The sequence below is a fragment of the Proteiniclasticum sediminis genome (assembly GCF_018128025.1).
Lineage (GTDB): Bacteria > Bacillota > Clostridia > Clostridiales > Clostridiaceae > Proteiniclasticum > Proteiniclasticum sediminis.
On the sequence record NZ_JAGSCS010000002.1, the window covers coordinates 1 to 57671 of the forward strand.

Consider the following 57671-nt stretch of genomic DNA (forward strand, 5'->3'; position numbering starts at 1 on the left):
CATAGCTTTGCACCACTTGCTCATAGGACATTTCCTTGGCTTTGGTCAGCATATCGGCTTGAAGCCCGGTATCGATCTGCTGATGAGGTTCCAGTCCCAGCAACTCATCCGTCAGATACTTGAACTCACCGGTGACCCGGTGCCTATAGTAGGTCCGCTCATACTGCAGATCCCCAAGCAGGGTGGAAATAGTCTTTTCCCGCCCTCGGGCCTGAACAACCCATTCCGCCTTTCGCTCTTCGCTGTTTTGCATGGACTGCTCGATCGTCCTCACGTTCTCTGCCAGGAGGAGTCTGCCGATGTCGTCGGTGACAGCCTTGGTGCAATCCACCAACCCCGTCAATCCTACGCCTCCTGGATTTTATCTTCTAATGAGTTCATAAGGGTAATGATTTTTTCGATGATGTCCGTTATAATGTTCATGAGGATAGCTCCTTCCGTGAAGTGTTATTGGTTGCAACTTTAATCATAACACGGTTAGAGCTATTCTCTTTTTTCGTCCAACAAAAATTCTACACTAAGAGGTTTTGGGCTTTAAATGACGTCTTTAACAGTTTGCCATTCTGGCAACCATAAATCAGCGTGCTAGTGCAGACTTTGTTGACCAGGCGGGCGGAGCCGCCGGAGTAGCGGTAAATCATTTCCAGGGCTTCATCGGAGATAAGCTCGTGGTCGGTGCCGGCGTAGGTCAGGTGCCGCTTCACATAAGCTTTTACTTGGGCGTGGTCCAAGACCGGCATTTTGCACTGGATGTCCATGCGTTGGCGGATGGCGGTGTAGGACTGCATCTGGAGCTTGTCCCAGAACTCGGTTTGGCCCACGAGGATGAGCGCCATGGGACTCAGGGCATCCACTCTTAGGGAAACAGCTTCGCGGGATCTCCTCGAGATCATTGAAGCCCGTGAAGAGGGATGTTCCACCATCTTCTGCTCGCAGTACGCCAAGGGAGGTAGTATGGATGGAACGATCTCGGATGCCATTCTTGACCGTGTAATCCATAATAGCTACACTTGGTGATTGACAGAACCTCTCCATGAGAGAACGGCATGCAATGAATGACTAGGCATAAGGAAGGGGTTACCGCGAGTTGGCCCTCAGATGCGAAATCATGACTCTCGAATACCGATGTTGTGGCTCTCAAAAAATGTATCTGTGCTCTTTCAGAGCGTCATACTCACCTAGATATTCAAAACACTACCTCGGTTAATCATTTCCGTCTTGAGGATCATCTCTTTTGACTTTTTTGTCTTGATGTATTTTTGATATACCTTGAAGGACTCTTGTGCGAGCAAAGCAGTATCCTGAACAACGGAAGTGACTTCAACCCCGAAGGTGAAATCATCCAGGATATTATCATAGCTGACTAATGAAATATCTCGAGGAATCTGCTTCCCTTTTTCTTGTGCTGCTTTTAAGAAACCCAAAGTCATCATGTCATTGCAGGAGAAAACGGCGGTGACATCAGTCTGGAGAATCTTTTGGGCAATCTGATACCCGCTTTTAAACTTATAGTCACCATGGTAGATCAGGTTTTCGTCCACTGGAAGATGGTGATCCTCCAGGGCGTGGAGATAACCGGCCAGACGAGGATTCTTCAGCTTCGTTTCCACGGGTGGAGCGATGATGGCGATCTTCTGATGACCTTTAGCAATGAGATGCGTAACCGCCTCGTAGGCGCCAGCCTGATGATCAAAATAGACCTTATTAAGAGGGGAATCACGAAACACTCGGTCCACAAGGATAACGGGTGTCGTGATTCCTTTTAGTTTTTCCGTCAGCAAATCCGAGTTGAATGCTTCATTACTTGGACAGAGAAAAATACCATCCACCTGGCGGCTGATGAGAAGATCCAAAAGCATGAGATCAGAGTTCAGATGATCATTGCTGATTAAAATAAGAAGGATGTAGTGGTTGTTCAAACAAATTTCTTCCAAATTTTTAGCTAATTTAGAAAAAAACACGTTCTCGATATCGGGAACGATGAGCCCCAGAATATGCGATTTCTTCGTCACCAGTGTCCGTGCTGCCAGGTTGGCCCGATAGTTCATTTCCTTCGCCGTCTCAAGGATCTGCAGCCTCTTTTCTTCTGAGATCCGAATGGGTTTGTCGTTCAGGACCAAGGACACGGTGGCAATGGATACGCCATGTATTTTTGCAATATCTTTTAGTTTTATGCTCATATTGTCACTCCTATCTCTAAATAATTGTCGAATGATATCGTAGTCAGGAGATCATTTCTTCTTTCATTATAACTTGACTTTACAGGTTGTAAACGATATTATAAATTTTAGAAGGGTGATAAAACGTTTAACCATATATCACCACATTCGAAAATAAGAGGAGAGATTTCGATGAAAAAAGCAAAGCATCTGTTAGCCATTCTCGCTGTATCCGTCCTTACCCTCACTGCCTGTGGCGCTCCCGCAAAAACACCAACAGAAACGCCCAGTGAAACCCCAGCGGAAAACAAACCCTCTTTCGTCTTCGTTGTGACCGATCAGCTCGGCGATAAGTCATTCAATGACTCCGCAGCAGCCGGGACACAGAAAATCACCAAAGAACTCGGCTATGAAACCAAGATTGTAGAAATCGGCCGGGACCAGACAAAATGGGAACCCACAATCCTGGATCTCTCCGAGAGTGGAGAATATACCGCAATTTTCCTCAATGGATCAGGAATCCAGGAAATCGTAGAACGTATCGCTCCCGATTTCCCCGATCAGAAGTATGTTCTCTTTGATGCAGCCGTCGAAGAAGGCTCATCCGAGAACATTTACGCCATCTCCTACAAGCAAAATGAAGGCTCTTACCTCGGCGGTGTTGTAGCTGGCCTGGTGACGAAATCCTCCATGGAATACGCCAACAGCGACGACAAGATCGGCTTCATCGGTGGAGATGCAGGTCCCATCATCAGTGACTTCCTCGTGGGCTACATTGAAGGCGCAAAATCCGTTAACCCCAATGTCAAAGTTTATGTGTCCTATGTGGGAAGCTGGACAGATACGGCAAAAGCAAAGGAACTGGCCAACGCACAGTTTAACCAGGGCGTTGACATTATCTTCCCCGCAGCCATGACTGCAGGTTTAGGCGTCATCGAAGCCGCAGCAGAACAGAACAAGTATATCATCGGTGTAGACTCCGATCAGGCAGCCCTGTTAGGCGAAACCGATGAAAAGAAAGCCAATGTGATCCTGACCTCCGTCATCAAGGAAGTGGGAGAGTCCCTTTACATCTACGCGGATAACGTCGGCAAGGGTGCAGACAAGTATGGTACCACCGATGTGCTGGGCGTAAAAGAGAAAACCACCGACATCGTAGAGAATGAATACTATCTGAAGAATGTACCCCAGGACATCCGTGATCAGGTCACTGCTGCCCGTGCAGACATTGTGGCAGGCAAGATCAAGGTCTCCACAGCCTTAGGCGTGGAACAGAGCATCGTCGACGGGATCGTCAATTCTGTAAAACCGTAAGCAGATTCCCTTCGTCAGGGAGATCAGGAGGAACTATGTCAGAACTATTGAGAATGGAAAACATCCGAAAGGTTTATCCCAACGGTGTTGTGGCCAATAAAGATGTGAATCTCCGAGTCAATAAGGGTGAAATCCATGCCTTGATGGGTGAGAACGGTGCAGGAAAAAGCACGCTCATGAAAATCCTCTTTGGTCTGGAACAGCCCGATGAAGGAGAAATCTATTTTAAAGGGGACCGGCTCCAAGTTTCCAATCCCGCGCAAGCGATTCAGAAAGGGATCGGTATGGTCAATCAGCATTTCATGCTGGTGGATAATCTATCCGTTTACGAGAATGTCATCTTGGGCATGGAGCCTCGATCCGGAGTTTTTATCAATCGGACTCAGGCCATCAAATTAGTGGAAGAGTATGCGGAGAAATTCAATCTCCGCATCACTCCCACCGATATCGTAGAAAATCTATCCGTCAGCCAGAAACAGAAAATTGAACTCTTAAAGGTGCTTACACGGGGATCAGAACTGATCATTCTGGACGAGCCCACCGCAGTACTTACCCCTCAGGAAACCGATGAACTCTTTCAGCAGCTGACGCTGCTAAAAGAAAGCGGATACACCATTGTTTTCATTACCCATAAAATCCAGGAAGTTCTCGCCATCTGTGATCAGATCACCGTGCTGAAAAAAGGAAAGACCGTTGAAACTCTTCCTGTGAAGGGGGCTACAGCGGAAGGCATTTCCAAATTGATGGTCGGTCGTGATGTCCTGCTTCGCGTTGAGAAAGAGCCGAAAGTTCCTGGTGAGCATTTGCTGAAAGTGAAGGACATCACCGTGTATAACGAAAGCGGAGTACGCGTCGTGGACAAGGTCAGTTTATCCTTAAAGCGAAACCAGATTATTGGCATCGCCGGTGTGGAAGGCAATGGACAGTCAGAACTGGCGGATGCAATTTTTGGAATCATGACGGTTTCTTCGGGAACCGTGGATCTCAAAGGCGAGAATCTGACCCGTGAAACTATCGGGTCTCGACGAAATAAGGGGCTGGCTTATATCCCGGAAGACCGTATTGTAACAGGAAGTGCGACCAGTCTTTCCATTTGGGAGAACTTGTTTGCCGATAAGATTGAAGAGAAGAAAAAAGGCAAGTTAGGACTCATCAATCTTCGCGAAATGAAGAATGCAGCCAGTGACTTGATCAAGCTCTTCAATATTGTCTCCATGAATCAAGAGCAGACTCTTGATATGCTTTCTGGAGGAAACATGCAGAAAGTGGTAGTTGCCCGGGAACTGTCCGCAAATCCTGAGGTGCTCTTGGCTAATCAGCCCACTCGGGGCATCGATGTGGGGGCGCAGGAATTTATCTGGCAGGAGCTCGTAAAGTTCCGAGATTCCGGAAAAGGAGTTATTCTGATTTCTGCAGATCTTAATGAGCTGCTGGAGCTAAGCGATATCGTCCTTGTCATGCATAAAGGAAAAGTTGTAGCACAGCTGGATAACACACAAAAGATCTCGGAAGACGAAGTAGGGCTGTATATGTTAGGCGTTAAAACGCAAGGGAAAGAAGGTGAGCACTATGAATCGTAAAGTCAACCGGGTGGAGCTTCTCAAAATGCTCACGGCCATTGCTCTCTCGCTGCTCATTGTCTTTGTGATCATCTTCTTCGTCAGTGATGATCCCATGGGCGCCATATCCAGTTTTCTACTGGGGCCCTTAAAATCCATCCGACGAATGGGGAATATCGTTGAACTGATGATTCCGCTTATGTTTTCAGGATTGGCGATTATTTTTCTCTTTCGCACAGGTCTTTTCAACCTGTCGGGAGAAGGCGCGATTTTTTCCGGAGCTGTGGTCGCCACAATTGTTATTCTTAGCTTGGATGTCGCGCCGGTTCTTCGGATGATCCTGGCCGTTCTTGCAGCAGGCCTTGCCGGATCCTTCGTCACGTTTATCCCAGGCTTTTTGAAAGTTAAATTCAATGCCAATGAGATTGTGACATCCCTCATGCTGAACTTTGTCTGTCTCAATGTGGGGCTCTACTTCATCCATGGATACTTCCTTGATCCTCAAGTCAATTCCCCGTATTCCTATAAGTTTGATCCAGGGGTGGGGCTTCCAAAGCTCATCTCCGGGACGCGAGTTCATCTGGGACTTATCATTGCCCTGGTCGTCATTGGCATGGCCTGGCTGATGCTCCACCGATCCGCCTTTGGCTTCCGAAGCAAGCTTGTGGGTGCCAATCGGAAAATGGCTGAGTATGTAGGGATTGGGAGTACCTCGATTATCCTGTTAACTCAGCTGTTAGGTGGATTTGTCGCCGGAATGGGCGGATCTGTAGAACTATTAGGCATGTATAACCGCTTTCAGTTCGGCGGACTCACAGGGTATGGCTGGGATGGCATTCCCATCGCCATCATCGCCCGCCACAATCCTAAAAATCTCCCCTTTGCTGCTCTCTTCATCAGCTATCTAAAGATTGGTGCAGATATCATGGCAAGAGAAAGCAATGTACCTTTTGAAATTGTCCAAATCATTCAAGCGGTGATGATTATCTTTATATCCGCACAGGCACTCTTAAGCGGATATAAGAAGAAAGTCATGATGCAGGAAGTCAGTAAAATGGAGAAGGAGGCAGCAAACCTTGAGTAACTTCATCGATGTAATTTTCAATGCAGATTACTTCTTCACGGTCCTCCGGGTCATGACCCCCATCTTGTTTGCATCTCTCGCCTGTATGATGTTCTATAAGGGTGGCGTCGATGCCATCGGAACTGAAGGAATGATGCTCAGCTCGGCACTGATTGGTGTTCTTGGAGCGCATTACACCCGTAGTTTTCTCGGCGGAATCCTTTTTGGGATGCTCTGCGGAGCCTTCTTAAGTATCGTCTATGTGTATATGACCAATAAGATGCGAGCCAATGATATCCTGGCAGGAATATCCATCAACACCTTTTCCAGCGGCTTCACGGTCTTCCTGCTCTATATTCTGGCTGGAGAAAAGGGATCATCCCAAAACCTTCCCAGTCCCACAGTGCCCAATTGGGATATTCCCATTTTGAAAGACATCCCCATCCTTGGAGAAGTGCTTTCTGGGCACAGCTTACTGACCTATCTCGGATTTGCCATGGTTGTGGTGACCTACTACTTCTTGTATCGAACACCCATGGGACTTCGAATCCGGGCCGTGGGAAAAAATCCTGGTGCTGCAAGTTCTGTAGGGATCAATGTGGTGAAAACCCGTTATTTATCTGCAGGAATTGCAGGGGCCCTGGCAGGCTTAGGTGGTGTTTTCATGTCCATGTCCTATATCTCCAACTTTACTCGAGATATGGTCGCTGGACGCGGGTTTATCGGTATGGCGGCTGAGGGAATGGGAAGAGGAAATCCCTTAGGGGTTCTCTTGTCCTCACTTCTCTTCGGAGCCGTGGACTCCCTAGCCATCCGTCTCCAAGGAATGAACCTTCCTGCGCGGCTGGTTCAGGCAATCCCGTATGTCATCACCATTATTGTGATTACCGTATACTCTTATATTGACCAAGAGAAGAAAAAACGCAAAATGAAGGAGTAGATGTTGTGAGTATAAAAAAAGTAGAATTTTATGAAGGCAAGACTGCAAGACAAATCGCCATTGATATGATCAATTCCACTGAACCGAGGCTGCAGACTGAAGAGGAGGCTTCCTGGACACAAAACTACGTGGATCGCGGAGCTCTGGAAGTTGAGCATTATCGTAAACGATGGTTCTCGGAAGTGCCTGGATCCATGGCCCCAGACCATGTGCTCATTGGAGCGATTCAAGCCCAGCAAAATAAAGGCTATGATGTCCGCGAAGCGGAGAAGCTGATCGTCCCCACGCAGATCGCCTATGAAACAGGGGATCATGGCACACTCCTGAAGAACATTGCATTAATTTTCAAGTGTCTTTCTGAAGCTCCAAAAAATCTGGAGGATCCTTATTGGAACTATCCTCAGTATGAGTCTTTCGAGCAGTATCTGGAAAAGGTAAGCTTCCCCGAAGCTCAGGAAATCAACCTAACAGATGATGAGATCATCGAAAAGATCCATGCAGCATGGTGTGCGCAGATCGCCGGAGGAGCACTCGGAACCATCATCGAAGGCTATACCACAGACAATATTCGCAAGAAGTTTGGGGAAGTGCGGGGATATCTTCGCAAACCTTCCACGCACAATGACGATAACCTGTTTGAGCTGGCCATCATCGATGCCATCAACAAGAAGGGAAAAGAAGTCACGGCTGAGGATATTGCCTTGGAGTGGATTGCCAATATCACCTATACGTGGTCTGCTGAAGAAGTTGCCCTGCAAAATCTTAAGCGAGGGATCTTCCCCCCAGAAAGCGCAAAGGTTAATAACCCCTGGAATGAATGGATTGGGGCACAAATGAGAGGTTCGATCTTTGGTCTGGTTGCGCCAGGAAATCCTGAGCTTGCAGCTCGGCTGGCCTGGATGGATGGATCCATCTCCCATGTAAACAACGGAATTATGGGTGAAGTGTTCAATGCCGTTCTTACTGCACTGTCCTGGACTAACTCTCATGTGCGGACGATTCTGGAGCAAACCATCGATCTAATTCCCCACGACAGCGAATATTACTCCGTTGTCAAGTTTGCCCATGAACAATGTCTGCAGCATGACAGCTGGGAACCAGCATGGCGAGCCTGTGAAGAAAAATATCGAAGATACAACTGGATCCATACCTATCCCAATGCAGCAGCTGAAGTTGTCGCACTGTATTATGGGGAAGAGGATTTCGACGAATGCATGCATATCATTGCCATGTGCGGACAGGATGTGGACTGCAATGCGGGAATGATTGGAACCATCTACGGCGTGATTCACGGATTTGCGGGTATCCATGACAAGTGGCTGGAGCCCTTCAACGATGAGTTTGAAAGCCTTTATCGTGGTTATGAGAAGACCACGATCCGAAAGATTGCTGAAGATACGTTTACCGCCTATACTGCGCTTAAAGGAGAGTAATCTCATGTCTAAGGTTGTTGTAATCGGAAGTGTCAATGTGGACAAAACCACAGTCCTCCACCATCTTCCCCAAAGCGGGGAAACCATCCTCGGAGATGATGCAACGGAGTCCTGTGGAGGGAAAGGGGCTAACCAGGCCTATGCCGCAGCAAAACTAGGAGCAGATGTCACCCTCCTAGGGGCTGTGGGAAACGATGGCGACGGCCAAATGTCGTTGGTAAATTTGCGATCTGTCGGTGTTCATGTGGACCAGGTGTACATTTCCCCCAAACCCACGGGAAGTGCATTTATCTTAGTCACGGAGCAGGGAGAAAATATGATTGTTGTCATGCCCGGGGCTAACCTTGATTGCACCGTGGACTATTTGAGACAACATGAAGAAGTGATCCAACAAGCCGACATCATCCTTCTTCAGCTGGAGATTCCGCTGGACAGTGTGAAGTATGTACTGAGCCATAAAGGTCAAAATACAAAAGTGATTTTAGATCCAGCTCCTTATCATGCATCTCTGACCTTTGAAGATTTGAAGAATGTGGATATACTTACGCCCAATGAAACGGAACTCCAATACCTGACAGGGAAAGCCTTCAGTGTGGAAGGTTCGGAGTTGAGTGCTGAAGTGAAGGACCTTCTGGAAAGAGGCCCTAAACAATGCATCGTGACGCTGGGAGGAAAAGGGGGATATCTACTGGAAAGGCATAAGACGTGGGCATTTGCGCCTGTAGCGGTTCAGGAAGTTGATTCCACAGCCGCAGGAGACACATTTAATGGAGCGTTGGCCAGTTATCTCGCCGAGGGTGAATCCCTGGAAGCGGCGATCCACTGGGCGAAGCACGCTGCAGCCCTATCGGTAACACGCAGAGGCGCACAAAACTCCATCCCATCAGCTGATGAAGTCCATCAGTTCATCGATTCAAGGAACTAAATACTCACATTATCTAGGGCTGCAATAGGAAGCGAGTAATAATATTCTGTCAGACCTCTTCTATGGAGACATAGAAGAGGTCTTCCCTTTGTACAGATAACATAGGATGTTGTCGGGAAACATTGAGCACGAAGGATAGCGACGAAACGAAGACACAATTATTCAATATGTAAAACATTTTAAGTATGGATAGTCTATAGAAATGTTTCTATGTTACACTTTAAGAAATATGATTTGGAGGACATTTATGGAGTGGTTGGCTTTAGGGATAAGTATTCTGGCGTTATTCATCGCTGTCTCCGGGAAAAAGGTTGCTAAAATCGAGGGGAAAAGTGAAAAAACACAAATCATACCCACATCGGAGGGTTATGTTTTGGTGGAAGGGGAGACGGATTCATACCGAATGGTGGTAAAGAATGAATATGGTACTTATGCTTTTCAGGTAAAAGAGGGGAAAATGTGGGAGACAACCTTGGATGATGTGCAAAGTAAGAGAAATGAGGTGCAGCAATGAAGTTCTTTGCGTCAAGGAAGTCTAAAAAAGAGGTGTCCTTGTCTGGAATTGAAACAGTTGAAGAAGTTCCAGAAGTAGTTGAAGATCTCAATGAAGTAGCGGAAAAGCTTTTGGAATCGGAGTATGAAGTCTACTTGAAAGAAGCTGAGAAGATCAACGAAGCAATTCGGGAAAAGACTCGGGATTATAATGACATGACGCCTCTGATCAATGTCCACCGCCGTTTTGTCTTTAAACCCCAGATGAAAAAACTGGATGACTTTTTAGTCAGTCTCGGAAAAAAACCAAGAGAACTCAATCCCTTCGCCTATGTGAATGAAAAGTCACAACTGGATCTTCGACAAGAAGTTCTCGTGGAGGAAGCCGGGCTTCAAGGGGGTATCTCTCTGGGGGCTGAGAATGATCGCTTACTTAAAAAAGCTATGCCTTGGGTAGGGATTATGGCTGTCGGAATGGCTCCTATCGCCATTCCTGCGATGGTGGGATATGCGCAGTTCAATGCACTAAAATTGCTTTGGAATGGAAAAAAAGCCGAAGAAGAAGCACAAGCTAGGCTTCTTGAATTCAAGCTACAGTGCGAGCCGGATCTCCAGGCAAGACGTTCCATGCTGAAGACCATGGAAAATGCATGCGAACTGGCCCATCTGTATCTCTATACTATGGAAATTATTGGAGAAGCCTTTGAAGAAGTCTTTTACCCTCAGTTTGGACGCATCCAAGCATTTTTGCTGGCGGAGGATGTCCGTATTCAGCGAAGCCAGGGGATTCCTATCACAAAAATTGATTTTCAGCCCATCGGAAAATACAAAGATAACGAATATAGTTCTTATTATGCCTTTGTTCATGACACCAATGAGCTTTATCACTTGATTCTGGACGTCTATCTTCATCCAGTCCTCACGGAGCTGCTGCAAGGAATAGAAGTTCAGGAGGGGGAGCAGCTGAAGCATAAGTTCCAGGAGATCCAGAAAATGTGTTATGATTTTACCAATTTAGAAAAAGCTGAAGGAAGTGAAGCAAAAGGATGACCTTGCAGGAAGCCATTCTTCTTCAACAAGCTGCCATGGAAGAGGAGGAACGAGTATACAGCGCTTGGGCAGAAAAGCTGAACCGAGATATGAAAGACATACTCACCGACAACTTTGGGACCCAGTTTCTTCACAGTTGTGGAAGGGATCTCGCTGGAGAGGTGGTCAGAAACTACTTCGACACCTCTGATTACCACATCACCGTGGATCAGCTGGTAAAACGCATTTTTACCTTCGATTATGATGATGATTTTGACCCCCTTTCGAAAACGGAGGATCTTCGAAAATCAGTCTACAACTATACAGATCAGGATTCAGGTACATTGAAGCAGATTGAACAAACGGACAAAATCCATCGGACAAAACTCTTCGATAAAATCAGTTCTGAGGGAAGCGACGGAAAGACTCATCGGCGTTATGAAGATCAGGCGAGGATCACCCGGGAGAAAAAAGCTTATGTCGATGAAAAAAACCTAGAGAATGGAACCATTATAGATTCATATACAGGGAATGAAGGCGAATATGTCGTGGATGACCAAGGAAATCGCCGAAGGCGGTTAGAGGTGGACCATGTCCAAGCTCTGAATGCCGCTTCGGTCAATGGTCGGTATGTCAATGAAGTGGGACGAGAGAAGCTGAGGGAGTTCTACAACTCCCAAGATAACTTTGCGCTGATGGATAAGTCTGCCAATGCATCCAAAGGGGATGTGCGAGTTTTCGATGCAGCAGGACAGGATATTACCCATAAAGCGTCCCCAGCGCAGCTGGCAGATGCCATCTGTAACCAGTGGGAGAAGGACAATGGCGGAGAGAAGATCAGGAATCTTCAGGACAAGGGGTATCTTAACGAAGAAGGAAAAGTCCCGGCAAGCATTCGTCGCAAGCTGGAAGAAAGGATCAAGACTTCACAAAACGGGGAAAGCAAGGTGATCTTGAAGTATACCGAATACGGTCAAGTGGCAGCTGATGCTGGAAAAGAAACAGCAAACGCCATCGGGAAAATCATCGCCGGACAGATCCTTTACTTTGGCGCCCCCCCACTGATCCATGAGGTGAAAATCATTCTTCAGGCAAAACCTCGAAATCTGGACGAGATTCTCGAAAAGATAGGAATTGCAGGGAAACGTATTGGTAAATATATGTTGGCCAAGATGAAGTCCATCTTTAAGAATACGGCATTTAATGCGGTAAAAAAATGGGTCAAGACGTTCATGGATATATTAATCTCCCTCGTGAAAGATACCGTGGCTCGCATGGTCAAGGCTGCGAAATCCGTGTTTCTGGCTTCCATCGATGCTCTTCGGATCCTGGGGGATAAAACAGCCACCAGAGCAGAAAAAGCCGATGCCGTCACAAGTCTTTATGCGGTAACTCTCACCAACTTGGCAGTGGATACTCTGTTTACTTATCTGGAAGCTCAGCCTACAATGGTTCTCCCCAGTTGGATGATCAAACCCTTGCAGATCCTTACCTCTATCGTCTGTATGAACCTTACACAGGTTGTTCTGCAAAAGGCTGATCTCTTTGATGTGCGTCATGGATTTAAGATGAGTCAGATTGAATCCTTATTTGAAGCGAACCGCAATTCTTACCTGCGAGAAGTGGAGAGTCTGAATGAGGCTGTGGAAGAAAAGATACAACAGGTAATTCAAGCTAGTCAGAGTCAGGCACAGGACATTCATCAACGGCTCCAAAAGTTCAATTCATTCGAGGAGGGAAGAGGAAAATCCCTCAAGGAAATACGTCAGCTTTTCAGTATTCCGGAAAGGACAGACGATGAAGATGATGATTTCCTGGGAGAACCGTCCTAAATACATCGGAGGATTAGTGATTTTCTGAAATCCTCTAAAACAACTTTGAGGGTCCTTAAAAAGCGTCACGCATGTTGCGGACGCTTTTCGTTATTACTTTCTCTTGTTTAACCAATTTCTTAAGGAAGAGCTCGACTAAATAATAAATACCAAAGAATCAAGGCACACGAAGGGGGAAATCAGCCTGAGATAAGACAATTTTAAGACAGTGTTAATGTTTGTAATAGAGAATAAAAAATTGTACAATTAATCAATATGAGTAAAAATGATCCTCGATCGAAAGGACGAATTATGGAGTTAAAGAAAGGACAAAAGACAATTACGGGGTGGAATCAGGTCCTCTGGGAATCCCTGATCATCGCGGTAATATACCTCATCGGTTATCTGCTCTCCACAACCTTGACTATTCTCGCAGCGTTGGGGCTGGTTGCCTCCGCCATCGTTTTATATTTCTACTATTCCTTCCACGGAGAACGCTCTTTCCTGAAGCTGAAAGCGGTCTTCTCCGGTGTATGGCTCTTCACCACGGGCATCGCCCAATTCCAGTTCCTCAGCTATCAGGAACCCTGGAGTTCCACCACCTGGCTTAATATGGGCCTTGCCCATGTGACATTTGTGGCGGGGATTAATCTGAGTGCCACACTCTTTCCTTCCATCGAAAACTTCTTAAACGGTAAGGTGAAATCCAAAGCGCAAAGAAAGTTCCAAATTGGAAGCACCGATGAGAAGCTCTTCCTGGTGGCCACGGTCTCCAGCATTATCGGAATCCTGGCTTTCGTTGCCAATGTGATGATCAAGGGTTACATTCCGTTCTTCGTCATTAATACCAATCAGAATGCCTATGTGGACTTCTATAGCCGAGTCCATGTGTTCTTTGTGGCCAGCCTTGCCAGTGTGGGAGTATCCTTCTATTGTCTGATCAACTGTACCCTGGCTAAATGGAAGAAAGTAACCTTGGCTGTCTATATGTTCATCCTGGTCCTGGTCATTCCGACCTTGCTAGTCCAGCGGGGAGCCTACATCATTGCTTCCATCGTCCTCACAGCATCCATCTACGCCATGAGTAGCAAGAAGTTCTGGGTGCTCATCATCTGTGGAATCTTCATTGTCTCTGGCTATTTGGCTGGATCATCCCTGCGAGGCTACTCCGATGCCCAGCTGGCAGCGTTTTTCCCTACAAAAGATGCTGAGCCAAGCCCTGATGATGAAGAAATCACCGCAAATCCGGGGATTAACTTCCAGATTTCCCCGAAGCTTTCTTTCCTCTATTCCTACCTTACGGTGAGTCATGATAACTTCAACTCCCTAGTGGAACAGAAAACCGAAAGCACCTATGGACTCTACCAGATCAAGCCCTTCAACGTGGTGCTTCGTTCCAGTTTCATCGATGAAGAGCTGGAAGTCCAGGATGAGAAACTGGAGGATTACCGGGTGCTCCATCACCTGACGACCTTTAACCTCATCTCCATGGCATATATGGATTTTGGAACCGCAGGAGTCTTCCTCTTCACCCTCCTCTGGAGCTTTGCCTTCGGACTGGTGGAGACCTACTACAACCGCTATAAGGGACCCTTCAGCATCGCCGCTTATGCCGTGTGCCTTGTGCCCACAGCCCTGAGCTTCTTCGATCCCTGGATGTCGAACTTCGTGCCCTGGCTCCTTTGGGGAACCGTCTTCCTCATGTTCCTTGGAGCATCCCTGACGCGGAAGCGTCAGCCCAAGCTGAAGAACGATTAGGTTAAACTAGAAAATCCAATAGCTTTAATCGCCCTCCTCATCTTCGAATGAGGAGGGTTTTATATTGTGGTGAATCTTTCGCCTGACTGTGGTGAAGTCCCTCAATACTCGTCGTGAAAAGAGGAGTTCGAGAATAAGATAGAGACAAACCAAAACGTTAGGGGGTTTCAAGAATACCGTAACAAACTAATAAATGGTAACGACCGAGTTGGTCAAACTTCTGGAGTGGAAACTGCAGAAAAGTGGAGTATTGGAGCAGGGGAAGGCATCTATTCTCATCATTCTGGAGCACACTCCGAAAGAGCTGGACCAAATGAGAACAAGAAGTTAAGGTATACTTCAATGCATCCGCTTAAGTTCATCGATAAGGTTTTCATTGAGCCACAAGGGAAAACGGATTCAATACGATGTATACGGTTTTTCTCACAAATTTTCCTCAGTGTATATGTTTACAAAAAGATAACCCTGTGATACACTTCACTCATGGAGCGAAATTCATAAATTTAAAATTCTGGAGTAGATATGCTCCAAAAAGGAGTGACACATGGATAAGACAGCGTTATTGGACGCCCTGAGAAAGAAGATCATCGTCTCTTGCCAGGCGCTGAAGGGAGAACCTCTCTACCGCGAAGAAGGCGGAATCATGAAACTCATGGCCTTGGCCGCCCAAAGGGCAGGAGCCTCCGGCATCCGGGCCAACGGGGTGATCGACATCCTTCAGATCAAAGAAACCGTAGACCTGCCGGTCATCGGAATCCTCAAGAAGGATTATCCCCCCACCAAGCTCTACATCACCGTCACCATGGCGGAAGTGGACGCTTTGGTCGCTGCAGGAGCCGACATCATCGCCCTGGACTGCACCAAGCAGGAACGGCCCGACGGCAAGACCGCCGGAGAGTTCATCCAGGAGATCAAAGCCAAGTATCCGGAGCAGCTTCTCATGGCCGACATCTCCACCTTCGAAGAAGGGGTGGAAGCGGAGAAAGCCGGAGTAGACTTTGTGGGAACTACCTTAAGCGGGTACACGGACTACAGCCCCAAGAAGGACGGACCAGACTTCGAACTCATCGAAAGGCTTGCCCAAAACCTGACAATTCCTGTCATTGCCGAAGGCAGAATCCATACCCCGGAGGATGCCGCCAAAGCCCTGGAACTGGGCGCTCACTGCGTAGTAGTGGGCGGAGCCATTACCCGGCCCCAGGAGATTGCTGAAAGATTCATCAATAAAATAAATCATCGAAACGATTAAGGAGGAACAATCATTGAAGAAAATCATTGCTCTCATCGCCGTTTCCATCCTGTCCCTGGGGATCTTCGCCGGCTGTCAAAAGGCTGCGACCCCCGCTGAAACTCCCGCCGAGACCCCAGCAGAAACCCCTGGAGAAGTCTCCGACGGAACCCTGCTCCTGGCAGAAGCCCAGACCGCTGAAAACTCCGGCCGATTCCCCTATGTGTGGGTTAACCGCGGCGGTATCGTGAACCTCATGATGTACCGCTCCCTGTTCCTGGCAGATCCCACCCTGACCAAAGTGGAACCGGATCTGGCCGAGTCCTTCAAACTCTCCGATGACGGCCTCACCCTCACCGTGGTCATGAAGGACGGACTCAAGTGGTCCGACGGCGAAGCCCTCACCGCAGAGGACGTAAAGTTCAGCATCGCCACCAACCTGAAAGCATCCCAGTCCAGCGGCATCTACACCAACGCCTTCTCCAACATCAAGGGAGCCAAGGCCTGGAAAGAAGGAGCCGCAGACCTGGAAGGTGTGAAGGTCGACGGAAAGACCATCACCATCACCCTGGACGCCGTCACCGGAAACCTGGTGAACGTTCTCGGCCAGTTCGTTATCCTGCCCAAGCATAAGTTGGAAAACGCCAATCCCCTGGAAATCCACAACGATGCTTTCTGGAAGAGCCCTGTAACCAGTGGTATGTATAAAGTGGGCGAAGTGGTGGAAAACAACTACTACACCTTAGTACCCAGCGAAAACTATGAAGGCACTGCCCCCAAGATCCAGAAGATCCAGGTGAACTTTATCAACGATCTTGTCGCCGCCGCCCAGGCTGGAAAGAGCGACTTCATCACCACCAACGTCTCCGGACAGATCTCCGAATATAATAAGATTAAGAGCTTCAAGCAGTATCCCGTAGACATTCTCTTCTACCGCTACCTGGTGGCCAACATCAAGGACACCGAAGGTAAGGTCAACGAGAAGATTTCCGACAAGCGTGTCCGCGAAGCCATCCTCTACGCCGTAGACCGCAAGACCCTGGCCGAATCCCTCTACCCAGAACTGGCTGCTCTCTCCAACACCGGCGTACCCTCTGGCCTGGGCACCTACCTGAAGGGTGCAGAAGACTATGCCTACAACCCGGAAAAAGCCAAGGAACTCCTGAAGGAAGCCGGCTTCGACTTCAACCAGACCCTGAAGATCCGTTACTACTATAATGACCAGACCTCCATCGACTTCATGGATGCTGTGGCCTTCTACCTGAACGAAGTCGGCATCAAGACTGACGTCATGGCCTTCCAGAACGACGCCACCACCGAGCTCTACAAGACCAAGGATTATGACTTTGCCCTGAAGGGACTCTCCGCCTTCGGTTACGAAGAGTGGTACGGCGAGTACAAGTCCACCCAGGCCAACTTCAAGAACATCCTGGGCGGAGACACCACCTTTGATGCACTGATCAACAAGCTGGTGGCCACGGCCGATCCCGCAGAAAGAGCTTCCATTCTCCAGGACCTCCAGAAGCTGGAGCAGGAGAACCTGTTCAAGGTTCCGTTCTTCAACCTGAAGCAGATGATCTACGTCAACAATGACAAGGTGGTCATCCCTGCAGGCGTGGAATTCGGAAACCCCTGGTACAACTACGACATGCAGTTTGAGAACTGGACCGTGAAGTAATCAAGGCGGCCATTCTCCACAAGTAAATGGAATGAAGTGAATAACGGTATGTACCCCCATACCGTTTTTCACTGTCATTCGTCTGGATATAGGGGATCGCCCCAGGGCTGTACCCAGACTAATGACACGCTGAATGAGGAAAGAAAAGGAAGGGAATAAGATGCTGAAATTTATCATCAAGAAACTGCTGTTTATGATCCCGATGCTCATCGTGATCAGCGCCCTGGTGTTTTTCGGAATGGAGCTTACGGGTACCGATCCCATCAACTATATGGTATCGCCGGACATGGCCGCCAACGCCGCCAACATTGAAGCCCTGCGCGAAAGCCTAGGCCTCAACGATCCCGCGTTCATCCGCTACTTCCGCTGGCTGGGCGACATCCTCCAGGGAAAATTCGGCTACAGCATCATCAACGGCCAGTCCATCCTGGACATCCTAAAGAGCCGTCTGCCCGCCACCTTTGAGCTGGCCTTCGGGTCCCTCATCCTCTCCACCATCTTAGGCATTGGCCTCGGCCTCCTGGCCGCCATCAAGCAGAACAGCATCGTGGACTACCTGGCCCGCATCGTCGGTGTCATCGGCGTCTCCGTACCCCAGTTCTTCTTCGGCATCGTGGTCCTCATGATCTTCGCCGTACGGCTGGATCTTCTCCCCATCGGGGGGAGAATCCCCCCCGGAAGTACGGGCTTCGTCTCAAGAATCCCCAATCTCATCCTCCCCATGTTCACCATGGCCATATCCATGACCGCCACGCTCCTTCGGTACACCCGAAATTCCATGCTGGATGTCATGAATAAGGACTACATCAAGACCGCCCGCAGCAAGGGCATCCCTGAGTGGAAGGTTTACCTCAAGCACGCCTTCCGGAACGCCCTTCGGCCCACCTTGGTCATCCTGGCTTTCCGTCTGCCCATGCTCATCGGCGGCTCCGTGGTCATCGAGTCCGTCTTCTCCTGGCCCGGCATCGGTTCTACCATCCTGGGCGCCGTATCCGCAGGAGACTACCCCGTGATCATGATCACCACCATGCTCATCGCCGCCTCCATCTTGGCAGCCAGCTTCCTGGTGGACGTCATCACGGCAGCACTGGATCCCCGCGTGCGGCTGGATTAGGAAAGGAGAACCCATGGAGAATACAAAACAGATTAAATCAAGCATTCTAAAACAGAATCTCGAAAAGTTCGTCCGAAACCGGCTGGCCATGTTTGGCCTCCTCATGGTGGGACTCATCGTCCTCACCGCCGTCTTCGCCCCCCTCATCACGAAGTATGACCCGGTGAAGATCGACATGACGAGCATCGGAAAAGCCCCGTCCTCGGCCCATCTCTTCGGCACCGACAAGCTGGGCCGCGACGTCTTCAGCCGCGTCCTCTACGGCGGACGGATCTCCATCCTGGTGGGCTTCATCGGCTCCATCATGGGCTCCCTCATCGGCATGGTCCTGGGCTGCATCGCCGGCTACTTCGGCGGGAAGATCGATTCCCTCCTCATCCGCATCTCCGAGATCTTCCAGACCTTCCCCCAGATGATCCTCATCCTCATCATGGTGAGCATCCTGGGCCAGGGTGTGGGAAACCTCATCTTCATCTTCTCCATCACGGGCTGGATGACCACCTTCCGCATGATCCGCAATGAGTTCCTCACCCTTAGGGAAGAAACCTTCGTGGAAGTGTCCAAGGCCTTCGGCATCAGCGATGTGTCCATCATGTTCCGGCAGATCCTGCCCAACACCTTTTCCCCCATCATCGTGGCCACCACCATCAACATCGCGGGATTCATCCTGGCTGAAGCAGGACTCTCCTACATCGGTCTGGGCGTCCCCTCATCGGTACCCACCTGGGGCAACATCCTCAACGCCGCCAAGACCATCGACATCATCGTGAACAACTGGTGGCTCTGGCTCCTGCCGGGACTCATCCTGTCCTTCTTCGTCCTGGCCATCAACTTTCTGGGCGACGGACTCCGGGATGTTCTGGATCCCAAACAGCTGTAGGAGGAACAAATGGAAAAAGAATTAATTTTGGAAGTCAAAAACCTCCACACCAGTTTTAAGACCGGCAAAGGAGAAATCAATATCGTCAAGGACGTGTCCTTCAACCTCCACCGGGGGGAAACCCTGGCGGTGGTGGGGGAGTCCGGATGCGGAAAAAGCGTCACCGTCCACTCCATCATGCAGCTCCTTCCCGCCAATGGCTACATCAAAGGCGGCGAGGTAAACTACTATGACGGAAAGGGCAAGGAAACCATCAGTGCCCACAAGAAGAACGGCAAAGCCATGCGCAGCATCCGCGGCGCCAAGATCGGCATGGTGTTCCAGGACCCCATGAGTTCCCTGAACCCGGTGTACACCGTGGGTAGCCAGATCATCGAAAGCCTTCGTCAGCACCGGAAGTTAAGCAAAGCCGAGGCCATGAAGATGGCCCTGGAGATGCTGAAAAAGCTGGGCATTCCCGATCCGGAGAAGCGGATCAATGATTATCCCCACCAGTTCTCCGGAGGCATGAAGCAGCGCGTGGTCATCGCCATCGCCATGATCTGTAACCCCGACATCATCATCGCCGACGAACCCACCACCGCCCTGGACGTCACCATCCAGGCCCAGATCATGGAACTCATGAAGAGCCTCCAGGTGAACGACAACAAGTCCATCATCCTCATCACCCACAACATGGGTCTGGTGGCAGAAATGGCCGATCAGGTGGCCGTCATGTACATGGGCCGCGTGGTGGAATACGGGAAGATCAACGATATCTTTGAAAACCCCTCTCACCCCTATACCTCAGCCCTCTTAAAGTCTGTACCGGTCCTCGGCATGGACAAGAGCCAGGAACTGGTGACCATCCCCGGTTCCACCCCCAGCCCCGTGGGCCTCAAGCCCGGCTGCGAGTTCGCCGACCGGTGCCCCCATGCCAAAGAGGAGTGCCGCGGTAAGGACATCCCCAATTTTGAAATCACCCCCGGACACCACGTCCGGTGCATACTCTTCAATGACCACCAGGAGGTTCGATAACATGGAAAACCAAAAAGAAATTCTCTATGAAGTGAAGAACCTCAAAACCCATTTTCCCATTAAAGAAGGCTTCTTCAACAAGGTTACCGGCCATGTGAAGGCCGTGGACAATGTCTCTTTAGAGATCTACCGGGGCGAGACCCTAGGCATCGTAGGCGAATCCGGCTGCGGCAAGACCACCTTGGGCAAGACCCTCATGATGCTCCAGAAGCCCACGGAAGGGGAACTGATCTACCATGTGGATGGCCAAGAGAAGGACCTCACCAAGGTGAGCAAGGAAGAGCTCTTTAACTTCCGCAAAAAGGTCCAGATGGTCTTCCAGGACCCCTACAGTTCCTTAAACCCTTTAAAGAACATCTACGAGGCCTTCGAGGAACCCCTGAAGGTCCATGGCTACAAGACCAAAGCCGAACGGGAAACCATCATGCAAAAAGTAGTCCAGATGGTGAACCTTCTGCCCGAATATCTCTACCGCTATCCCCATGAGTTCTCCGGGGGCCAGCGCCAAAGGCTCTGCATCGCCCGAGTCCTTCAGCTGAGTCCCGAGCTCATCATCTTCGATGAGCCGGTGTCCGCCTTGGACGTGTCCATCCAGGCCCAGGTACTGAACCTGGTGCGGGAACTCCAGAAGGAGCTGAACCTCACCTACGTCTTCATCGCCCATGACCTGTCCGTGGTGCAGTACATGTCCGATCGAATCATCGTCATGTACCTGGGGAAGATCGTGGAAATTGCCGAGTCCAATGAGCTGGTCATGAACAGCCTGCACCCCTACACCAGTGCCCTTTTATCTGCAGTCCCCGTCCCCGAAGTGGGCGGCAAGATGCAGCGGATTATCCTGGAAGGGGATGTGCCCAGCCCCATCAACAAGCCCAGCGGCTGCCCCTTTAGAAACCGCTGCCGCTATGCCATGGACATCTGTGCAAAAGAAGAGCCAGTACTCCTGAAAAAGGAGAACGGCCATCAGGTGGCCTGCCACCTCTATGACCCCACGAAAGGAGATCGACATGCATAAGTTTCTGTTTCTTGACCACGGCGTGTTCAACGGATTTTTGATGAGCAATGCCAAACTCCATGCCCACCCGGTGATCAAAGACAAGGAAAACGGCGTCCTCTTCACCGAAGAGTTCTTTAAAACCCCGGCGAAGCCGTGGGAAGTGCGCTATGACAACGGCTATCCCAATGTGATCTATGATCCGGAAGAAAAAATCTACCGCTGCTACTATACCCTGTTTCTTCGGGATGACCATTCGGCCAATACTTCCCTGGAAGAGCGTAAAACCAGCACCTATCACCCCGCCAGCGGTCGGGTCACGGGCTGCTGCTATGCCGAGAGTAAAGACGGTATCCACTGGGTGAAGCCAAACCTAGGCCTGGTGGAGTATCTGGGCACCAAGGAAAACAACATCCTGTTCCGAAGGGCCCACGGCACCGGCGTCTTCTATGATAAACTGGAGAAGGATCCCGCTAAGCGCTACAAGCTCATCACGAAAGTGGATTACTCCCATGACCGACACTTCATGGTCACGGCCTTCTCCGCCGACGGCATCCATTTCTCCGAGTTCCACGAATGGCCGGAGCACAACCCCCAGGCGGACACCCATAACTTCGCCTTCCGGGATGAGCGCACAGGAAAATTCATCCTCATCACCCGGATCTGGAAGAACAGTCTGCGCATTGTGGCCAAGTGCGAAAGCGAGGACTTTATCAACTGGAGCGCCCCCGTGGAAATCGCCCGGGGATGGGGCTTCGAGAATGAAATCTACAGCATGCCCGTATTCCAGTATGAGAAGCTCTATCTGGGTCTGGCCTCCATCTACCACGAAGGAGACCAGGGAGCCGAGAACTTTGACCGGGTGGATGTTCAGCTCATGGCCTCCACGACGTTAGACGCCTGGGAAAAGATCGGCGACGAGTACTTCATCCCCCGGGGTGAAGGAAAGTACGGCGACGGCGAATTTGACAACGGCTGCATTTACGCCTCCATCCCCGTGGAAGAGGATGGAAAGCTCTGGTTCTACTACCTGGGCGGCAACGGCCAGCACACGAACTTCCGGGAAACCTCTTTAGGCCGGGGTTATGTGCCCAAGGACAAGCTGGCCTACTACGCCGCTAAAAGAAGCGGGGAAGAGGCCCTCCTCACCACCCGCATGGTGAACTTCTATGGGGATACCTTTAGGATCCTGGCGGATCTGGAGGAAGGCGGCCATGTCACCGTGGCCCTCAAGACCCCCAGGGGAGAGACCATGCCGGGCTTTGACCATGGGGATATGCGCCTCACCGAAAATAACGGGTGGTACGACATCTCCTACGAGAATCACAGCCTGTGGGAACAAGAAAGCAAGACCCTCATTCTGGAAATACGCTTCCAGGGGGCAAAACTCTATGCATTTGAAGGGGAACTGGATCTCATCCGGGCCCGGTATTAAGATTTAAGGAGACGATGATCATGGCAAAATTTAGCTACGAGGAGATCAAGGGCGTCATTCCCGCCCTCATTACTCCCTTTGACCACGAGGAAAATTTTGATGAGATGCGCATGCGCAAAACCGTAAACTGGCTTCTGGAGGAAGGGGTTCATGGCTTCTACCTCACAGGATCCACGGGGGAAGGCTTCCTCATGACCCCGGAAGAGCGAAAGGTCGTGGTGGAGGTCGTAGTGGACGAAGTGAAGGGGAGAGTTCCCGTCATTGTCCATGTGGGCGCCATCGGCACCAAGATCTCCATCGATTTGGCGAAGCATGCGGAAAAGGCCGGCGCCGACGCCGTGTCCTCCGTGCCGCCCTTCTACTGGAGATTCAGCGACGATGCCATCTTCCAGTACTATGAGGACCTGGCCACGGCCACCAGTCTTCCCATGATCATCTACAATGTGCCCTTAGCCGGACTCTTCGGCTTTGACTTCATCAAGCGTCTATCCGGAATCCCCCATGTCCATGGGGTGAAGTACACCGCCTACACCCATCAGGACATCCATAAGGCCAAGGCTCAGATCGGCAAAGACTTCATGGTCTACTCCGGCGCCGACGAAATGGCCGTCAGCGGCATCCTCAACGAAGCCGACGGCATCATTGGATCCTTCTACTCCATGCTTCCCGATGTCTTCGTGAACATCTACGACCATGTAAAGAAGGAAGAGTTCAAGGAAGCCCAGCGGCTCCAGAAGATCGCCGTGGACATCATCGAAGCCTCCCTGAAGTTCGACTACTACGCCGTCATCAAGGTGGCCATGAAGTGGATGGGCATGGATGCCGGCTATGTGAGACGGCCCTTCAGAAACCTCACCGCCGAGCAGGAAGAAGCCGTGAAGGCCAGCTACCGGGAAATCCGCGACCGTTACCAGGCCACCGACATCAAAGTCCTCAATGCCCTGGATTAAGAAGCAGCAAAAGTATGGCGTAAGGGGTACCCTTACGCCATTTTTCAAGGAGGAAGATCATGAACATCCTGGCCGCAGATATCGGAGGAACCTCCATCAAGATCGCCTTGGTGGATGAACAAGGAAACATCACCCGCACCCAAGAAGTCCCCTCGGAAGGCAAAAGGGGAGGCCCCCAGGTCATGAAAAATCTTAAGGCTGCCCTGGACACCTATGAGGGCTATGAGGCCATAGGGATCAGCTCCGCCGGACAGGTGGACAGCGAAAAAGGGATGATCCGCTACGCCAATGAGAACATCCCCGGGTACACGGGGATGAAGATTCGGGAAATCCTGGAGGAGCGCTACCATGTTCCCGTCAAAGTGGAAAATGACGTCAACGCCGCCGCATTAGGCGAAGCCCGGTTCGGGGCCGGTAAAAACTACAGGGATTTTCTCTGTGTGACTCTCGGCACCGGTGTGGGCGGAGGCATCTTCATCGGCCACGAGCTCTACAAGGGCGCCGACGGCATTGCGGGAGAACTGGGACATCTTACGCTGTATCCCCGGGGGAATCGCTGCGGCTGTGGACGCCTAGGCTGCTATGAGCAGTATGCCTCCACTAAAGCCCTGGTCCAGGTTGCCCAAGGAGTGGACCCTTCCATCAGCAGCGGCCGAGACCTCTTTCGGCGAATCGAAAACGGAAACCCAAGACTTAAGGAAGTCCTGGAGTCTTGGCTGGTGGATGTTGCCCTGGGGCTCTCCAGCCTCATCCATATCTTCAACCCCGAAGCCCTGATCCTCGGCGGCGGAGTTCTTGACCGCCCGGGGCTATTGGAGGACATTGAAAAGAAGGTCCGGGAAAACCTCATGGCCAGCTTCCAGGGGGTTGTCCTTCAAAAAGCGGCCTTAGGCAACCACGCCGGCCTCATGGGAGCCGCCTCCCTGCATCTTCCTTCGGAAGGAGCGGAAGCATGAGAAAAAGCACGAGCCAGACGGGACCCTTCCTGACCCTAAAGAACGAGTCCTTCTCTGGGAATCGCTTCCTGAACCTGGACGAGCATCTGGAGACCTTTCTTCAAGAAGAGGCCGTTTCCCTGAAAGCGGTGTTTCGCACCACTTCCGCAGAGGCCATGGCTATTTTTTCTATCTTCTACAAGGACAGTGCAGGCCCGGATTTTGCCTTCACCCTCTATCAGGGGTATCCCCAGATCACCCGCAAAGAGTCCCCGGGAAGCTACCAGGTGCTGCGACTGGATGAGGCCATAAATGACGGGGAGCGCCATGAGCTTCTCTTAAACTACGACAAAGGAGACTGGCAGATGATCCTCGACGGGGAGGAAAAGGCTGGAGGGAGCGGCCTTCGCCGCTGGTGCTGCTTTGGCTATGTGGGCTTTGCCTGTGTGGGACGCAGTGTTCAGCACTCCCAGTTCAGGGAGTATTTTGAGGGGGAACTGGAGGAGCTTTCCTTTTCCACCACCCCCTTTCTCCCCCAGGAAAGAGACCCTCTCGCCCTAAAGCGAATTGAAACCCAGAAAGTCTTCTTCCAGGGCCTTTCCGGGGTGGAGAACTACCGGATTCCTTCCATCCTCTACGCTCAAGGACAGCTTCTGGCCTCCTGCGATGCCCGGATGGAAGTTCCCGGAGACAATCCCAACCACATCGTGAGAGCCCTTCGGCGAAGCTTTGACGAAGGGGTCACCTGGGAAGAGCCGGAGTTTTTCCTGGACTACGGCGGCTACGGCCGATCCTCCGGGGCAGCCGCCATCGACGGCAGCCTCCTCTACGAGGAGGAGACACAAACCCTGTGGCTCCTCTATACCCACAGCGGGGCAAAGGTTGGAGCCTTTAACGCAGAGCCGGGAACGGGCTTTACGCCCACCGGGGAGATGATCCTCAGGGACAGCGAAGGGAAGCGATTTCTGCTTTTGACTAACCAGAGGGTGGTGGAGGAAGAAACGGGCCGTGTCACAGATATGACCGTGGATGCCTTAGGCAGAATTTTCCAGGAAGGGAAGCTCGTGGGAACTTTAGGGTCCGGCGAAGGCCCCCTCTATCAGCATCCTACCACGTACCTTATGGCGGTGAAGAGCCCGGACCTAGGAAAGACCTGGTCCAATCCCATACACCTCAACCCGATGGTAAAGGACGAGTCCATGAGCTTCCTCGGGGCTGGCCCCGGAGTGGGGCTCTGTCTAAAAAAGGAGCCCTATGCCGGACGGCTGGTGTTCCCCGTCTATGCCCTGGATCCTGAAAAGAAGCAGCGGGCCCGGGTGATCTACAGCGATGACCAGGGGAAAACCTGGCGGATCAGCGAAGGGATTGAAAGCGGGGAGGTGGAACTCACGGAGTGTCAGCTCCTGGAGATGGAGGACGGAACCCTCAGACTCTATGCCCGTAACACCTCCCCGCTAAAGGAGATTCTCACGGTGGAAAGTCACGACGGAGGCGTGACCTTTCAACACCTCCAGTCCGTGGGGGTGAAAAACCCTTACTGCCAGATCAGCGTCACCGCCTGCGGTGGAAAATATTACCTGTCCACGCCTTCCCACAGCACCTACCGCCTCCAGGGCACCCTCTATGAGAGCCTGGATGGTCTCCACTGGACCCCGGTACAGCTTTTAGAACCTGGAGAGTTCGGCTACAGCTGCCTGGTGGCGAAGAAGTACGGCAATTTGGGTCTTCTCTACGAGGGACGAAGCGTCAATGTGTACTATCAAGACATCCAAAGAAAAAATATGGTGCGGCCTGTTGAAAATCCTTAAGGGAGGCAGCACAATAGAATGAGGAAAGGGGGATTTCCATGGAATACCGAGAAAAAATCGAGCTCAACTACGACGGGCTCACGAAATCGGAACAAAAGATTGCGGACTATCTCATGAGCTATTCCGATAAGTTTATCTACATGACCCTGTCCGAACTCTCCGAGGGCATCGGTGTGGGGGAGGCCACCATCGTACGCTTCTGCCATAAGCTGGGCTACGAGGGTTTCCAGCACTTAAAGTTCGAAATCTCGAAAAGCACCATGGAGATCACCCATGCTGCGGAGAATTCCATTGTCAGCACGGTTCGGGAGAACATCATCAGTGTGGTGGAAAATACTGCCATTACCCTGAAGCCGGAAGCCATCGCCGAAGCCGTGGGGATTCTCAAGGCCAGTCAGCGGATAACCTTCATCGGCGTGGGTGCCTCCGGCATCGCAGCCCTGGAAGCCCAGAACCGGTTCCTCCGCATTGGACTCTATGTCCATGCGGTGACGGATCCGCACTTCCAGATGATGAACGCCGCCACGGCGAAGCCCGATGATGCCCTGGTGGCCATCAGTCTTTCCGGCTCCACCACGGACATTATTGAAACGGTAAAACTGGCCCGAAAGAACGGCTGCCGGGTCATTGCCCTCACCAACTCCCCGCTGTCTCTTCTGTCCAAGCATGCGGACTGCATTGTCCAGACAGCAGGGAAGGAAAGTCTCCTCACCGGCGGCTCCCTCATTGCCAAGATCTCTCAGCTCTATGCCATTGACTGCCTAGTGACAGGCTATGTCCAGGAGAATGAGAAGGAAGCCAAGGCAAACCGCGAAAAGACGGCTCGTTCCGTCATCGCCAAGGCGGAGTAGTCATGAAAACGGCAAGAGTCGTGGAAACCGACTGTCTCATTGTGGGATCCGGCTTGGCCGGTTCCCGGGCGGCCTTGGCCGCTGCAGAAAAAGGGATCCGGGTGCTGGTCGTCTCCCAAGGGAAGACCTTCTCCGGATCCTCCTTCTATCCCGGCACCTGGGGCTTTGGCCTCGTGGGACCGGAGGATGAAGAAGATGTGGGAAACTTTGTGGAGACTATCCTCGATGTGGGGAAGAACATTCCCGACAGAAACTTGGTTCAGGCCTTTGTGGAAGCCATCAACCCCACAGTGGATGAACTGGAATCCCGGGGGTTAGAGCTCCTGAAACCCACCCCAGGCCATGAGAAGGACTCCACCTATATTCCCTGCTTCGACCGAAAGCATCGGCGCTGGCGGGGACTCACCAAGGAGAAGGTGAAAGCCTTCTTTCAGAGGGAGTTTGAAAGAAATAAGATTGAGACCCTGGAAGACACGGAGATCCTGGAGCTTTCGGAGAACGACGGTCGAATCACCGGAGCCTTTGGAAGGACGCTAAATAACGAGCTCCTTTACTTTTCGGCGTCCTCGGTCATCCTGGCCACGGGCGGCCTGGGCGGGCTCTACCGCCACAAGCTCACCACCTCGGATGTCCTGGGCACAGGTTTAGGTCTGGCCCTTCGCCATGGAGCCCGAGGGATTAATACAGAATTCATGCAGATCATGCTGGGCTTTTCCCGGCCAGCGCCCAAAACCATCTTCAATGAGAAGACCTACGAAGCTGCAGTATTTCGCAATGGGGAAGGGGAGCGGGTCATCCCGATGCTTCTTCCCGAAGGGATTATGGAAGGAGAGGTCCTCCATGCCCGAAGCCAGCATGGCCCCTTCACAGCGAGCCGTTTAGGGAAGTATGTGGATCTCGCCCTCTTTCGTGCTTCGATGAAATCCCCGGAACAGGCCGTCCACCTGCAGTATGATCTCGAAAAACTGGAGCACCAGGAGTTCACGAAGGTCTACTTCGACTGGCTGAAGAAGGAAAAAGGCGTCAGCCCAGAGGAAGAAATCCAGGTGCGGCTCTATATGCATGCCTCCAACGGCGGCATCGCCATCGATGAAAAAGCCTATACGGGAGTTCCTGGCCTCTATGCCGCCGGGGAGTGTACCGGCGGGATGCATGGGGCAGACCGCATCGGCGGCCTGGCCACGGCTAGTGCCTTGGTTTTTGGGAAGATTGCCGGGGAAGAGGCAGCGAAGAGGGGACGAAATTGGGGAAAAACCCTCAGTCCCGAACTTCCGGGACTGAGGATACCCCAGGCCCAAGAACGAAGAAGAGTCATCCAGGAAAAAATGAGTGAGGATGCTTTTCTTCTTCGAGAGGAAAAAGCACTGAATACCTTGGAGGAAACCCTGAAAACCTGGGAAGGGGAGACAATGGAGGAGCCAAATCTCACGGTGAGCGAAGCGGCAGAGAGTCTTCGCCTCGTGAACCTCATGGTTTCGGCCCGCCATGTACTCAAGGCCATGGCCCAAAGACCCCATTCTTTAGGTTCCCACTACCGGGAGGATGATCCCGGTGATTTGAAAGGAGAAAAAGATGATTACCGATAATTTAAGTCAGATCACCAAATACCATTTTGACAATAAAAACCTCAACGAGGCCTTGGCATTCCTGGCTTCCCATCCCTGGAACGAGCTGGAGAAACGCCGCTATGACATCAAAGGCGAGGAAATCTTCCTCCTCTACCAGGAGAAAGTCCAGGAGCCCCTGGATACTCTTCGCTATGAAGTTCACCATCAGTATGTGGACATCCACTTCACGGTGAAAGGCCTAAACCTCATCCGCAGCACCCCCCGGGAGAACCTGGTGAATGCCACGGTGTACGACGAGAAGAACGACTTCTATCTGGGGGACTATGAAGGAGAAGCCTATACCGATGCCTATCTTGGCGAAGGCATGTTTGCCCTCTACTTTCCGGAAGATGCCCACTTGGGCAATGCCACCCTGGGAGAGAAGACCTCGGTGGAGAAGTATGTCATGAAGGTTAAAGTCTCAGGTTAGTGAAGTAAAAAAGTAAAGAAAACATGAAGACTCCACCTTCTTCAATGCGTTTAGCTTGGAGAAGGTGGAGTTTTATAAGGTAAAGATGGATCAAAAAAGATTAAACCATTTTAGTTAATTCACCTAAACTAGACTAAATTCAACTAAATTTGCATGATTTTAACTTAATTAAAGTTATTTTTAATTAAAATTTGACATTTTTCACTAATTTTAATGTAAATGACTGGAGTTTAGAGTAAAATAACGATAAGAGGTGATATTATGTTGGAAATTGAGCTCATTCAACTCGTTGAGAAAATCCAAAAAGAAAAATGTGAAAAACCATCACTAGAATTGAAGAAAGCTTATGGAGGAACACCACAAAAACTCTATGATACATTATCAAGTTTCTCCAACCAATCTGGTGGTGGAACTATTGTGTTTGGAATTGATGAGAGTGCTGACTATGAAGTTGTTGGGGTTTATGATCCACAAGATTTACAGAAAAAGATTTGTGAACAAGCTGAGCAGATGGAACCGATTGTTCGACCGCTTTTTACCATTGCTGAGATTCAAGGAAAAATCGTTGTGAGTGCAGAGATTGCAGAATGTGATATCTTCAATAAACCTTGTTATTATAAGGGATCTGGGAAGTGGAAAGGATCATACATACGCGTGGGTGATGGTGACCAGCTAATGACAGAATATGAGATTTACAGTTTTGAAGCATTTAAGCGGAGAATACATGATGAACAGCGTATTGTCGAGCGTAGCACCAGGAACCACTTAAAAAAGGATAATATCACTGAATATTTACTGAAAGTACGAAGACTAAAGCCCAATCTCATTCATATGGAAGACGATCGTATTTTGGAAACTCAAGGGATCATTAAGAATGGACAGCCAACACTGACAGGATTATTTTTGTTTGGGGAGTATCCTCAAGAATTTTTTCCTCAGCTAAGCATCACAGCGGTTGTAGTGCAAGGAAAAGAGTATGGTGATCTTGGTGATGAAGGGGAGCGATTTACAGATAATCAGCGTATTGAAGGTACTATCTCGCAAATGCTTGAAGGAAGCCTCAACTTTGTACGTCGAAACATGAAGACGAGCACGATTATTTCTGAACGAGGATTTAGACAGGATAAAACAGAGTACCCTGTGAAAGCAGTACGCGAAATTCTTTTAAATGCGTTGATTCACCGGGATTACAGTGTTCACACAGAAAGTTCTCCGATAAGACTAGTCATCTATGAAGATCGTCTTGAACTAGAAAATCCTGGAGGACTATATGGGCGACTTACGTTGGATAGTCTTGGAAGAGTAGCTGCGGATACAAGAAATCCATATCTAGCTGGAGCACTAGAGGTCATGATGGATACGGAAAATCGATTTTCGGGAATCCCAACGATTCGGGCGGAGCTAAAAAAAGCAGGCATGCCTGAACCGGTATTCTATAACCATCGAGGTGTTTTCAAGGTTGCTTTTTATAAAGGAATAAAAGAAAGTATTCATGAGAGTACTCTGACATTTCAATTACTTGAGTTTTGCAAAACACCACGAAGTCGTGAAGAGTTAGCGGAAAGATTTAATTTTTCATCGATACCCTATTTCATTAAAACCTATGTAGATCCTTTGATTGATCAAGGTTTGATTCAAAGAACAATTCAGGATAAACCGAGAAGTAAAAACCAGAAGTTCGTTACTATACAATGAGCAAAATTAGGACGATTTTCTTTGAATAATTCATAAAAATGGATGGGAATCATTCCATCCATTTCACTTCTTTTCACTTAAATTGAGTTCATTTCACTTATTTTCAGCAAGATTGAAGTAGTTTATCTTAATCTTGAAGATTTTTTCATCGATTACCCTGCTGATTCTGGTGATCAATAACATCAAAATAGGTAGCTATTGATACAACGGATATCGATAGCTTGAACGTTATTTATCCATTAATGAATCTTTCATTCAAAAAAATAGCGTCAATTTGAGGGAAAATCTCAAAAATGTGTGTATTTTTCTTGTTTTTGGGTAAAATAAGGTCTAGATCATAGGAGGTGCCTCTGATGCTGATTGATTACAGATTTCAAACTTTAGATCGTTTAAAGAGCTTACTAGTCTCAATATGAATGCGGGGCGGCAAACCTCCTTAAGTCAAAATTTGATTCGGGATTATAACTTACGCATTCTCCCATCTGCAGTGCTTTATGGTGCCAATGCCAGTGGAAAATCGAATATCATCATGTCCTTGGCTGTGATGAAGGACATCGTGTTATCGGGGTCCCTAGAGGCTGATCTTCCAAGCTTAAAAAATTTGGAACTGTATCCTTTTGCTTATCTAGAGGCTGATATGCCCATGAAGTTCACCATTGACTTTCTTTCTAAGGAACAGCGCATGGAGTACGAATTTGAGATCATGGTCAGTTCCTTCAAAAAAGAGAACCGTCGCATAGTCTCTGAATCCTTAACATTAATCGATCGATCAAGTCAGAAGACAAACATTTATCAGAGGGAAGGAAACAGAGTTCAAATTAATCATGCTAAAAAAGCTTTAGCGATTATTGGATTTGATCTCAAGCTTCTGAGGTCCTTTGAGCGGAAAATCAATGAGAATGTCGATGACTCAGAATTGTTTTTAGCTCGGGCTTTTAAAAGTACGATTAGCAGCGAGCTGGCGGATATCGTCTTGGACTTTTTCAAAGATGAGCTTGTTGTGGTCAGTGATTTTACTTTGAAGAAAGCCAATCTGATTTTCTCGATGCAGGATAAACCGCAGAAGGATTTCCTGGCTTGGAATGATGTGCTCGAGGGTTTTGTGAAGCGAGCTGACTTTGGACCCCAGGATATCGCGTTTCGACCAAACAAAACAGAGAGCAATGATACATCGATGGAACTGATCTCCGTATACCATTACAAAGATAAACATGTCATGATTCCTGCAGAACTAATGGAGTCGCGTGGCACCCTGAAGTTATTGGATTTTGCCCTTCCATTTAACGGTCTCTTCAAGGCTGGAGGCGTGTTTATTCTCGATGAATTTGATGCAGCGATTCATCCGGAAATGATTAAGGGCATTCTTGCGCTTTTTAACGATCGTGAACTAAATCAGGCCGGAGCACAGCTCATCTTCACCACTCATAATCCTATTTATCTCAACAATCAAATCTTCAGAAGAGATCAGATTCGTTTTGTAGAAAAAGACACAGACACCTATGAGAGCATCCTCTATTCTCTGGCAGACTTTGGCTCTGAAGAAGTAAGAAATGACCATAATTACTTAATCAATTATTTTAAGGGAAACTATGGAGCACTTCCTTTTATTGATTTTTCCACACTTCTCGTTGATGAGGAAAACAAGGAGGATGAGGATGGGCTTCTATAAAAAACACTTGTGAAGCTGGATCAACCATAAGTATAGTTACTCCTTTAGTGACAAAGATTTAAAAAGGGATGATAACTTCAGTTTGATAACCGGACTGGACACTAGTGGAAACAGAATTCTCCTAAGTGTTTATCCATTCTTTGTAATGGTATGATAATAGCAGGCAAGAAGTTGTAGAAGAGGGAACTCGGTATGGGATTTGGACGCTCATAGCAAGTTCGAAGTTTGGAGGAATTAGTTGAATCTGAAAGAATTTTTAAAAGAAGTAGAAGAGTGTTTAATGAATATGACAGAGAAGGACAAAAATGAGTTTATTTTGCATCAGGCTAGAATATTGAAAGAAACTCAAAGGGATATTTTTCTAAAAAAGCTGAAGAACGAGGAAGTAAAGGTAGACTTCACACAAGAGATTACAGATTTTGAAAAATGGATAGTTCAGGTTCAACAAGGTTCCATTTCCTATAGATATCGCTATGAGTGGGATCCTGATGCAAGGTATGGAGAACCGGATGAAGTCTTGATCTATGAGGATTCTCTCGGGATTAGTGCGAAGATATCTCGTGCACTGCAAGTGGCCGATTCTCTTATTCAGCTAAAAGACTATCATGAGGCAGCGAAAATCTATGAGTTACTGCTAAACTGCAGCTATACAGTATTCTCAGAAGAGCTTGATGAGTCAGAGCTGTTTTGCTTAGCCAATTTAATCGAAGAAGATCTGATGAATGCAAATTATCCAGAGATCCTGATTCGCTGGTTATACGTGGTTTATCAAACGAAAGAGCTGCCGGTAATCCTGGAGGAGTTCTATGAAATCCTCTCCTCTAGACTCGGTTCTGCTATTTCCCTCGACCGGATCTTCGCCTTTGGACCGGAGAAACTCTTGGGAATCGAAGAGTATCTGGAGAAATGGATTTTCTACCTTGAAGATCGTCCTCAGTCTGTTGCGGGGACTTTGCTTTATGAGGCTTCGGCTTATCTTGGGGGGACAGATCAAGTCGTTATCGTCGCTGAAAGAGCAGGAGATAAACACCCCTTCATCTGTGTACACGCATGCGAGATGCTTTTCGCTGAACAGAGAAATCAGGAATGTGAAACCTTAGGTGTTCAATGGATAAACTTACTTCCGAGGAACTTGATTCTGCGCGCAAAAATCTGTGACTGGGTTCGGAAGGCGGCAGAACTTCTGGGTCACGATAAAGTGGAGCGAAATTCTATTGTGGAAGCCTTTTACAGTGACTCGACAATTCCACGGTTTCTGCAGTTATTCAGGCTTTCAGATTATGAGGACATCGTGAAGAAGGCGACAAGATACAGCCGTATGCTTCCGGAGCAAGGAGCAGTATTTTACGCCAAGCAGGGTGATGAGCTCGCTACCAGTACCATGTCCGCCGAGCATAAGATAATTATTGAGTTTTTTAGCGGTGATTTAGAAAAATCTTATCAAAGATATCAGAGATCCAAAGAATTTTTAGGTTGGAGCACTTCTGTCGAAGGGGTCCTTATTCCGCTATTTATTCTCACCCTTAATACACAAGGCGAACTTACCGTGTCTGGGGGAAAATTATGGCAGGATGTATGTTACAAGCTAGCCATCGATATTAACGATGAGGAGATGATGCTTGAGGGGTTTCTTCGATGGAAGCAACTGATCAAGATCAAACCGGAAGAAGAGAAAAAGTATCTAGAGTGGCTGAATGAGATGGTTTCAAATCGAGTGGAAGCTGTTGTCGGTGGAGGATTTCGGCGTAGTTATCATAAAGCTGCACTACTCATCGAGAATTATGGAGAGCTTATACAATCGAAAGGATCCCCGAATGGCAGAACAAAAACCATTGAGTATTACATCAAGAAATACCCTAGAAAACGTGCCTTCAAGGAGGAGTTTTTCGCATAGTGCTGATCTCGAGGTATTCTTACGTATGATCGTTTAAAACTAGAGGAGAAAAGCCATGGATGAGCATCAACTCTTAGAGATAATCAGAGAACTTCGAGAAGAAAACTTTAGGTTAAAGTCGGAGTTACTTCGGTTAAAGAAAATCAATAATCCCGATTTTCAGGAGGTGCACGAAATTCCGATTCAAACGCAGCTCCCTATTCTCGAACTCGAAAATTTCCCGAAGAAAAGTGTGACTCGTAATAGTTCGAAAGCAGAAAAGATTGCGTTATTTCAGTCTCTCTTTCGAGGCCGGGATGATGTTTGCGCGAAAAGATGGCGGAGTAAACCAGGGTATTCACCCTATTGTTTTCATGATTTCCAGGAAGGAATTTGCCAAAAGCCAAAAGTAAAGTGTGTGGACTGCAGATATAAAAGTTTTGCTCCCTTGGATGAAGAGAGAATCGAAGGACATTTGCTTGGGAAATATGTCCTTGGTCTTTACCCCATGACCCAAGATGATACCTGTTATTTACTGGTCATGGATTTTGATGAATCCACATGGAAAGAAGAAGTGCGAGCTGTTCAAGAGGTATGCCGACAGTTTCAGATACCTGTATATGCAGAACGGTCAAGATCGGGGAATGGCTGTCATCTATGGTTCTTTTTTCAGGAAGAGATGAAAGCCTCAGTGGCGAGAAAGTTTGGAATAAGCCTACTCTCAGAGGCCATGAGAACATGCGAAAACATTCATTTCAGCTCTTTTGATCGACTTTTTCCAAGTCAGGATTTTCTTCAAAAAGACGGTTTTGGGAATCTCATTGCATTACCTCTTCAAAAAGAACCGCGAGAACAAGGAAATACAGTATTTGTGGATTTGGATTTTCAAGCAGTTGAGGATCAATGGGCCTTCCTATCTGAGATTAGAAGGATCTCAGCCGAAACTGTAAGCGGAATCATTGAAACCTTACACGAGGATGAGGAGGTTAATGTTCTTAATACACAAGTAAAATTCAGCGAAAGTTCAACCGTGAACACAAATGACTTTCCCCATGTGGTGAAAATCGAAAAAGGTCAAGGGTTATGTCTATCAAAGGCGGGGTTAACCCCTAGAGCGCTTCTTTTATTGCGGAAGATGGGATCTTATCCAAATCCCGAATTTTTTGCAAAGCAGGCTATTCGGCAAACAACCTTCGGAACCCCTCGTATGGCCATTGTCTATGAAGAAAATGCCACGCTGTTGATCTTACCGCGAGGCTTAGAAACTAGGCTTAAGGAAGAGTTAGAGAAATTTCATGTTCCCTATCAGTTCTATGAGAATCGCGTAGCAGGCCATACATATTTGATGAACTTCCAGGGGACGCTTTCCCATCAACAAGAAGAAGCATTTCAGGCGCTTTCGAAGAAAGATGATGGGGTTTTGTCCGCAGCTACAGGGTTTGGCAAGACAGTAGTGGGAGCAAGACTCATCGCCGAAAAATCCTGCGCGACACTCATCCTCGTCCATACAAAAGAGTTAGCAAAACAGTGGAAAGAACGATTGGAACAATTTTTGGATGTTTCCATTTCACTTGAAGAACTCCCAAATCAAGGTAAGCGTAAGAAGACGTTCATTGGAGAACTGGGTGGCGGAAAGCAGACCTTAAAAGGTGTAGTGGATATTGCGATTATGCAATCCCTGTTTGAAACGGATAAAACAGTCAAGTCGTTAATACATCAATATGGGATGATCATTGTTGACGAGTGTCACCATGTCTCAGCCCAAAATTTTAGACGAATACTCAGTGAGGCAGATGCCCGCTATGTCTATGGGCTTACAGCAACCCCCATCCGAAAGGATGGACATCATCCCAGCATTTTTATGTTCTGTGGACCGATTCGTTATACAGTGGATGCAAAGGCGGAAGCCCAAAAGCGAACATTTGATCATTACTTGATTCCTCGTTTTACCAGTCTTCGTATGCCATTTGAGAAGGAGTCAAAAGAATGGCATATCACCGAAGTCTATAAACACCTAAGCACAAGTGAAACACGAAACAAAATGATTATTCAGGATGTGTCAAAGGCTTTGATGGAGGGCAGAACTCCACTTATTCTGACTGAACGCACAGAACATGTCTCAGCGCTATGTCAGGAAATGGAAAATCAAGGCGTGAAATATATCGTTCTCACCGGGAAACTTAAACGGAGTGAAAGAAGAGAAGCCGGGGAGAGCATTGCAAAAATTAGGGAAGGAGGCGAAACGGCCCTAATTGCAACGGGCAGACTCGTGGGTGAGGGATTTGACTTACCTCGTCTAGACACTCTTTTTCTCGCCATGCCTATTGCGTGGAAAGGAACGATTACCCAGTATTCCGGTCGGTTGCATCGAGAGTTTGAAGGAAAAGAAGAAGTTCACATCTATGATTATGTGGATATCAACATTCCAGTACTGGAAAGGATGTATCACAAGCGATTATCTGCCTATAAGGCCGTGGGCTATTCCCTAAAGGATTATGGAAGCGTTGATGAGAGTAGTGGGATCTATGATGATAACACCTACCTTGAGCCTTTAATCACTGATCTTCAAAATGCCCAAAGGAATATTCTTATCTCCAGCACATTTATCACCCGGAAGAAGTATGAAATGATAAAGGACATCTTAATCGAAAAGTTTCAATCGGGTGTTCGAGTCACCCTAGTCTTGAAAGAATTTCATGAGTATCCAGAAAAGTACAGAGGAAATATGTTTAATATAGTTCAGGAATTGAGTCTATTAGGATTCGAGGTCATTCATCATCCTGACCATCATCTGAAGGCAGCCCTTATAGACCGTCATTTGGTTTGGTATGGAGGATTGGATTTACTGGCGACTACATTTGAAGGTGATACAGTCATTCGGGTGAAAGACGAAGTATTAGCGAACGAAATAATTGGAGAGCTCATGCGGAGCGAATAGTAATCCCATGCTTAGCAGAAATGGAAAGGCCTTACAACAATGTGCTAATGTTGATCTTGTTTCAACTAATTCTCTATTATCCTAGTGTTTCGTAAGGATCAATGGTTCTTCAGGTATGCAGTTCGAGTACGGATCAAAAAGTTGAAGTATTACTTTTTAAGGTCTTGTTCGATTTTTTCACGAATAGTCTCCGATAAAAAATTCGTCATCTGTATACCCATGCTCGTTATTCCGATTCTGTTTAAAATCTAGCCGTGGAGATCATTTGTAATTGTGTTTATACTCCTTTTGAACGGAGGGGACTTTGGGTTCTCCATCTTCCCGGATCCATTGCCGTTTTCGACTGCTGATTATCTTACATGCTTCCTGGCACAAGGGGCAGCAGCTCTTCTCCATACTCCGGACAAAAAACGGACAAAAAACGGACAAAAAACGCCTTTACAGCTATTCCATTCCAGTTCAAACTTTGATACAATAACGATGCTAATCAATTTAGTAAGAGGTCCTTCCTGATCACTCGTCCAAAATGAGTCAGGGAGGGCCTCTTTCCGTCCTCCCATGTTGTTATGGTCATTTTATCCGTCCATTTGCGGATAGACAAGATTAGCATAAAAGGCGTCTTTAACAATAAAGACTTCTGTAACAATTGATTCCAACAGAAGAACCTGATGACTTAATCGATTAGATAAGTAAAAATTAACTTTCATGAAGGGTGTTTATTTTTACTAGATTTGAAGTAAAATATAAACATAAGGGGGTGGTAATAATGTTTAGCAAGAACTTGAAGTATTATCGGTTAAAGAAAGCGTTATCGAAGAAACAGCTGGCAGAAAGAATTCATGTCAGTCCCATGGCAATTACGAACTATGAGAATGGAACGCGAAAACCCAATATGGATATCCTTCAGAAGATGTCGAAGGAACTGGGGATTCGAGTCTCGGATTTCTTGGCCATTCGAAACGAAAATTTAGTATTTCGTCATGGTGAGTTTCGGAAAAATGCAGCACTGACCATTGCTCAGCAAGACTATGTTCGGGAATCTGTAGAAGAATATTTCAATCGATATATGACGATTGTGGAAATATTAGGTGGAGATATTTTGCCGGATGCTCCACATTGCCATGGGATATCCCTTTCGGATGATGTGGAGAAGGATGCGATGATGCTCCGAAAGCATTTGTATATCGCTTCCGATGGTCCACTGGATAATCTCGTGGAGATCCTTGAGAATAAAGGAATCCTGATTTTTGTGTTCAAAATTGAAAATGATAAATTCTCGGGAATGAATGGATTTGTCAATGATCGCCCCTACATCGCCCTTAACATGGAGATGAGTCCTGAACGAAACCGGTCTACGATTGCCCATGAACTTGCCCATTTGATGTTTATCTGGCCGGAAGAAATGAATGATAAAGACATTGAAGATCGGGCTACGGCCATCAGTGGAGCATTCTTACTACCCAAAAGTGATGCAGAACGAGAACTGGGGATACACCGGACCAAGGTTTCGAAGGATATGGTCTATGTGGCAAAGGAATATGGAGTATCCATGTTGCTACTGGTGAAGCGTGCACAAGTCCTGGGGATTATTTCAGATCATGTGGCTAAAGATTTTTATGTCGCAGCCTCCCAAGCGGGTTGGCGGAAAAAAGAGCCTGTTCGTATTGCAAAAGAATTACCTACTTTTTTCGAGCAGCTAGTTTTCCGTGCGATTAATGAGAATGAAATCAGTGTCCAAAAGGGGGCTGAGCTTCTTAAAATGCCCTTTGATGAGGTCACTTCTCGCTGCTGTAAGAACGAGGATGAACTATGGAGTATGTAAGCAGTGATACAAATGTGTGGATTGATTTTTTTGTAATTGATCGCCTTCGTTTGCCTTTTCGCTTACCTTACGTGTTTATTATGAATCATGATGCGATAGAGGATGAGTTTTTGTCCCCCAAGGGGTTAAAGGATGATCTGAAACGATGTGGGCTAATTGGTGTGGAAATTACCATTGAGGAATTCGAGTTAGCAGATCAGTTTGGACAGCAGTATCCAAAACTATCCAACTATGATCGTATTGCATTAGCAATTGCAAGGGAGAGAAAAATCGTCCTACTCTCAGGTGACAAAGCATTGCGAAATGCGGCCCTAAAAGAAGGGGTGAGCATCCTCGGAACACTTGGAGTGCTGGATCAGCTTTATGAGGGATCGTACATTGACGGGAAAGAATATGAGCTTTGTTTGCTCGAACTTCAAAAACATAACGGACAGTTAGTAAGATTGCCAAAGGATGAAATCAATTCAAGACTGGGAAAACTAAAGTAGAGCAGAAGATATGGGAAGCATCGGGAACCACATCATGGAGAGCTGATCCTACTAGAGAACAAAAAATGAGCATGATGATTATTCCGTCATGCTCATTTTATGTTCTATCCAAGTCCGAATTATTCTAAACCTGAGTTTTATGATGAGTAGAGAGTTGGAGAAGAGCAAAAAAGTGCCCTGGAAGAAAACTATGTCTTCCAGGGCTTCTGCTTACTTTATCGCTTCATCGAATGGTGGTTGAAAGATGAAACAGTAACGGTTTCCACTTTCAAAATCAATACATCCACAACGATCATCCAGGCAGAGGATTGCTACTCATCTAGATCGTCGTCATTGAAAATGTTATTAGTGAGGTTCTTGGAGTCCATGGAAGCAAGCTTAGCTACTCGATCGGCTTCTTCAATGAGCTTTTCCACTGCAGGTTTAACCTTACGATTCATCTTCTTAAACTCTACCAGTAATTGATCCCCTGTGTATCCTAGTCGAATCAGGTCATTTAGAATCTGCTCAGCAAAATAGGAATCCTCTTGTTTCACAGGCTTGATAATTAACATATCTCCGGAGAAAATGCACTCAATTTCCTTATCGAAGCCAAGAGCATTGAAAAATTTTGCGGGGATTGTAATTTGGCGTTTGCTTGAGATCTGGATTCTTTTTGTCTCGAAGGGAATTTTAGTAGGATTTGATTTTGCAGAAGACATCATACAACCTCCTTCATTTCGAATAGTAAGGAAACCAAGCTTCCTTACTATTTATCATAGAGGATAAAACATAATGATCAAGACCGGATAAGGTTTAGTTTGATCTACACCCCTGGTTTTCTTGTTTTTTATGATGAAATCAGGTATTCTAGAATTATGAAATTTTATTTTAAGGCGGGTTGTACTCATGAGCAGCGTGTTTCGAATCAAAGAAGGTTTCTCCACATATACGGAAACAGAAAAGCGATTAGCCGAACACATCCTGGAGCATAAAGATGACGTCATCAATTTCAGTGCCCAGGTGCTGGGGGAGAAGGTGAACACCTCGGCTGCAGCCGTGGTTCGCTTTGCCAAGAAGCTGGGTTACAAGGGATGGACCGCCCTAAAGGTGGACCTGGCCAGCGATCACACCGGCGAGGAAACCGGCTTTGACGACATCATCAAGGAAGAGGACACCGTGAAGGTCCTGGTGCGAAAAGCCCAGACCCTGAACCTTCGGACTCTGGAGCAGACCTACAAGCTCATCAACGAGAAAACCCTCCAGGAGTTCATCGACAGGCTCATTGCCGCCGATACCATCTATCTCTTTGGGGTAGGAGGTTCCGGCATCGTCTGTGAAGACTTCCACAACAAGCTCGTCCGTATCGGTAAGCGTTCCGTATTCAACAAGGATCCCCATATTCAGCTGGAAGCCGCCGCCCACATCAGCGACAAGGATGTGGCCCTGGGCATCAGCTACAGCGGCAACACCAAGGAAGTCAATGTGGCCCTCGAGCACGCTTCTTCCAAGGGAGCCCTGACACTGGGGATCACCCAGCTGACCAAATCCAAAATGAACAAGATCTGTGACCTTCAGCTCCATGTGCCCTCCGAGGAAAAGGAGCTCCGTCTCGGGGCCATCCAGTCCCGAAACTCCTCCCTGATTCTCACGGATCTGCTCTATTACGGAATCACCAAAGCCGATATTGCCGGATACAAGGACAAGCTCAAAAACACCAGAAGCCTCATCGCAGAGTTGAAGTAGAGCATTTTCGGATGCTCTTTTTCATTTGCAATAAAATTTCTATTCAAATCGTAAGTTTATTGAAATTTTATTTTAGATGTTTTATAATGGAGTCAAATCAAAAGAAGGAGCGTGAAGCTGTGATTGATCTTGAGCTTCTGGACACGGAAGGTATCAACGAAAACTCCCTCAATATAGACTCCATGAACATCGCCGATGTCCTGAAGACCATCAACGAAGAAGATAAGAAGGTGGCCCAGGTCATCGAAGAAGAGCTTCCGGCCATCACCCGCGCCGTGGAAGCCATTTGTCCCAAAATCCAGGTAGGAGGGCGCCTCATCTATGTGGGCGCCGGAACCTCCGGAAGACTCGGCGTCCTGGACGCCTCCGAGTGTCCCCCCACCTATGGGGTGGAACCGGGCCTCGTGGTGGGCCTCATCGCCGGCGGCGAAAAAGCCCTCCGCTATGCCATTGAAGGGGCAGAGGACGATGGAGAACAGGCCGTAAAAGACCTGGAAGCCATTCGGTTCACCCCCAAGGATGCCCTCGTCGGCTTAGCGGCCTCCGGACGAACCCCCTATGTCCTGGCTGCCCTGGCTTACGCCAAGGCCCTGGGCGCCGTGACGGTCTCCGTCAGCTGCGTCAAGGATGCCGAAGTATCCCAGGTGGCTCAGTATCCCATCGAAGCCGTGGTGGGCCCGGAGGTGGTCACGGGATCCACGAGGATGAAAGCGGGCACCGCCCAGAAAATGATCCTCAATATGATCTCCACCACCCTCATGATCCAGGCCGGAAAAGTCTACGGCAACCTCATGGTGGACGTTCAGGCCACCAACGCCAAGCTCATTGTCCGGGCGGAGCGGATCATCACCACCACCACCGGCCTCGGCAAAGAAGAAGCCAAACTTCTCTTTGAAGAGAGCGGACATTCGGTGAAAACCGCCATCGTCATGGCGAAGAAAAAGACCAGCCGCCGGGAGGCGGAAGCACTGCTGGAAAAGCACCAGGGACGGATTGCCCGGGCCCTCACGAGTTAAAGGAGAAGAGTATGAGTCAAGAAATGGAAATGATCATCTTCAACATCATCAACTATGCCGGCATGGCCAAGGGACTGGCCTATGAGGCCTTAACCGAGGCAGAAGCAGGAAACTACGACAAAGCCCAGGAGCTTCTGAAGGAAGCCGACGCTAACCTCCTGGAAGCCCACAAGGTTCAGACCTCCATCATCCAGGCCGAAGCCCGGGGAGAAAAGCCGGAGGTTTCCGTGCTCTTCGTCCATGCCCAGGATCAGCTCATGACCTCCATGGAGTCCCGCACCCTCATCGAGCATCTGATCCGCATATATCAGAAGTTCGACACGGCCAAGTAATGTACGCCGTCGGCCTCATGTCCGGAACATCCCTGGATGGTGTCGATGCGGCCCTTTGCCAGGTGGAAGGCTCTGGACGGAATACAAAAATCGAACTCCTATCCTTTGACACCACCCCCATCCCCGAGGACGTCAAGGCGGAAATCCGCCTGGTCATGGGAAATACCGTTCCCCAGATCGACGTGCTCACCTCCCTCAACTTCAAGCTGGGGAAGGTCTTTGCCCAGGCTGTGAACCGGCTTCTCACGAAGAACCACATGACGGGAAAGGACCTGGCCTTTGTGGCTTCCCACGGCCAGACCCTCTACCATATCCCCAAACCTAACGGAACCTTGGTCCGCAGTACACTGCAGATGGGGGAGAGCGCCGTCATCGCCTATGAGGTGGGGGCACCCGTCATCTCCAACTTCCGCGTCATGGATGTGGCAGCGGGAGGGGAGGGAGCACCCTTGGTTCCCTTGAGTGAGATCATCCTCTATGGAGAAGCGGGGAAGAACATCGCCCTCCAAAACCTGGGCGGCATCGGCAACGTCACCCTGCTCCCCGGAACCTTAAACGAAGCGGAAGTCTTTGCCTTCGATACAGGACCGGGAAACATGGTCATCGACGAAGCCATGCGGATCCTCTACGGAAAAAGCTACGACGAAAATGGCCAGGTGGCCTTGTCCGGGAAAATTGCAGAACCGCTCCTTTCGGAGCTCCTCCAGCACCCCTATCTGGATCTGCCGCTCCCTAAATCCACCGGCCGGGAAGACTTCGGCGAAGCCTTTACCCGAGATCTTCTCACCCGCTATGCCCATGTGGCCCCCGAGGACTTCATTGCCACGGTGACCCAGTTCACCGCCTCCACCATGGCTGACGCCTATACCCGGTACATCCTGCCCCAGTACCCCTTGGATCGGGTGGTGCTGGGCGGCGGGGGAGCCCACAATGAGGCGATCCTTTCTGGACTCCGAAAGCTTCTGCCCCAGGTGGAAGTCCTCACCCAGGAGGATCTGGGCCTCTCCAGCGATGCCAAGGAAGCCATCGCCTTTGTCATCCTGGGCAATGAAACCTGGCACGGCAGCTTTGGCAATGTGCCCGGCGCCACCGGCGCCGGCGAAGGCGTGATTCTGGGACAGATCACCCCCTGTCCCACAGCATTTGGAAGGAAGGTGTACGGAGCATGGCCCGAACCTGGAAAGTAAAGAACGAAGAGAAAAGGGAGTACAATCCCGCCCAGGGAAGAACGGACTACAACATCCCCATGCTGGGATACCGCAGCGCCCTCTTTATCCTGGTGGTGGTCTTCACCACCGTATTCACGGCGCCAGCCCTCACGGGACTCCTCTTTGAGGACTTCCGAATTCCCGCCAGCCTCCTTTCCGGCCTCCTGGTGGGTTATGCCATCGCCTTTGCCCAGTACTACATCGAGCGGAAGAAGAAGGCGGACCGGAAGTTCCATGTTCTGGCCCTCGTTCTTGCCCTCTTCATGACCGGGCTGTTCTTTTTCCTCTATACCATGGGCGTTCTTTTTTAACTAAAATAAAAATACAATATTGAAATGAAATTTCTAAAATAATATTGCAAAAGTAAGCGTTTACCCCTATAATCAAATTATCGAAGGAGAAAGGAGAAAACCATGAAAGTATTATTCGTTTGTTCTCTCGGCATGTCCAGTCAGATTGCCGTTGACGCCCTTCTCAAAGAAGCCAAGAAGAATGGGGTGGCCATGGAAGTCCATGCGGTCAGCACCCAGGAATTCGAAACTGCCGTGACCGAAGGATGGGACGTGGCCATGGTGGCCCCGCAGATCCGTCACCGGTTCAGCTATCTGGAACAGTTTGCCAAGGATGCCGGCGTACCCTGCGCCCTCATCGAACCCATGGGTTACAGCCCCCTGGGCGGACCCCGTCTACTCAAGCAAGTCTTGGGTCTCAAAAAATAGCTAAATCAATCAACACATAAAGGAGACGACTATGTTCGAGAAAATTTCCCAATTCATGGACGAAAAGCTCTCTACCCCCATGGCGAAGCTCGCTGAGCAGAGACATCTGAGAGCCATTCGTGACGGTATCATTGCAACTCTTCCCCTCATCATCGTAAGCTCCATGTTCATGGTAATTGCGTTCCTTCCGAACCAGCTGCCAAAGGAATGGGCACTCACCCAGTTCATCGCCAAGAATCAGTTCAAGATTCTTCTCCCTTACAGAATGTCCATGTACATCATGACCCTGTATGCGGTGTTCGGCATCGGTTACTCTTTAGCCCGTTCCTATAAGCTGGACGGACTTTCCGGCGGTATCATGGCTGAGCTGGCGTACCTCCTCACCATCATCCCCAAGTCCATCCCTGCAGCCACCGCTGCGGTGAAGACCCTGGCCGAAACCAATCCGGATCTGGCCGGATGGATGAAGAGCGTTCCTTCAGGATTCCACATCCCCATGGGTCAGCTGGGCTCTGCGGGCATGTTCATCGGAATTCTCGCGGCGATCTTCGCTGTGGAAGTTTACCGTTTCACCGAAACCAAGAACTTCAAGATCTCCATGCCTCCCCAGGTTCCGGCATCCGTTGCCCGTTCCTTTGAGGCCCTGACCCCCACTGCCATTATTCTCTTCGTGGTCTCCGCCATCACCATGTGGGCTGGCGTCGATGTCCATGGCATCATGAACAAGCTGGTGGCCCCTCTGGTCACCGCCACCGATACTCTGCCTTCTGTCCTTCTCATCATCTTCCTGGGCATGTTCTTCTGGACCTTCGGTATTCACGGCTGGTCCATTGTGGGAACCATCGCCAGACCGCTGTGGCTGACCCTTCTGGAAACCAACACTGCCGCTTACGCTGCAGGAGAAGCTATTCCCCACATCGGAGCAGAGCCCTTCTACCAGTGGTTCATCATGATCGGCGGATCCGGTACGACCATCGGTCTGGCCATCCTCTTCCTGGTGAAGTCCAAGTCTGCCTATGGCAAGGCTTTAGGAAAGACCGCGTTCATTCCGGCCATCTTCAACATCAATGAGCCCATGATCTTCGGTGCTCCCATCGTCCTGAACCCCATCCTGATGATTCCGTTCATCATCACCCCGATGATCTCCGCCACCATCGCCTGGATTGCCACAAGCCTTGGCCTGGTCGGACGTGTGGTTGCCCTGGCACCCTGGACGCTGCCTGGACCCATCGGCGCATACCTGGCCACCGGTGGAGACTGGAGAGGCGCTGCACTCAGCGTCATCCTCATCGCTTTATCCGTAGCCATCTACCTGCCCTTCTTCACCATCTATGACAACAAGCTGAAGGCTGAAGAGTCTGAAGAAGTGAAGAACGAAATCGCATAAATTCTAGACACAGGGGGTTCTACAGGATTGTAGAGCCCTTCTTTCTTAGACAAATCGGTGGTTTCCAAAGGTTTTGACTGAAGGAAACCTTGGGAGGGAAAATATGAAGAAGTTAAAGATCGTCACCATCGGCGGAGGCTCCAGCTACACCCCGGAGCTGGTGGAAGGGTTCATCAAACGTTACGCGGAACTTCCCGTCACGGAGCTCTGGCTTGTGGACATTGAAGAGGGGAGAGAAAAGCTGGACATCGTGGGTCGCCTGGCCCAGCGCATGGTGGAAGCGGCGGGGCTTCCCTTAAAGGTCATTCTTTCCCTGGATCGGAAGGAAGCCCTCAAGGATGCGGACTTTGTCACCACCCAACTTCGGGTGGGACAGCTCAGCGCCCGGATCCTCGATGAGCGGATCCCCCTGACCCACGGCATCCTGGGGCAGGAAACCAATGGGGCCGGGGGAATGTTCAAGGCGCTGCGCACCATTCCTGTTATAATGGAGATCGTGGAGGACATGAAGGTCCTCTGTCCCGATGCCTGGCTCATCAACTTCACCAACCCCGCAGGAATGGTGACAGAAGCGGTGCAGCGCTACGGAAACTTCTCCAAGGTGGTGGGGCTCTGCAACGTTCCTGTAGGGATGAAGAAGAGCATGGCCAAGCAGCTAAAAGCCCAGGAAGAGGACATTGCCATGGAGATTGTGGGGTTAAACCACCACTTCTTTATGACCGATGTCTTCGAAAAAGGCCAAAGCCGCATGAAGGAGATCCTGGAAGGCTACGAGAAGCTGACGCCGGAAGATGAGGTGAGCATGAAGAACATCATGACCATCCCCTGGACCAAAGAACTCGTCCGGGCCTTAGCGGCCATCCCCTGTCCCTATCTTTCCTACTACTTCTACCCCCAGGAACAGCTTCAGCATCAGCTGGAACTCTTTGCCACCCATAGCGTCCGGGCGGAGTTTGTGAAGGGCGTGGAGGATGAACTCTTTGCCCTCTATGCCCAGGAAGAACTCCATGAAAAGCCCAAGCAGCTGGAGCAGCGAGGCGGGGCCCATTACAGCGATGCGGCCTGCAGTCTCATCACCTCCATCTACAACGACAAGGGTGATATTCAGTATGTCAATACGAGGAACGCGGGAGCCCTCACGGACTTCCCCGAGGATACCATCATCGAGGTGGCGGCGAAGATCACGAAAGACGGTCCCGTGCCCATCCCCGTGGGCGCCATTCCTGAGGCGTTAAAGGGAACCATCCATACGATCAAGAGCTTTGAGCGCATGACGGTGGAAGCCGCCGTCACGGGAAACCGGGACTTGGCCATCGCAGCCCTGACCCTGAACCCCCTGGTTCCTTCGGGCGCTCTGGCGGTCCAGGTTTTTGATGAACTCTACGAGGCTCATAAGGCCTATCTGCCCCAGTTTAAAGGAGAGAGCCATGCGTAAATTAGGATTATCCATCTACCCTGAAAAATCCACCAAAGAAGAGATTGTCACCTACCTGGAAAAGGCCGCAAAGTACGGCTTCAGCCGAATTTTCTCCTGCCTCCTGTCCGTGACCAAGGCTCCGGAGGAGATCAAGGCCGAATTCCTGGAGGTGAACCGTGCTGCCCATGCCCTGGGCTACGAGGTCATCGTGGACGTTTCTCCCCGGGTGTTCAAGGAACTGGGGATCAGCTATCAGGACCTGAGCTTCTTCCATGACATCGAAGCCGATGGCATTCGCCTCGATCAGGGCTTCACGGGCCTGGAGGAGTCCCTCATGACCTTCAATCCCTACAACCTGAAGATCGAGATCAACATGAGCCAGAATACCCATACCATCGATACCATCATGGATTATGAGCCCAATCGCTACAATGTGATTGGCTGTCACAATTTCTATCCCCATATCTATTCCGGACTCGCCTTGGACCATTTTCAGAAGTGTACGGAACGTTTCCGTAAATATGGACTGCGCACTGCAGCTTTCGTCACTTCCCAGGTGGAAGGCTCCTTTGGTCCCTGGCCCGTGACAGATGGGCTGCCCACTTTAGAAATGCACCGGGATAAGACCTTGGCGGCTCAGATGAAGCACCTCATCGCCCTGGGCGGCATTGATGATCTTATCATTTCCAACTGCTATCCCAGCGATGAAGAGCTGGAAGCCGTGGGGAAGATGCGGCTGGATATGGTAACCTTAAACGTGACCCTTCGGGAGGATATTCCGGAGATCATGCGTAAAATCGTTCTGGAGGAGATGCACTTCCACCGGGGTGATGTCTCCGGAAACTACATCCGCTCCACCCAGAGCCGGGTAAAGTTCAAGGGTCAGGAGTTCCCTCTGTTCCATGCCCCGGAGATCCTAAAGCGAGGCGATGTCATCGTGGAATCCAGCCTCTACGGCCATTATGCCGGGGAGCTCCAGATCGCCATGACGGACATGAAAAACTCAGGCAAGAGCAATGTGGTGGGCCGGGTGGCCGAGGAGGAGATCTTCCTTCTGGATGCCTTAAAGCCCTGGCAGAAGTTCAATTTCAGCGAAAAGTAGGGATGAAGATGTACATCATCGGTGTGGATGCCGGAGGGACTAAAACCCTCCTGGCCCTCTATGATCAAGACGGGAACAAACTGAATGAAACGGTGATGGAAAGCTGCCACTACATGCGGGTGGGGGCCAGCGGCATGGGGAGGATCCTGAAGGAAGGGGTGAACACCCTTTGCCAGAAGCAGGGGATCAGCCCCCGGGACATCGTCCTGTCCTTAGGCCTCGCCGGCTACGGCCGGGAGGAGAAGGTGAGACGGATGCTGGAGGAAGCCCTGAAGGCAGCTTTTCCCGAGACGAAGCTCATCCTCCACAATGATGTGGAGACAGCCCTGGAAGGAGCCTTCCTGGGCGGAGACGGGCTCATGCTCATCGCGGGAACCGGCTCCATCGCCTTTCTAAAGCAGGGGGATGAGGTGAAGCGATGCGGCGGCTGGGGTTATGCCTTTGGCGACGAGGGCAGCGCCTACTGGATTGCGAAAAAGCTTCTGGAAGTCTTCGCCAAGGAAGATGACGGACGGCTGGAAAAAACGGCGCTCCACGGTCTGCTCCTGGAACGGCTGAACCTTTCCCAGGGAGCCGATCTCATTACCTATGTGATGAAGGATATGCAAAATGACCGAAACCAGGTGGCAAGGCTGGCCGTCCTGGCGGGAGAAGCGGCCGCTTTAGGGGATCCGATGGCCCTACTCATCTATGAGGAAGCTGCGAAGGAGCTGGCGGCATTAGCCAACACGTTGGTGAAGGGGATCGAGAAACCGGTGCCCCTGGCCGTCTATGGCGGGGTCTTCCAGGCGGGACACTGGATCCTCAAACCGTTGAAGGCTCATTTAGCCGAAAATCTTCAACTGGTGGAGCCAAAGGCTCCACCGGAGTACGGAGCCTATCTATTTTCAAAGAAAGGCTAACCGCAAGAAAAGAATGATGTAGAGAGTGAAATGCTCCCGGGATGAGCGATGGTGAATAAATCACTGTCCAGCATCCTGGGTGCATTTTTTATCCCTGCGGCCAAAGGAAACCCATAGTATTTCTGGGCATACTTCAGGCCGCCAGGAACAGAAGAGAAGTGAAGTTGTCATCGATCTGCATAGGCCAATTAGGAATTCTGTGTACAGAGAAAGAAGCTGAGGAGGCGATGAAACCACTGAGAGGTAGGAACATTCGGGGAAAAACAGTAGAAGTATCAAGGAGCAGGAAGAAGAAGGGGGAATTACGAAGGGAAATGTGTTAAGATATTGCATAGAGAAATTATCATATTTTGGAGAAACTGATGATGAAGAATTATTCCCAGATAAGCACAATACTATATCGAGTGGTGAAAGTCCTTTTCTTCGCCATCTTTTTGTTTGTTACGGAACTCCTCTTTTTCGCCCATCCTTGGCTGAACTATGTGGTGAAGAAGACCTTCCTGCTGCCCAATGTGGTCCTTTTGCCCCTGACGCTCCTCCTCTTTTACGGTGTTTACCGGCTGAGTCTGGTTCTTCGGAGAAAGAACTGGAAAATCTGGGGGATGAATCCAGACCACGTCGTTCTGGTAGGAAGTGTCGTGCTCCTTTTCGTGCAGCTCTTTATTAGCTACCACATTTACTTTGCCACGGGCTGGGATGCGGGTGGCTATGTCCTGCCCACCGCCCGGATGATTGCCTCGGGGGAGTCTGTGGCATCCATGAACTTCTACTTTGCCCGATATCCCAACAATATCCTCATGGTCTGGCTCTTTTCCCTGATCATGAGACTGAAGGATATCATCCCCTGGCTGGCCCGATTCAATGATCTGTCCCTGATCATTGTCCTCAACTGCCTCATTTCATCCCTGACGGGATTCCTCACCTATAAGGCCGTGAAGAAGCTTCTCGGCAGTTCCTGGGCGGTGTTTTCCTGGGGGATCTATGTGCTCTTGGTGGGACTTTCCCCATGGTTTGTCATTACCTATTCCGATTCCCTGGCACTGTTCCTTCCCGTTTTGATTTTCCTCGTCTATACCCAGGAGTGGCATGAGAAATGGGCAGCACTAAAGTGGCTTCTCATCGGACTTCTGAGCTTTTTAGGCTACTACATCCGTCCCCAGACCCTTATTATGCTCATTGCCATCCTCATCATCGAAGGGTGGAAGATGCTCTTTGATTCGGGAAAAGAGAAACGAAAGTTTCTGATCAAGCTGGGCGCGGTGATCCTGGCCTTCCTGCTGGCGAAGGGTGCAAACCAGGCAGTTCTTGGTCGTACAGGACTGATCATGAACGAGGATGAAGTATTTGGCTGGTCGCACTTTGCCATGATGGGCCTTAATGAAGACCGGGATGGGGTGTACAGCGACGAAGACGTACAGTTCTCCCAGAGTTTTAAGACCAAAGAAGAGCGTCAGGCAGCAAACCTAGAGGAGATCAAGGCTCGACTGAAGGAGATGGGGCCAGGAAGATACCTCCTGTTCCTCGCCCGAAAGACATTAGTAAATTACGGCGATGGCACCTTTGCCTGGGGCGTGGAAGGAAACTTCTTCTGGGAGATCTTCGAAAATGAGGATCCCCACATTTCCCCCTGGCTAAGAAGCTACTTCTACACCGATGGGGAAAACTATGGCATCACCTCCACGGTGCAAAATGGACTGTGGGTGACCCTGATCTTCAGCATGCTGGGGCTGGTGTTCCTGGATCCCAAGAAGATTGATTCGAACATCTATGTCCTTATGCTGGCTCTCATCGGACTGACGCTCTTTGAAACCATCTTTGAATCCCGGGCCCGGTATCTCTTCATCTATGCCCCCATCTACATCACTTTGGGGACCATGGGGCTGAAGATGCTTTGGGCAAAGTTTCCCAAACTCCATAAATCCGGCGAGGGACAGTTACCGGGAACCTCAGACAAAGATGTTTCCGAGGGGAAAGAAAAGTAATCCAAGAATCAAAAGAGCTGAGTCAGGGGGACTCAGCCTAGAAAAATATAGAATAAGCAGGAATGTTACAGGAGGAGACAATGAAAAAGATTTGGTTAGTGATCCCGTGTTATAACGAAGAAGAAGTCTTGGGGGAAACTTCCAGGCAGCTAAAGGAAATCATGAATGGTATGATTCAGAAAGGGAAGATCTCCGAGGAATGCCGAATTGTTTTCGTCAATGACGGATCCAAGGACAAAACCTGGTCCATCATCCAGAAGCTCCACGAAGAGGATCAGCTCTTTGCGGGGATCAACCTCAGCAAGAACCGGGGACATCAGAATGCGCTGCTGGCAGGACTTCTCACGACGAAGGATTATGCCGATGCCGTCATCTCCCTGGATGCGGACCTTCAGGATGATGTGGGTGTCATCGAGAAGTTCATCGATGAATTCCAGAATGGCTACGATGTAGTCTATGGCGTTCGCAGCTCCCGAAAGACGGACACCTTCTTCAAGCGCTTCACGGCAGAGAGCTACTACAAGCTCATGAAGGCCCTGGGCGTTAACATCGTCTTCAATCATGCGGATTATCGCCTCATGAGCAAAAGAGCGTTGGATGGCCTGGAGGAATTTGAGGAACGAAACCTGTTCCTTCGGGGCATTATTCCCCTCATCGGCTATCCTTCCACCACGGTGGAGTATGAGCGCCATGAGCGCTTTGCGGGGGAATCCAAGTACCCTTTGAAGAAGATGTTGAAGTTTGCCTTTGATGGCATTACTTCCTTCAGCATCAAGCCCATCCGGATGATTCTAAATCTGGGCGTTATCATGTTCCTCGTCAGCATCGCCATGATGATCTGGTCCCTGGTGGACAAGGCCAGCGGAAACACGGTGGCGGGTTGGACCTCCCTCATGGTCTCCATCTGGATGATCGGCGGGCTGCAGCTCATCAGCATTGGTTTCGTGGGTGAGTACATCGGAAAGATCTACGAGGAAACGAAAAAACGTCCGCGCTTCATCGTGGAATCCTTCCTGAGGAAGTGATCGGTTGATGAAGAAGAACGAGAAACTCATTGATATTAAAACCTTCAAGTTCATTTTGGTGGGTCTGGTGAACACCTTAGTGGGATCCGGCATCATGTTTACCCTATACAATGTCTTCCACGTGAGTTACTGGCTGTCTTCGGCCAGCAACTACGTTGTCGGAAGTTTGGTTAGTTATCTCCTCAACAAGACCTGGACCTTCCAGAATCAGGAGAAGGCGAAGACCACTCTTCCCCGATTCATCGTGAACATCGTCATCTGCTATATCCTTGCCTATGGTATCGCGAAACCTTTTGTGGGCTTCATTCTCAGCGGACAGAGCACGAAACTCCAGGACAATCTCTCCATGGGCGTGGGTCTCGTGCTCTTCACCGGATTCAACTATCTGGGACAGCGTTACTTCGTGTTCCGAGAGAAGGCTTCGAAAGAGCAGGAGACAAAGTAACTCCTGGCTCGCCAGTCGATTTAGGCTGGTGAATACAAGAATCAAAAAATCATTACATTAACGGCAATCCTGAAGAGACAAGGCTCTTCTCAGGATTGCCGTTTTATTGTCAAGAGGATCTTAAGGAGAAAGGCAACAGGGATTGGGAACAAAGTTCCTACTTCACGAAAGGGTGGTGAAATCACCTTTATTTCGAAACATGTATATTGATGTAGTTATACTATTAAACGTAATGAAATAACTTGAGTAACCAAATTTAATTCTGTATCTTCTTCTCAATAGCTTTAATCTATAGAAAAAATCCGCTATAATTAGAGTAGTTTGAATTATGAAACAAATTGACGCTGAACGTCTAATAGGGCTAAGCAACGCGTTTAGTGAAATGTACAACGGAAACAAGGAGCGTGAACGATCGGGAAAAGATGTAGTGGAGGCTTTCTTATGGAGAGCCCGTTGAGTTGGGGGTTGCATCTGTATTAGTTCTTTGGGGGTAGAAATGAAAAGAAGATCCAATAGTTTTCGCAATTTTGTCGTCGTTTGTATGATCCTCGCGTTTTCGCTCACCGGCACATCATTTTCGGTTTTGGCAAAACCTAGGGGAAATCTTGTACCTGTGGAAGAAAAGAGCCAGGAATCTGTCCATGAGATTATGGGAAATGTAGCAAATGATCCGGTATCGGTTCCGAAGCTAACCCGGGGGATCTCCATTTCCACATTGGATGAAGTGTACAGCGGTGAAAATACCGTATATGTTACGGAGACAGAACCCAATGATTACTTGTATGAAGCAGACTTTGTGACAAATGATCTGACGAGCAGTACGGACTATATGCTGATGGGGCTGATCGATTATACCTATGATGGGGATCTGTACCGGTTTACCCTTAACAAGACAGGGGATGTGACGGTTGTCGGAGCGTGGATGGGGGACTACCAGAACTTAAATTGGGAAGATGATCTCCTCATGGGAATTTTTGATGCCTATGAGAATGTAGTGGCGACCTCTTTCTTAGTTGAGGATGAAGTAGGGGCGACCTTCCAGTATTTATCGGTAACCTTAACACCAGGCACCTATTATGTGGCTGTTATCGAGAATTCGATTTATACAGACCTTTATACGGGAGAAATGTATGCCGCTCTTCTTACGTTTGAGAACCAGTTCGTTCCGGTGTCCGGAATTTCCGTTACGCCAAATCAGATGACCATAAGCGGTCTTGGAGCAATGGAGCAGATTACGGCAAATGTGATGCCCAGTGATGCGACGAACAAGTCTGTTTCCTGGTCATCCAGCAACACTTCAGTGGCTACCGTTGATGGGTTTGGAAATGTCATTTCGAAGGGATATGGCGAAACCACTATTACAGCATATTCTCAGGACGGATGGTATCAAGCCAGTTGCACAGTCAATGTTGTTCCTCAACGCGATTTTTCTGGAATCTACACCATCAAGTCGAAGAATAGTGGAATGGTCATGGATGTATTTGGCGGTGGAACTACAGAAGGCACGAACATCATCCAATACAGCTTCCATGGCATGGAGAACCAGCAGTGGAAGTTTGAGTCCCTGAACAATGGCTACTACAAGATTACCTCAGTTCTCAATCCCGAGTACTCCATCGATGTCTATGGCGGGGGAGACACCATGGGAAACCGCGTGATCCAGTATCACTATCATGGCGGCACCAACCAGCAGTGGAAGATTCTGGAGAATGCCGATGGCTCCGTCTCCCTCATGTCCAGGCTGGCTGAGGAGAATGGAACACGCTATCTTCTCGACGTTTATGATGGGGGAAGGACTGAAGGGGTTAATGTAATTCAATGGCCCAAGAATGGCGGAGACAACCAGAAATGGTTCCTGCAGTCGGTGGCTTCTCATACTGTAGCTTTTAACAGCAATGGCGGAACGGAAGTAGCATCCTACTCTGGAACTGAAAGGGCTCTGGTCAAGGAGCCAGCAGCGTCTGTGCTGGAAGGCAAAGTCTTTGGAGGCTGGTACAAGGATGAAGCCCTGACCCTTCGCTGGAACTTTGCTTCTGACCGGATCCCCACGACGGACATCACCCTCTATGCCAAGTGGATGAAGGACTACAGCGGAACCTACATCATTCGCTCCAAGAACAGCAACCTGGTCATGGATGTCTATGGTGGAGGAACCACGGAAGGCACCAACATCATCCAGTACAGCTACCATGGCATGACCAACCAGCAGTGGAAGTTTGAATCCCTAAACAACGGATACTACAAGATTACGTCCGTGCTCAATCCGGAGTACTCCATCGATGTCTACGGCGGAGGAACCACCATGGGCAACCGGGTGATCCAGTATCACTACCATGGGGGCATCAACCAGCAGTGGAAGATCCTCGAAAATGCTGATGGCAGTATCTCCTTAATGTCTCGTCTTGCCGAAGAGAGCAAAACCGGGTATCTCCTGGATGTCTATGGCGGCGGAAAGACCGAAGGGGTCAATGTGATTCAATGGGTCAGCAACAATGGAGACAACCAGAAATGGTATCTGGAAATCGTAAACTGATACATGATAGCTGATTTGCTAATTTAGCTAGAACAAACGTAGAAATTAATACGGATATTTCTACGTTTGTTTCTTCTTTTCGGTTCTCCGCCAATGCGAATATTCCATATCATTATGGGCAAAGATCCGATCCCTGTGGAAGAGCAGAAAGAAGAATAGAGATATTTCTGATGAGAGTGATCGAAAGCAATAACGTGGGATTAATTAAATGAGTAATTGGGATTAGGAGAAATGATGAGAAATAAATTAGTAGCAATTGCAATTCTTGTATGCATGATTTTAAACATAACGATAGCGTCAGCGAAATCAGCAGTGGTGTTAGCTGAAAGTATTGGTTTGACCACAGGAATATGTGGGGATAACTTAACGTGGTCATTGGATGCAAATGGAGTACTTGTTATAAGTGGGTCTGGGAGCATGTTCAATTACAGTAATGAGGTATCTCCATTTTATGATCTTAGAGATTCAGTTCGAGAAGTTATTATTGATAATGGGGTAACCAGTGTTGGCGATCAAGCATTCAAGGAGTGTACTAGTATTACCAGTGTTTTTTTACCCTTAAGTGTAATAACAATCGGAAATGGTGCCTTTTGGAAGTGCACAAATCTTGTTAATATCGAGATTCCCAGTGGGTTAACTACAATAGGATTTTTCGCCTTTCGGGAATGCAAAAGTTTGAAGGATATACAGTTATCTGACAGTATTGTAAACTTTGGGACTAGTATTTTTTATGATTGCACAAATCTAAAGAATGTAATTCTACCGTCTAATATTTCTGCCATTCCGGCATACACTTTTGCCTTTTGCAGTAGCTTATTGAGTATTGATTTGCCAGATGGGTTATTAAGCATCGGAAAGTACGCATTTATCAGCTGTCTTAGTCTATCGAGGGTCGATTTACCAGAAAGTATAACCACGATTGACGCAAATGCATTCGATAGTTGCATAAGCTTAACAAACATATTATTGCCAGAAGGTTTGGTTAACTTAGGAGAATCGGCTTTTAGTAGTTGCCGAAGTATTACGAGTATCAATTTACCAGATAGTATAACAAGAATTCGATACGCCACATTTAATGATTGCAGCAGTTTGGTTGAAATCATTTTACCGGAGAGTATACTTCAAATTGAGAACCAAGCCTTTTCCAATTGCTTAAATTTGAGAAGTATCAATATACCAAGTAAAGTATCATCCTTAGGATATATGGTTTTTTCTGATTGTCGAAGTTTAAAAAGTATTTCACTATCCGATAGAATCACTACTATTGACTCTTCATCTTTCAATGGGTGTGATCGAAGTTTATTGACTTTTAATGTTATGCCTGATTCTATTGCCTACAATTTTGCTGTGCAGAATGGGTTTATGTACTCCTTTTTAGTCGATCCAAGTACTGGATATTTCTCAGCTCCATACGTAAGCTTTCATGACAAAATCGTATACATTAAACAGTATGATATTTTAAATCTTAGATATTTTCTCAATGTATCTAAAGATATCAGTTTCGGAAATATAACACTATCAGCTTCTGACAATTCTGTTGCAATGATTGCGGATGGAATGCTTGCAGGGATAGGTGAAGGAAGTTGTGTGGTGAATGCCACATATGGAGGATTAACATCTTCTTTTACGATCTATGTATCTGTATCGAATGATGTAACTAAGGCGTCAGGAATCAGCATTTCAGAGAGCAATTTGGAGATGAACAAAGGAATTAGTGGTGTCATTCCATTTGAAATAACACCGATAACAACCACTGAACGCAAGATTGTTTGGACATCTTCAAATTCTGCTGTAGCTGAAATTAGTAATGGTGTCGTTACGGCAATATCGCCAGGGACGGCGACAATTACAGGAACGATCAATGGATTTAGTGATAGTCTGCTCGTTTCGGTTAAGGCACCGCTACTTGCGATTAGCGCAGATGATATCATGATTAATAAAAATGAAACTTCAAAAATTCAACTATTTTACTATCCTTATGAT

Annotated in this window: 48 protein-coding genes (1 of these 48 running past the window's edge); 44 read left to right on the forward strand and 4 right to left on the reverse strand. The window is 48.8% G+C overall.

Annotated features, from left to right (window positions below; genetic code table 11):
* From KCG48_RS01615 to KCG48_RS01630, 3 genes are all read right to left on the reverse strand, one after another.
* Window positions 1-343, reverse strand: a 343-nt coding sequence (locus tag KCG48_RS01615; protein WP_211799554.1) for a UPF0236 family transposase-like protein, incomplete at its 3' end; no start/stop codon positions are given.
* 169 nt (window positions 344-512) lie between these two features.
* The gene (locus KCG48_RS01620; protein WP_211799837.1) at window positions 513-893 is read right to left on the reverse strand and encodes a hypothetical protein; all 381 of its coding nucleotides are present in this window, start codon (window positions 891-893) and stop codon (window positions 513-515) included.
* Window positions 894-1178: 285 nt separating this feature from the next.
* Window positions 1179-2180, reverse strand: coding sequence for a LacI family DNA-binding transcriptional regulator (locus KCG48_RS01630; protein WP_211799556.1), 1002 nt, complete (start codon window positions 2178-2180; stop codon window positions 1179-1181).
* A 171-nt stretch (window positions 2181-2351) separates the two neighbouring features.
* On the opposite strand from KCG48_RS01630, the gene KCG48_RS01635 reads away from it, so the two are divergent.
* From KCG48_RS01635 to KCG48_RS01775, 29 genes are all read left to right on the forward strand, one after another.
* Complete coding sequence (locus KCG48_RS01635; RefSeq protein WP_211799557.1) at window positions 2352-3473, forward strand: BMP family lipoprotein; 1122 nt, start codon at window positions 2352-2354, stop codon at window positions 3471-3473.
* A 35-nt stretch (window positions 3474-3508) separates the two neighbouring features.
* The gene (locus KCG48_RS01640) at window positions 3509-5053 is read left to right on the forward strand and encodes an ABC transporter ATP-binding protein (protein ID WP_211799558.1); all 1545 of its coding nucleotides are present in this window, start codon (window positions 3509-3511) and stop codon (window positions 5051-5053) included.
* Window positions 5043-6116: an ABC transporter permease gene (locus KCG48_RS01645; RefSeq protein WP_211799559.1), complete on the forward strand. Its 1074-nt coding sequence runs from the start codon at window positions 5043-5045 to the stop codon at window positions 6114-6116. Before KCG48_RS01640 ends, KCG48_RS01645 begins: the two co-directional genes overlap by 11 nt.
* The gene (locus tag KCG48_RS01650) at window positions 6109-7035 is read left to right on the forward strand and encodes an ABC transporter permease (RefSeq protein ID WP_230976953.1); all 927 of its coding nucleotides are present in this window, start codon (window positions 6109-6111) and stop codon (window positions 7033-7035) included. Before KCG48_RS01645 ends, KCG48_RS01650 begins: the two co-directional genes overlap by 8 nt.
* Before the next feature lie 5 nt (window positions 7036-7040).
* Window positions 7041-8468, forward strand: a complete 1428-nt coding sequence (locus KCG48_RS01655) for an ADP-ribosylglycohydrolase family protein (protein WP_211799560.1) — start codon at window positions 7041-7043, stop codon at window positions 8466-8468.
* 4 nt (window positions 8469-8472) lie between these two features.
* Window positions 8473-9393: a ribokinase gene (rbsK, locus tag KCG48_RS01660; protein WP_211799561.1), complete on the forward strand. Its 921-nt coding sequence runs from the start codon at window positions 8473-8475 to the stop codon at window positions 9391-9393.
* 247 nt (window positions 9394-9640) lie between these two features.
* Window positions 9641-9907 carry a hypothetical protein gene (locus KCG48_RS01665; RefSeq protein WP_211799562.1) on the forward strand — a complete coding sequence of 89 codons (267 nt, stop codon included), beginning with the start codon at window positions 9641-9643 and terminating at the stop codon, window positions 9905-9907.
* Window positions 9904-10935, forward strand: coding sequence for a hypothetical protein (locus KCG48_RS01670; protein ID WP_211799563.1), 1032 nt, complete (start codon window positions 9904-9906; stop codon window positions 10933-10935). The genes KCG48_RS01665 and KCG48_RS01670 overlap by 4 nt, the downstream gene beginning before the upstream one ends.
* Window positions 10932-12746, forward strand: coding sequence for a hypothetical protein (locus tag KCG48_RS01675; protein WP_211799564.1), 1815 nt, complete (start codon window positions 10932-10934; stop codon window positions 12744-12746). The genes KCG48_RS01670 and KCG48_RS01675 overlap by 4 nt, the downstream gene beginning before the upstream one ends.
* Before the next feature lie 291 nt (window positions 12747-13037).
* Entirely contained in the window at window positions 13038-14483 is a 1446-nt protein-coding gene (locus KCG48_RS01680; protein ID WP_211799565.1) for an O-antigen polymerase, read from the forward strand.
* 544 nt (window positions 14484-15027) lie between these two features.
* Complete coding sequence (locus KCG48_RS01685; RefSeq protein ID WP_211799566.1) at window positions 15028-15732, forward strand: N-acetylmannosamine-6-phosphate 2-epimerase; 705 nt, start codon at window positions 15028-15030, stop codon at window positions 15730-15732.
* A gap of 13 nt (window positions 15733-15745) precedes the next feature.
* Entirely contained in the window at window positions 15746-17389 is a 1644-nt protein-coding gene (locus tag KCG48_RS01690; RefSeq protein WP_211799567.1) for an ABC transporter substrate-binding protein, read from the forward strand.
* 160 nt (window positions 17390-17549) lie between these two features.
* Window positions 17550-18503 carry an ABC transporter permease gene (locus KCG48_RS01695; protein ID WP_211799568.1) on the forward strand — a complete coding sequence of 318 codons (954 nt, stop codon included), beginning with the start codon at window positions 17550-17552 and terminating at the stop codon, window positions 18501-18503.
* Between the two features lie 13 nt (window positions 18504-18516).
* Window positions 18517-19383 carry an ABC transporter permease gene (locus KCG48_RS01700; protein ID WP_211799569.1) on the forward strand — a complete coding sequence of 289 codons (867 nt, stop codon included), beginning with the start codon at window positions 18517-18519 and terminating at the stop codon, window positions 19381-19383.
* Between the two features lie 9 nt (window positions 19384-19392).
* Window positions 19393-20400: an ABC transporter ATP-binding protein gene (locus KCG48_RS01705; RefSeq protein WP_211799570.1), complete on the forward strand. Its 1008-nt coding sequence runs from the start codon at window positions 19393-19395 to the stop codon at window positions 20398-20400.
* Between the two features lies 1 nt (window position 20401).
* On the forward strand, window positions 20402-21415 hold the full coding sequence (locus KCG48_RS01710; protein WP_211799571.1) for an ABC transporter ATP-binding protein: 1014 nt from the start codon (window positions 20402-20404) through the stop codon (window positions 21413-21415).
* Entirely contained in the window at window positions 21408-22829 is a 1422-nt protein-coding gene (locus tag KCG48_RS01715; RefSeq protein ID WP_211799572.1) for a hypothetical protein, read from the forward strand. The genes KCG48_RS01710 and KCG48_RS01715 overlap by 8 nt, the downstream gene beginning before the upstream one ends.
* Before the next feature lie 20 nt (window positions 22830-22849).
* The gene (locus KCG48_RS01720) at window positions 22850-23779 is read left to right on the forward strand and encodes a dihydrodipicolinate synthase family protein (protein ID WP_211799573.1); all 930 of its coding nucleotides are present in this window, start codon (window positions 22850-22852) and stop codon (window positions 23777-23779) included.
* Between the two features lie 59 nt (window positions 23780-23838).
* Complete coding sequence (locus KCG48_RS01725) at window positions 23839-24735, forward strand: ROK family protein (protein ID WP_211799574.1); 897 nt, start codon at window positions 23839-23841, stop codon at window positions 24733-24735.
* On the forward strand, window positions 24732-26522 hold the full coding sequence (locus tag KCG48_RS01730) for an exo-alpha-sialidase (RefSeq protein WP_211799575.1): 1791 nt from the start codon (window positions 24732-24734) through the stop codon (window positions 26520-26522). Before KCG48_RS01725 ends, KCG48_RS01730 begins: the two co-directional genes overlap by 4 nt.
* Before the next feature lie 38 nt (window positions 26523-26560).
* Window positions 26561-27373, forward strand: a complete 813-nt coding sequence (locus KCG48_RS01735) for a MurR/RpiR family transcriptional regulator (RefSeq protein WP_211799576.1) — start codon at window positions 26561-26563, stop codon at window positions 27371-27373.
* Between the two features lie 2 nt (window positions 27374-27375).
* Window positions 27376-28959: an FAD-binding protein gene (locus KCG48_RS01740; protein ID WP_211799577.1), complete on the forward strand. Its 1584-nt coding sequence runs from the start codon at window positions 27376-27378 to the stop codon at window positions 28957-28959.
* Entirely contained in the window at window positions 28946-29410 is a 465-nt protein-coding gene (locus tag KCG48_RS01745) for a YhcH/YjgK/YiaL family protein (protein ID WP_211799578.1), read from the forward strand. The genes KCG48_RS01740 and KCG48_RS01745 overlap by 14 nt, the downstream gene beginning before the upstream one ends.
* Before the next feature lie 261 nt (window positions 29411-29671).
* Entirely contained in the window at window positions 29672-31105 is a 1434-nt protein-coding gene (locus tag KCG48_RS01750; RefSeq protein ID WP_211799579.1) for an ATP-binding protein, read from the forward strand.
* A gap of 412 nt (window positions 31106-31517) precedes the next feature.
* Window positions 31518-32774, forward strand: a complete 1257-nt coding sequence (locus KCG48_RS01755; RefSeq protein ID WP_230976954.1) for an AAA family ATPase — start codon at window positions 31518-31520, stop codon at window positions 32772-32774.
* Between the two features lie 238 nt (window positions 32775-33012).
* A complete protein-coding gene (locus KCG48_RS01760; RefSeq protein WP_211799580.1) occupies window positions 33013-34668 on the forward strand; it encodes a hypothetical protein in 1656 nt (551 codons plus the stop codon).
* A gap of 55 nt (window positions 34669-34723) precedes the next feature.
* Window positions 34724-37585 (forward strand): TOTE conflict system archaeo-eukaryotic primase domain-containing protein, encoded by a 2862-nt coding sequence (locus KCG48_RS01765; protein ID WP_211799581.1) that lies wholly within the window; start codon window positions 34724-34726, stop codon window positions 37583-37585.
* Window positions 37586-38351: 766 nt separating this feature from the next.
* Entirely contained in the window at window positions 38352-39407 is a 1056-nt protein-coding gene (locus KCG48_RS01770; protein ID WP_211799582.1) for an ImmA/IrrE family metallo-endopeptidase, read from the forward strand.
* Window positions 39395-39895, forward strand: a complete 501-nt coding sequence (locus tag KCG48_RS01775; RefSeq protein ID WP_211799583.1) for a PIN domain-containing protein — start codon at window positions 39395-39397, stop codon at window positions 39893-39895. Before KCG48_RS01770 ends, KCG48_RS01775 begins: the two co-directional genes overlap by 13 nt.
* A gap of 311 nt (window positions 39896-40206) precedes the next feature.
* Here the strand turns inward: KCG48_RS01775 and KCG48_RS01780 are convergent, their stop codons facing one another.
* Entirely contained in the window at window positions 40207-40599 is a 393-nt protein-coding gene (locus KCG48_RS01780) for an AbrB/MazE/SpoVT family DNA-binding domain-containing protein (protein WP_230976955.1), read from the reverse strand.
* Between the two features lie 184 nt (window positions 40600-40783).
* Here KCG48_RS01780 and KCG48_RS01785 point away from each other — a divergent pair, with 184 nt between their 5' ends.
* From KCG48_RS01785 to KCG48_RS01855, 15 genes are all read left to right on the forward strand, one after another.
* The gene (locus KCG48_RS01785) at window positions 40784-41620 is read left to right on the forward strand and encodes a MurR/RpiR family transcriptional regulator (RefSeq protein ID WP_211799584.1); all 837 of its coding nucleotides are present in this window, start codon (window positions 40784-40786) and stop codon (window positions 41618-41620) included.
* Between the two features lie 86 nt (window positions 41621-41706).
* Complete coding sequence (gene murQ / locus KCG48_RS01790; RefSeq protein WP_211799585.1) at window positions 41707-42636, forward strand: N-acetylmuramic acid 6-phosphate etherase; 930 nt, start codon at window positions 41707-41709, stop codon at window positions 42634-42636.
* Window positions 42637-42647: 11 nt separating this feature from the next.
* Window positions 42648-42968 (forward strand): PTS lactose/cellobiose transporter subunit IIA, encoded by a 321-nt coding sequence (locus KCG48_RS01795; protein WP_230976956.1) that lies wholly within the window; start codon window positions 42648-42650, stop codon window positions 42966-42968.
* The gene (gene anmK, locus KCG48_RS01800) at window positions 42968-44155 is read left to right on the forward strand and encodes an anhydro-N-acetylmuramic acid kinase AnmK (RefSeq protein WP_211799586.1); all 1188 of its coding nucleotides are present in this window, start codon (window positions 42968-42970) and stop codon (window positions 44153-44155) included. The genes KCG48_RS01795 and anmK overlap by 1 nt, the downstream gene beginning before the upstream one ends.
* The gene (locus KCG48_RS01805; RefSeq protein ID WP_211799587.1) at window positions 44134-44487 is read left to right on the forward strand and encodes a hypothetical protein; all 354 of its coding nucleotides are present in this window, start codon (window positions 44134-44136) and stop codon (window positions 44485-44487) included. The genes anmK and KCG48_RS01805 overlap by 22 nt, the downstream gene beginning before the upstream one ends.
* 102 nt (window positions 44488-44589) lie before the next feature.
* Complete coding sequence (locus tag KCG48_RS01810) at window positions 44590-44895, forward strand: PTS sugar transporter subunit IIB (RefSeq protein ID WP_211799588.1); 306 nt, start codon at window positions 44590-44592, stop codon at window positions 44893-44895.
* Window positions 44896-44926: 31 nt separating this feature from the next.
* Window positions 44927-46282 carry a PTS sugar transporter subunit IIC gene (locus tag KCG48_RS01815; RefSeq protein ID WP_211799589.1) on the forward strand — a complete coding sequence of 452 codons (1356 nt, stop codon included), beginning with the start codon at window positions 44927-44929 and terminating at the stop codon, window positions 46280-46282.
* Window positions 46283-46385: 103 nt separating this feature from the next.
* Complete coding sequence (locus KCG48_RS01820) at window positions 46386-47717, forward strand: 6-phospho-beta-glucosidase (protein ID WP_211799590.1); 1332 nt, start codon at window positions 46386-46388, stop codon at window positions 47715-47717.
* The gene (locus KCG48_RS01825; protein ID WP_211799591.1) at window positions 47710-48801 is read left to right on the forward strand and encodes a DUF871 domain-containing protein; all 1092 of its coding nucleotides are present in this window, start codon (window positions 47710-47712) and stop codon (window positions 48799-48801) included. Before KCG48_RS01820 ends, KCG48_RS01825 begins: the two co-directional genes overlap by 8 nt.
* 8 nt (window positions 48802-48809) lie before the next feature.
* On the forward strand, window positions 48810-49703 hold the full coding sequence (locus KCG48_RS01830) for an N-acetylglucosamine kinase (RefSeq protein ID WP_211799592.1): 894 nt from the start codon (window positions 48810-48812) through the stop codon (window positions 49701-49703).
* 434 nt (window positions 49704-50137) lie between these two features.
* Window positions 50138-51685 (forward strand): hypothetical protein, encoded by a 1548-nt coding sequence (locus KCG48_RS01835; protein ID WP_211799593.1) that lies wholly within the window; start codon window positions 50138-50140, stop codon window positions 51683-51685.
* Window positions 51686-51765: 80 nt separating this feature from the next.
* Entirely contained in the window at window positions 51766-52710 is a 945-nt protein-coding gene (locus tag KCG48_RS01840; RefSeq protein WP_211799594.1) for a glycosyltransferase family 2 protein, read from the forward strand.
* A gap of 7 nt (window positions 52711-52717) precedes the next feature.
* Window positions 52718-53155, forward strand: coding sequence for a GtrA family protein (locus tag KCG48_RS01845; RefSeq protein WP_211799820.1), 438 nt, complete (start codon window positions 52718-52720; stop codon window positions 53153-53155).
* Window positions 53156-53738: 583 nt separating this feature from the next.
* The gene (locus KCG48_RS01850; protein ID WP_211799595.1) at window positions 53739-55688 is read left to right on the forward strand and encodes an RICIN domain-containing protein; all 1950 of its coding nucleotides are present in this window, start codon (window positions 53739-53741) and stop codon (window positions 55686-55688) included.
* Window positions 55689-55919: 231 nt separating this feature from the next.
* Window positions 55920-57671, forward strand: the start of a protein-coding gene (locus tag KCG48_RS01855) for an Ig-like domain-containing protein (protein ID WP_211799596.1). Its footprint extends 5292 nt past the window's final position; only the first 1752 of its 7044 coding nucleotides appear in the window; the start codon lies at window positions 55920-55922; its stop codon lies beyond the right edge, outside the window.

What these genes read in the sequence shown, in the direction of transcription:
- KCG48_RS01620 (WP_211799837.1), bottom strand. Translation starts at nt 893, where the DNA reads ATGATCTCGAGGAGATCCCGCGAAGCTGTTTCCCTAAGAGTGGATGCC.
- KCG48_RS01630 (WP_211799556.1), bottom strand. Translation starts at nt 2,180, where the DNA reads ATGAGCATAAAACTAAAAGATATTGCAAAAATACATGGCGTATCCATT.
- KCG48_RS01635 (WP_211799557.1), top strand. Translation starts at nt 2,352, where the DNA reads ATGAAAAAAGCAAAGCATCTGTTAGCCATTCTCGCTGTATCCGTCCTT.
- KCG48_RS01640 (WP_211799558.1), top strand. Translation starts at nt 3,509, where the DNA reads ATGTCAGAACTATTGAGAATGGAAAACATCCGAAAGGTTTATCCCAAC.
- KCG48_RS01645 (WP_211799559.1), top strand. Translation starts at nt 5,043, where the DNA reads ATGAATCGTAAAGTCAACCGGGTGGAGCTTCTCAAAATGCTCACGGCC.
- rbsK (WP_211799561.1), top strand. Translation starts at nt 8,473, where the DNA reads ATGTCTAAGGTTGTTGTAATCGGAAGTGTCAATGTGGACAAAACCACA.
- KCG48_RS01665 (WP_211799562.1), top strand. Translation starts at nt 9,641, where the DNA reads ATGGAGTGGTTGGCTTTAGGGATAAGTATTCTGGCGTTATTCATCGCT.
- KCG48_RS01670 (WP_211799563.1), top strand. Translation starts at nt 9,904, where the DNA reads ATGAAGTTCTTTGCGTCAAGGAAGTCTAAAAAAGAGGTGTCCTTGTCT.
- KCG48_RS01675 (WP_211799564.1), top strand. Translation starts at nt 10,932, where the DNA reads ATGACCTTGCAGGAAGCCATTCTTCTTCAACAAGCTGCCATGGAAGAG.
- KCG48_RS01680 (WP_211799565.1), top strand. Translation starts at nt 13,038, where the DNA reads ATGGAGTTAAAGAAAGGACAAAAGACAATTACGGGGTGGAATCAGGTC.
- KCG48_RS01685 (WP_211799566.1), top strand. Translation starts at nt 15,028, where the DNA reads ATGGATAAGACAGCGTTATTGGACGCCCTGAGAAAGAAGATCATCGTC.
- KCG48_RS01695 (WP_211799568.1), top strand. Translation starts at nt 17,550, where the DNA reads ATGCTGAAATTTATCATCAAGAAACTGCTGTTTATGATCCCGATGCTC.
- KCG48_RS01700 (WP_211799569.1), top strand. Translation starts at nt 18,517, where the DNA reads ATGGAGAATACAAAACAGATTAAATCAAGCATTCTAAAACAGAATCTC.
- KCG48_RS01705 (WP_211799570.1), top strand. Translation starts at nt 19,393, where the DNA reads ATGGAAAAAGAATTAATTTTGGAAGTCAAAAACCTCCACACCAGTTTT.
- KCG48_RS01710 (WP_211799571.1), top strand. Translation starts at nt 20,402, where the DNA reads ATGGAAAACCAAAAAGAAATTCTCTATGAAGTGAAGAACCTCAAAACC.
- KCG48_RS01715 (WP_211799572.1), top strand. Translation starts at nt 21,408, where the DNA reads ATGCATAAGTTTCTGTTTCTTGACCACGGCGTGTTCAACGGATTTTTG.
- KCG48_RS01720 (WP_211799573.1), top strand. Translation starts at nt 22,850, where the DNA reads ATGGCAAAATTTAGCTACGAGGAGATCAAGGGCGTCATTCCCGCCCTC.
- KCG48_RS01725 (WP_211799574.1), top strand. Translation starts at nt 23,839, where the DNA reads ATGAACATCCTGGCCGCAGATATCGGAGGAACCTCCATCAAGATCGCC.
- KCG48_RS01730 (WP_211799575.1), top strand. Translation starts at nt 24,732, where the DNA reads ATGAGAAAAAGCACGAGCCAGACGGGACCCTTCCTGACCCTAAAGAAC.
- KCG48_RS01735 (WP_211799576.1), top strand. Translation starts at nt 26,561, where the DNA reads ATGGAATACCGAGAAAAAATCGAGCTCAACTACGACGGGCTCACGAAA.
- KCG48_RS01740 (WP_211799577.1), top strand. Translation starts at nt 27,376, where the DNA reads ATGAAAACGGCAAGAGTCGTGGAAACCGACTGTCTCATTGTGGGATCC.
- KCG48_RS01745 (WP_211799578.1), top strand. Translation starts at nt 28,946, where the DNA reads ATGATTACCGATAATTTAAGTCAGATCACCAAATACCATTTTGACAAT.
- KCG48_RS01750 (WP_211799579.1), top strand. Translation starts at nt 29,672, where the DNA reads ATGTTGGAAATTGAGCTCATTCAACTCGTTGAGAAAATCCAAAAAGAA.
- KCG48_RS01755 (WP_230976954.1), top strand. Translation starts at nt 31,518, where the DNA reads ATGAATGCGGGGCGGCAAACCTCCTTAAGTCAAAATTTGATTCGGGAT.
- KCG48_RS01765 (WP_211799581.1), top strand. Translation starts at nt 34,724, where the DNA reads ATGGATGAGCATCAACTCTTAGAGATAATCAGAGAACTTCGAGAAGAA.
- KCG48_RS01770 (WP_211799582.1), top strand. Translation starts at nt 38,352, where the DNA reads ATGTTTAGCAAGAACTTGAAGTATTATCGGTTAAAGAAAGCGTTATCG.
- KCG48_RS01775 (WP_211799583.1), top strand. Translation starts at nt 39,395, where the DNA reads ATGGAGTATGTAAGCAGTGATACAAATGTGTGGATTGATTTTTTTGTA.
- KCG48_RS01780 (WP_230976955.1), bottom strand. Translation starts at nt 40,599, where the DNA reads ATGATGTCTTCTGCAAAATCAAATCCTACTAAAATTCCCTTCGAGACA.
- KCG48_RS01785 (WP_211799584.1), top strand. Translation starts at nt 40,784, where the DNA reads ATGAGCAGCGTGTTTCGAATCAAAGAAGGTTTCTCCACATATACGGAA.
- murQ (WP_211799585.1), top strand. Translation starts at nt 41,707, where the DNA reads ATGGAGTCAAATCAAAAGAAGGAGCGTGAAGCTGTGATTGATCTTGAG.
- KCG48_RS01795 (WP_230976956.1), top strand. Translation starts at nt 42,648, where the DNA reads ATGAGTCAAGAAATGGAAATGATCATCTTCAACATCATCAACTATGCC.
- anmK (WP_211799586.1), top strand. Translation starts at nt 42,968, where the DNA reads ATGTACGCCGTCGGCCTCATGTCCGGAACATCCCTGGATGGTGTCGAT.
- KCG48_RS01805 (WP_211799587.1), top strand. Translation starts at nt 44,134, where the DNA reads ATGGCCCGAACCTGGAAAGTAAAGAACGAAGAGAAAAGGGAGTACAAT.
- KCG48_RS01810 (WP_211799588.1), top strand. Translation starts at nt 44,590, where the DNA reads ATGAAAGTATTATTCGTTTGTTCTCTCGGCATGTCCAGTCAGATTGCC.
- KCG48_RS01815 (WP_211799589.1), top strand. Translation starts at nt 44,927, where the DNA reads ATGTTCGAGAAAATTTCCCAATTCATGGACGAAAAGCTCTCTACCCCC.
- KCG48_RS01820 (WP_211799590.1), top strand. Translation starts at nt 46,386, where the DNA reads ATGAAGAAGTTAAAGATCGTCACCATCGGCGGAGGCTCCAGCTACACC.
- KCG48_RS01825 (WP_211799591.1), top strand. Translation starts at nt 47,710, where the DNA reads ATGCGTAAATTAGGATTATCCATCTACCCTGAAAAATCCACCAAAGAA.
- KCG48_RS01830 (WP_211799592.1), top strand. Translation starts at nt 48,810, where the DNA reads ATGTACATCATCGGTGTGGATGCCGGAGGGACTAAAACCCTCCTGGCC.
- KCG48_RS01840 (WP_211799594.1), top strand. Translation starts at nt 51,766, where the DNA reads ATGAAAAAGATTTGGTTAGTGATCCCGTGTTATAACGAAGAAGAAGTC.
- KCG48_RS01845 (WP_211799820.1), top strand. Translation starts at nt 52,718, where the DNA reads ATGAAGAAGAACGAGAAACTCATTGATATTAAAACCTTCAAGTTCATT.